The organism is Haloarcula rubripromontorii, from assembly GCF_001280425.1.
Lineage (GTDB): Archaea > Halobacteriota > Halobacteria > Halobacteriales > Haloarculaceae > Haloarcula > Haloarcula rubripromontorii.
In genome coordinates, this window is record NZ_LIUF01000003.1 from 445,151 (window position 1) to 502,821 (window position 57,671).

Annotated in this window: 47 protein-coding genes and 1 tRNA gene (2 of these 48 running past the window's edge); 18 read left to right on the forward strand and 30 right to left on the reverse strand. The window is 57.0% G+C overall.

Going from position 1 to position 57,671, the window contains the following annotated elements:
• On the forward strand, positions 1-296 hold the end of the coding sequence (locus AMS69_RS11860; RefSeq protein WP_053968272.1) for a YcaO-like family protein. The gene continues 1,414 nt to the left of window position 1, outside the view; only the last 296 of its 1,710 coding nucleotides appear in the window; the start codon falls outside the window, past its left edge; its stop codon occupies positions 294-296.
• Between the two features lie 18 nt (positions 297-314).
• Here the strand turns inward: AMS69_RS11860 and AMS69_RS11865 are convergent, their stop codons facing one another.
• The 3 genes from AMS69_RS11865 to AMS69_RS11875 form a co-directional block, all read right to left on the reverse strand.
• On the reverse strand, positions 315-1,463 hold the full coding sequence (locus AMS69_RS11865) for a DUF63 family protein (protein WP_053968273.1): 1,149 nt from the start codon (positions 1,461-1,463) through the stop codon (positions 315-317).
• A gap of 102 nt (positions 1,464-1,565) precedes the next feature.
• Positions 1,566-2,405 (reverse strand): inositol monophosphatase family protein, encoded by an 840-nt coding sequence (locus AMS69_RS11870; RefSeq protein WP_053968274.1) that lies wholly within the window; start codon positions 2,403-2,405, stop codon positions 1,566-1,568.
• A 71-nt stretch (positions 2,406-2,476) separates the two neighbouring features.
• Positions 2,477-2,677, reverse strand: a complete 201-nt coding sequence (locus tag AMS69_RS11875) for a hypothetical protein (protein ID WP_004518094.1) — start codon at positions 2,675-2,677, stop codon at positions 2,477-2,479.
• Positions 2,678-3,566: 889 nt separating this feature from the next.
• Between AMS69_RS11875 and AMS69_RS11880 the strand changes: the two genes are divergently transcribed.
• Positions 3,567-4,784, forward strand: a complete 1,218-nt coding sequence (locus AMS69_RS11880) for a glycosyltransferase family 2 protein (protein WP_053968275.1) — start codon at positions 3,567-3,569, stop codon at positions 4,782-4,784.
• Between the two features lie 27 nt (positions 4,785-4,811).
• Here AMS69_RS11880 and AMS69_RS11885 read toward each other — a convergent pair whose 3' ends face one another.
• Positions 4,812-5,732 (reverse strand): hypothetical protein, encoded by a 921-nt coding sequence (locus tag AMS69_RS11885; RefSeq protein WP_394325230.1) that lies wholly within the window; start codon positions 5,730-5,732, stop codon positions 4,812-4,814.
• A 282-nt stretch (positions 5,733-6,014) separates the two neighbouring features.
• Here AMS69_RS11885 and AMS69_RS11890 point away from each other — a divergent pair, with 282 nt between their 5' ends.
• The 3 genes from AMS69_RS11890 to AMS69_RS11900 are packed head-to-tail and all read left to right on the forward strand — an operon-like array spanning position 6,015 to position 8,910.
• Positions 6,015-7,460 (forward strand): DUF58 domain-containing protein, encoded by a 1,446-nt coding sequence (locus AMS69_RS11890; protein WP_053968276.1) that lies wholly within the window; start codon positions 6,015-6,017, stop codon positions 7,458-7,460.
• A complete protein-coding gene (locus AMS69_RS11895) occupies positions 7,457-7,960 on the forward strand; it encodes a hypothetical protein (protein ID WP_053968277.1) in 504 nt (167 codons plus the stop codon). The genes AMS69_RS11890 and AMS69_RS11895 overlap by 4 nt, the downstream gene beginning before the upstream one ends.
• Positions 7,957-8,910 carry a hypothetical protein gene (locus tag AMS69_RS11900; protein WP_053968278.1) on the forward strand — a complete coding sequence of 318 codons (954 nt, stop codon included), beginning with the start codon at positions 7,957-7,959 and terminating at the stop codon, positions 8,908-8,910. Before AMS69_RS11895 ends, AMS69_RS11900 begins: the two co-directional genes overlap by 4 nt.
• 14 nt (positions 8,911-8,924) lie before the next feature.
• On the opposite strand, the gene AMS69_RS11905 is transcribed toward AMS69_RS11900, so the two are convergent.
• The 7 genes from AMS69_RS11905 to AMS69_RS11935 all read right to left on the reverse strand — a co-directional run bounded on the left by AMS69_RS11905 (position 8,925) and on the right by AMS69_RS11935 (position 19,171).
• On the reverse strand, positions 8,925-9,935 hold the full coding sequence (locus tag AMS69_RS11905) for an AAA family ATPase (RefSeq protein ID WP_053968279.1): 1,011 nt from the start codon (positions 9,933-9,935) through the stop codon (positions 8,925-8,927).
• A complete protein-coding gene (locus AMS69_RS11910) occupies positions 9,928-11,022 on the reverse strand; it encodes a DUF4350 domain-containing protein (RefSeq protein WP_053968280.1) in 1,095 nt (364 codons plus the stop codon). Before AMS69_RS11910 ends, AMS69_RS11905 begins: the two co-directional genes overlap by 8 nt.
• Positions 11,022-11,297, reverse strand: a complete 276-nt coding sequence (locus tag AMS69_RS11915) for a hypothetical protein (protein ID WP_053968281.1) — start codon at positions 11,295-11,297, stop codon at positions 11,022-11,024. The genes AMS69_RS11910 and AMS69_RS11915 overlap by 1 nt, the downstream gene beginning before the upstream one ends.
• Before the next feature lie 88 nt (positions 11,298-11,385).
• Complete coding sequence (locus AMS69_RS11920) at positions 11,386-14,451, reverse strand: FtsX-like permease family protein (protein ID WP_053968282.1); 3,066 nt, start codon at positions 14,449-14,451, stop codon at positions 11,386-11,388.
• A gap of 7 nt (positions 14,452-14,458) precedes the next feature.
• On the reverse strand, positions 14,459-15,160 hold the full coding sequence (locus AMS69_RS11925; RefSeq protein ID WP_053968283.1) for an ABC transporter ATP-binding protein: 702 nt from the start codon (positions 15,158-15,160) through the stop codon (positions 14,459-14,461).
• A gap of 74 nt (positions 15,161-15,234) precedes the next feature.
• On the reverse strand, positions 15,235-16,923 hold the full coding sequence (locus AMS69_RS11930) for a hypothetical protein (protein ID WP_053968284.1): 1,689 nt from the start codon (positions 16,921-16,923) through the stop codon (positions 15,235-15,237).
• 169 nt (positions 16,924-17,092) lie between these two features.
• Positions 17,093-19,171, reverse strand: coding sequence for a hypothetical protein (locus AMS69_RS11935; RefSeq protein ID WP_053968285.1), 2,079 nt, complete (start codon positions 19,169-19,171; stop codon positions 17,093-17,095).
• A gap of 209 nt (positions 19,172-19,380) precedes the next feature.
• Between AMS69_RS11935 and AMS69_RS11940 the strand changes: the two genes are divergently transcribed.
• On the forward strand, positions 19,381-20,394 hold the full coding sequence (locus AMS69_RS11940) for a DUF1616 domain-containing protein (RefSeq protein WP_053968286.1): 1,014 nt from the start codon (positions 19,381-19,383) through the stop codon (positions 20,392-20,394).
• A gap of 112 nt (positions 20,395-20,506) precedes the next feature.
• Positions 20,507-21,040, forward strand: coding sequence for a metal-dependent hydrolase (locus tag AMS69_RS11945; protein ID WP_077067789.1), 534 nt, complete (start codon positions 20,507-20,509; stop codon positions 21,038-21,040).
• Between the two features lie 448 nt (positions 21,041-21,488).
• Here the strand turns inward: AMS69_RS11945 and AMS69_RS11950 are convergent, their stop codons facing one another.
• The 3 genes from AMS69_RS11950 to AMS69_RS11960 form a co-directional block, all read right to left on the reverse strand.
• On the reverse strand, positions 21,489-23,216 hold the full coding sequence (locus tag AMS69_RS11950) for a PGF-CTERM sorting domain-containing protein (RefSeq protein ID WP_238378389.1): 1,728 nt from the start codon (positions 23,214-23,216) through the stop codon (positions 21,489-21,491).
• A 302-nt stretch (positions 23,217-23,518) separates the two neighbouring features.
• Positions 23,519-24,778, reverse strand: coding sequence for a PGF-CTERM sorting domain-containing protein (locus tag AMS69_RS11955; RefSeq protein ID WP_202904542.1), 1,260 nt, complete (start codon positions 24,776-24,778; stop codon positions 23,519-23,521).
• Positions 24,779-25,564: 786 nt separating this feature from the next.
• Positions 25,565-25,648: transfer RNA gene (locus AMS69_RS11960), tRNA-Leu, on the reverse strand.
• A gap of 202 nt (positions 25,649-25,850) precedes the next feature.
• Here AMS69_RS11960 and AMS69_RS11965 point away from each other — a divergent pair.
• Positions 25,851-26,333 (forward strand): DUF309 domain-containing protein, encoded by a 483-nt coding sequence (locus tag AMS69_RS11965; RefSeq protein WP_053968288.1) that lies wholly within the window; start codon positions 25,851-25,853, stop codon positions 26,331-26,333.
• A 45-nt stretch (positions 26,334-26,378) separates the two neighbouring features.
• Complete coding sequence (locus tag AMS69_RS11970) at positions 26,379-27,167, forward strand: succinylglutamate desuccinylase/aspartoacylase domain-containing protein (RefSeq protein ID WP_053968289.1); 789 nt, start codon at positions 26,379-26,381, stop codon at positions 27,165-27,167.
• Between the two features lie 250 nt (positions 27,168-27,417).
• Here the strand turns inward: AMS69_RS11970 and AMS69_RS11975 are convergent, their stop codons facing one another.
• From AMS69_RS11975 to AMS69_RS11985, 3 genes are all read right to left on the reverse strand, one after another.
• A complete protein-coding gene (locus AMS69_RS11975) occupies positions 27,418-28,326 on the reverse strand; it encodes an aldo/keto reductase (protein WP_077067790.1) in 909 nt (302 codons plus the stop codon).
• A gap of 248 nt (positions 28,327-28,574) precedes the next feature.
• On the reverse strand, positions 28,575-29,558 hold the full coding sequence (locus AMS69_RS11980; protein ID WP_155119955.1) for a hypothetical protein: 984 nt from the start codon (positions 29,556-29,558) through the stop codon (positions 28,575-28,577).
• Between the two features lie 442 nt (positions 29,559-30,000).
• On the reverse strand, positions 30,001-31,806 hold the full coding sequence (locus AMS69_RS11985) for an ABC transporter ATP-binding protein (RefSeq protein ID WP_053968291.1): 1,806 nt from the start codon (positions 31,804-31,806) through the stop codon (positions 30,001-30,003).
• Between the two features lie 490 nt (positions 31,807-32,296).
• On the opposite strand from AMS69_RS11985, the gene AMS69_RS11990 reads away from it, so the two are divergent.
• Complete coding sequence (locus AMS69_RS11990; protein WP_053968292.1) at positions 32,297-33,229, forward strand: glycosyltransferase family 2 protein; 933 nt, start codon at positions 32,297-32,299, stop codon at positions 33,227-33,229.
• Between the two features lie 327 nt (positions 33,230-33,556).
• A complete protein-coding gene (locus AMS69_RS11995) occupies positions 33,557-34,861 on the forward strand; it encodes an acetamidase/formamidase family protein (protein WP_053968293.1) in 1,305 nt (434 codons plus the stop codon).
• A gap of 21 nt (positions 34,862-34,882) precedes the next feature.
• Here the strand turns inward: AMS69_RS11995 and AMS69_RS12000 are convergent, their stop codons facing one another.
• Positions 34,883-35,143 carry a ubiquitin-like small modifier protein 1 gene (locus tag AMS69_RS12000; RefSeq protein ID WP_053968294.1) on the reverse strand — a complete coding sequence of 87 codons (261 nt, stop codon included), beginning with the start codon at positions 35,141-35,143 and terminating at the stop codon, positions 34,883-34,885.
• Positions 35,144-35,281: 138 nt separating this feature from the next.
• The gene (locus AMS69_RS20870) at positions 35,282-36,097 is read right to left on the reverse strand and encodes a hypothetical protein (protein ID WP_053968295.1); all 816 of its coding nucleotides are present in this window, start codon (positions 36,095-36,097) and stop codon (positions 35,282-35,284) included.
• Between the two features lie 117 nt (positions 36,098-36,214).
• Between AMS69_RS20870 and AMS69_RS12010 the strand changes: the two genes are divergently transcribed.
• Positions 36,215-36,781: a hypothetical protein gene (locus AMS69_RS12010; protein ID WP_053968296.1), complete on the forward strand. Its 567-nt coding sequence runs from the start codon at positions 36,215-36,217 to the stop codon at positions 36,779-36,781.
• 50 nt (positions 36,782-36,831) lie between these two features.
• Here AMS69_RS12010 and AMS69_RS12015 read toward each other — a convergent pair whose 3' ends face one another.
• Positions 36,832-37,539 carry a hypothetical protein gene (locus AMS69_RS12015; RefSeq protein ID WP_053968370.1) on the reverse strand — a complete coding sequence of 236 codons (708 nt, stop codon included), beginning with the start codon at positions 37,537-37,539 and terminating at the stop codon, positions 36,832-36,834.
• A 2,294-nt stretch (positions 37,540-39,833) separates the two neighbouring features.
• On the opposite strand from AMS69_RS12015, the gene AMS69_RS12020 reads away from it, so the two are divergent.
• On the forward strand, positions 39,834-41,030 hold the full coding sequence (locus AMS69_RS12020) for a Cdc6/Cdc18 family protein (RefSeq protein ID WP_053968297.1): 1,197 nt from the start codon (positions 39,834-39,836) through the stop codon (positions 41,028-41,030).
• Between the two features lie 430 nt (positions 41,031-41,460).
• On the opposite strand, the gene AMS69_RS12025 is transcribed toward AMS69_RS12020, so the two are convergent.
• Positions 41,461-42,447 carry an SDR family oxidoreductase gene (locus AMS69_RS12025; protein WP_053968298.1) on the reverse strand — a complete coding sequence of 329 codons (987 nt, stop codon included), beginning with the start codon at positions 42,445-42,447 and terminating at the stop codon, positions 41,461-41,463.
• A 79-nt stretch (positions 42,448-42,526) separates the two neighbouring features.
• The gene (locus AMS69_RS12030) at positions 42,527-43,663 is read right to left on the reverse strand and encodes a glycosyltransferase family 4 protein (RefSeq protein ID WP_053968299.1); all 1,137 of its coding nucleotides are present in this window, start codon (positions 43,661-43,663) and stop codon (positions 42,527-42,529) included.
• Between the two features lie 419 nt (positions 43,664-44,082).
• Between AMS69_RS12030 and AMS69_RS12035 the strand changes: the two genes are divergently transcribed.
• Positions 44,083-45,258, forward strand: coding sequence for a glycosyltransferase family 4 protein (locus AMS69_RS12035; protein ID WP_053968300.1), 1,176 nt, complete (start codon positions 44,083-44,085; stop codon positions 45,256-45,258).
• Between the two features lie 124 nt (positions 45,259-45,382).
• Entirely contained in the window at positions 45,383-46,816 is a 1,434-nt protein-coding gene (locus tag AMS69_RS19720) for a sulfatase (RefSeq protein ID WP_077067791.1), read from the forward strand.
• Between the two features lie 10 nt (positions 46,817-46,826).
• On the opposite strand, the gene AMS69_RS19725 is transcribed toward AMS69_RS19720, so the two are convergent.
• Positions 46,827-48,356, reverse strand: coding sequence for a flippase (locus tag AMS69_RS19725; protein ID WP_077067792.1), 1,530 nt, complete (start codon positions 48,354-48,356; stop codon positions 46,827-46,829).
• Positions 48,357-48,563: 207 nt separating this feature from the next.
• On the opposite strand from AMS69_RS19725, the gene AMS69_RS19730 reads away from it, so the two are divergent.
• A complete protein-coding gene (locus tag AMS69_RS19730) occupies positions 48,564-49,271 on the forward strand; it encodes a sulfatase-like hydrolase/transferase (protein ID WP_162230987.1) in 708 nt (235 codons plus the stop codon).
• Between the two features lie 58 nt (positions 49,272-49,329).
• Positions 49,330-50,214 carry an IS1595 family transposase gene (locus AMS69_RS12050; RefSeq protein WP_053968371.1) on the forward strand — a complete coding sequence of 295 codons (885 nt, stop codon included), beginning with the start codon at positions 49,330-49,332 and terminating at the stop codon, positions 50,212-50,214.
• A 262-nt stretch (positions 50,215-50,476) separates the two neighbouring features.
• On the opposite strand, the gene AMS69_RS12055 is transcribed toward AMS69_RS12050, so the two are convergent.
• The 3 genes from AMS69_RS12055 to AMS69_RS12065 all read right to left on the reverse strand — a co-directional run bounded on the left by AMS69_RS12055 (position 50,477) and on the right by AMS69_RS12065 (position 54,072).
• Positions 50,477-52,153, reverse strand: coding sequence for a transposase (locus AMS69_RS12055; RefSeq protein WP_053968303.1), 1,677 nt, complete (start codon positions 52,151-52,153; stop codon positions 50,477-50,479).
• A gap of 63 nt (positions 52,154-52,216) precedes the next feature.
• On the reverse strand, positions 52,217-53,104 hold the full coding sequence (locus AMS69_RS12060) for an IS1096 element passenger TnpR family protein (RefSeq protein ID WP_053968304.1): 888 nt from the start codon (positions 53,102-53,104) through the stop codon (positions 52,217-52,219).
• On the reverse strand, positions 53,101-54,072 hold the full coding sequence (locus tag AMS69_RS12065; RefSeq protein WP_053968305.1) for a hypothetical protein: 972 nt from the start codon (positions 54,070-54,072) through the stop codon (positions 53,101-53,103). Before AMS69_RS12065 ends, AMS69_RS12060 begins: the two co-directional genes overlap by 4 nt.
• A 107-nt stretch (positions 54,073-54,179) precedes the next feature.
• Between AMS69_RS12065 and AMS69_RS12070 the strand changes: the two genes are divergently transcribed.
• Entirely contained in the window at positions 54,180-54,539 is a 360-nt protein-coding gene (locus AMS69_RS12070) for a hypothetical protein (protein WP_053968306.1), read from the forward strand.
• Positions 54,540-54,553: 14 nt separating this feature from the next.
• On the opposite strand, the gene AMS69_RS12075 is transcribed toward AMS69_RS12070, so the two are convergent.
• From AMS69_RS12075 to AMS69_RS12090, 4 genes are all read right to left on the reverse strand, one after another.
• Positions 54,554-55,462, reverse strand: a complete 909-nt coding sequence (locus tag AMS69_RS12075) for a hypothetical protein (protein WP_053968307.1) — start codon at positions 55,460-55,462, stop codon at positions 54,554-54,556.
• A gap of 55 nt (positions 55,463-55,517) precedes the next feature.
• Positions 55,518-56,024 (reverse strand): twitching motility protein PilT, encoded by a 507-nt coding sequence (locus AMS69_RS12080; protein ID WP_053968308.1) that lies wholly within the window; start codon positions 56,022-56,024, stop codon positions 55,518-55,520.
• Positions 56,021-56,389, reverse strand: a complete 369-nt coding sequence (locus AMS69_RS12085) for a UPF0175 family protein (RefSeq protein WP_053968309.1) — start codon at positions 56,387-56,389, stop codon at positions 56,021-56,023. The genes AMS69_RS12080 and AMS69_RS12085 overlap by 4 nt, the downstream gene beginning before the upstream one ends.
• 283 nt (positions 56,390-56,672) lie before the next feature.
• On the reverse strand, positions 56,673-57,671 hold the 3' portion of the coding sequence (locus AMS69_RS12090; RefSeq protein WP_053968310.1) for a transposase. The gene runs 678 nt beyond the window's last position; only the last 999 of its 1,677 coding nucleotides appear in the window; the start codon falls outside the window, past its right edge — the gene reads right to left on this strand; the stop codon is at positions 56,673-56,675.

A 57,671-nucleotide genomic window follows, 5' to 3' on the forward strand; every position in this document is an offset into this window, starting at 1 on the left:
CGGCCACGGAGACGGCGGTCCCGCTGGATTCGCTTGGCCCCGACGCAGACCTCTCCGACGAGGCGGAGCTAGAGACGCTGTGTGACCGGGCGGCCGATGCGGGGCTCACGCCACATGGGGCACGGCTGACGACGCGCGACCTCGAACAGCTCGGCTTCGAGGCAGTCCGCGTCGTCTGTCCGTCGGCACAACCGCTGTTCTTCGGTGATTCGTTCTTCGGCGAGCGGGCCGAAGCCGTGCCAGCCGATTTGGGCTTCGAGCCGCGACTCGACAGGGAGCATCATCCGTTCCCCTAAGCGCGGCCCCAACAGCAGTTAAATGCCGAACGTCGCCCGCAGCATATCCCGCGTCCCCGGCCCCAGACCGACTGCGGTGACGGCGATAAGCAACAGGAGCGCGTACCGTGGGCTGTCGTCGATGAACTCCTGATTGAACAGCGAGACGACCAGCGAAGCGACGGCGAGCTTGACGATCAGGAACGGCCACGACGTGCCGATGGCGGCCGAGAGGCTGGCCGGCTGAAGCGCCTCGGTGGCTTCGATGATGAACTCGTTGGCCGGGTGTTTCGGGTAGTACGTCAGCGGGACGTTGAGGGCGTCGAGCCAGTCGGCCAGCAGGACGTTCGCGACGCCGTCGATTGCGTGGCCCCAGATGACAAGCAGGCCGATATAGCCAGTTCCGTTGTTCAGCGCCGGGCGGTAGGACTCGAATAGACGGTACAGACCGTACGACAGCGCTGACGCCAGCATGACAGTCGTGATAAGAACTGACGGATACAACGTCGCGTACTCACGGGTAAGGGCGACAAACGTGAGGTACAGGAGCGTCACGGCGACGAACGCGCCGCCGATAGCGCCGGTCGTCCGGTAGTAACTATCGATGACGCCACGCTGTTCGAGGTCCACGCAGGCGACGAGGACGAGCAGCGTCAGCAGGAACACCGTCCCGTAGATGACGGGACTGATGATGAGCGAACTCAGCGGGTACTCGACGATGGGTGTAACCCCGGCATCGACCGCGCGGTCGGTCGCGTCCTCGACGGTTCGCAACGCGCCGCCGAGCAGCATGAACGGCACGAACGCGAAGTAGAGCTTCGGGTCCTCGGCGATGTCCAGTCGCTCGAGGAGGAAGTAGACGCCGACGAGCATGTACACCAGAATCAGCATGTAGCCAACCTCGGAGACGATAGTGTACCCCGGCTCAGCGATGAGCCGCCCCTCCTGAATAGCCGCGCTACAGCCATCGTATAGCGGCTGTGGGCCGGACGCAGTCATTTCGGCACAGCTGGCCGACTTGGCGTCGGCGTACACTGGCCCCCAGAAGTACTGCCAGAGGAACCGATCCCAGACGGCCTGTGGAGCGGCCATAACGGCCCCGACCGCAACGAGGAGAACTGCAACGAAAGAGCCCACCCAGAGCTGGCCGGGCCCGTACTCATCGACGGCTCGCTCGAACGTTTCCATGGCCGAGTGACCGGTGGCAGGCGGTTTCAGCGTTCCGGTCCAGTGTGCGTGGAGCGAAAGTCCGCGAGCCAGACGCGGCGGGGTTTGGATGCGAAAGTAAGTTTACTCTCCTTCGAGCGCCTCGTTGCCGGCCGCTACGAATGCCTCGTGTGTCTCGCCGTTAGAGGCGACGACAGAGTCGCTGTCGTGAGTCCAGGGCTCGCCATCGAGGTCAGTGACTGTGCCGCCGGCCTGTCGAACCATCTGGACGCCGGCAAGCGTATCCCAGGGTGCCATCGGGCGCGTGCAAACGAGTCCCTCAAGCGCCCCGTCGGCAACGTGTGCCAGCGTTGCCTGGAACGACCCCAGCCGGCGGATGTCACCGAATCGGTCGCCGACGGCACTGCACAACCGACCGAACTCGTCCCTGTCATCGCGGTCCCACCAACCGACGGGAGCCACAGCAAACGTCTCCGGGTCGGTTCGGTCACTTACCGAAAGCGCAGTCCCGTCTCGCATCACATTTTCAGGGCCGGCCGCGTAGAGGTCGCCATACGAGGGGAGATAGGTCACCGATGCGACCGGGTCGCCATCGACGACCGCACTGACGGCGGTCCCCCACAGGCGCATTCCACGGACGTAGTTTGCCGTCCCATCGATCGGATCGATTACCCACACAGAGCCGTTACTTGGGATGGTGTCGACCGCTTCGGGCTCGTAGTCGGCCTCGGGCCCGGCTCGCGTCGAGAGGGCTTCCTCACAGAGGAATCGGTCGCCGGGAAACGCTTCCAGAACAGTGGCGACGACCTGTCGCTGGGCGTCGCGGTCCGTCTCCGTCACGAGGTCGTTTTTGTTGGCCTTCGACTCAACGTTGAGGTCGCCCCGGAACTGCTCCCGCGCTACGACACCGCCAGACCGGGCCGCTCGCTCGGCGACTGCCGCCCGGTGGCTTGCATCTGTCATACCTGACGCTGGACCGCCCTCATTCAAACCGTCTCGCCTTCCAGCAAAACAGGACCACCACCGGCGATAGGTTACTCTTCCTCGACAGCCTCGTCAACAGCGTCGAGAATTGCTTCGGCGATGTCCCGCGCCTCGTTGGGTGTGTACAGGACCTGGTTCCCCAGTGACTGTTCAATGCGGACGTAGCCGTCATCGTCCTCAATGGAAAAAAACGCCGTATTCTCCAGTGGTGGCACGTGCAGGCTTGCCCCCTCGGACTGATCTGTGGCCATGGTATCGTTTAACACATACGATGGCTTAAATCTACGGTCGGAACATCGGCACCCGTCCAATTACAAAAATTAATAATCAGACCCCAATGACTTAGACTTATGCCGAAAATGTACAGCTATGGCATCGATACGCGGGGCACTCCGGTTCAGCAAGGACATCTCAGTTATCATGTTTTTAGGAGCTGTTTACATCCTTGGATTAAGCGTCGCAACGCTGATCAGCGCATCGGAGGACCGACTGCCACGGGTACACGCTGTTGGCGGCGAAATCCGGAGTCGACTTCGCCGGCCAGTGTAAGATACCCAGCAACCGAGTCGCCACAGAACGGTCAGTTGGCACACGGTGTCAGGTCATCACCGATGAGTGTCGTTCAGATTCGACGAGTTTCAGCGACCGTAGGCGATAGCCGAGACCCACTCACGTGTCTTTAAGCACGAAGTCCGGCGTACTGCGACTATTGCCAACGTGATGTCCTGTTGGAACCTAGTTCATATTGATTGAGATATCTGTAAGTAAAACACATTCCTGATTCAGTATATTCATCTGATAAATGCATGATTCGCAACGTACATTAGTGCCTGAATAGTGTTCCTTACTGATAGGTGCTCATTACACAATACCGTCATGGTTCGAAGAAATTGTGACCAATCAGGGAAATATGAGTGGTTTCGTCCCAACCATTGTTATTAATTATGAATTACCTCACCCAACAGCTTTATTATATGTTGCTTTGACATGACGTTCTGTGTGGGAACAATGCGGTACCTGTCAGAATTCAGCCATTGATATCAGATAAAATGGGGCCTACTAGCCGTATTCGCAGAAAGCCGACCAGGGGAGTGGAGAGTGCATGCTACTAGACGCACCAGTTACAGCCGAGGTACGGGAATGACAATACAAGCAAATCAGGCAAACCAAGCGAATAAACAGGGGACTGCAGCCAAGACTGCAGACGAATTTCTCGTCACACCGGAGAGCGAAGTCACGCCGGTTTTGAGCGTCGTGATGCCGACTCTCAACGAAGAGAAAGGAATCGTCGAGTGTATCGATCGGATCAAAACAGCGGTATCCGAGTTGCGCGTCCCAACTGAGATTATCGTCAGCGACAGTTCGACCGACGCGACACCGGAGCTAGCCCGCGAGCGGGGGGCGACAGTCGTGACCCCTGACGAACCGGGCTATGGCTACGCGTATCGCTATGCGTTCGACAAGGCGCGGGGAGAGTACATCGCGATGGGCGATGCCGACACGACGTACGATTTCGAGATGATTCCGCAGCTTCTCGAACCCGTCAAGAACGGTGACGCGGACATCTGTATGGGGAGTCGACTTGAGGGAGAGATTCGGGACGGGTCGATGCCACCGCTGCATAAATACGTCGGCAATCCACTGTTGACGCGGTTCCTGAATACGTTCTATGGGGCCGGTGTAAGCGACGCCCACAGCGGGTTCCGCGTGTTCACCAAGGACGCGCTCGAAACGCTAGAGCTAGAGACGACCGGCATGGAGTTCGCCAGCGAGATGATTATGGAAGCCGGCGCGAACGATCTCACCATCGAAGAGGTCCCGATTATCTACCACGAGCGTGAAGGCGAGGAAACGCTCGACAGTTTCAGTGACGGCTGGCGACACGTCCGCTTTATGCTCGTAAACGCGCCGGATTACCTGTTCTCGTATCCGGCTCTGTTGCTCGTCTCTGCCGGGGCACTGTTGATGTCACTGTCAATCGCCCAGCTGTCGATCAGTGGCGTCAACTTCGGCATACAGACGATGGTCGGCGGGTCGCTGCTGGCAATCGTCGGGTATCAGGTCTGGACGCTCGCACTGTTCAGCTCCATCGCCGCGAACCCGATCAACAAACCCGAGGGGCTACTCGTCGGGATGATACGGGAGCAGTTCCAGCTGGAACACGGTGCGTCCATCGGCATTCTCGCGGCTGCAGCCGGGATTCTGTACCTCGGGAGCGTGTTCGGACAGTGGCTGCTCGTCGGCGAAGCGGCGTTGCCGTCAGCCACAGCGACTCTTCTGGCCTCGACAGTCGTCGTACTCGGACTACAGACCGTGTTCGGGTCGTTCTTTATGAGTATGCTCGCAGACAGCAGCTAACCGTCGACTATCCATTTTCGGAACGAATCAGTCCTGCGTACACCTGCTAGCGCACGCGTTTTCCGCACACGCAACGTCGGGCTGCGTTCGGTTCTCGGCAACAAACTGCCACTCGTTTCGGCCCACGCTGTCGGTACCGTTCGAATAGGTGAGCTGTCTGTACAGTCCGTTGTAGTTCATCACGCTATCGTACTCCGTTCGGGAGTAGCGCTCCTCATCAATGCCGTCCTGGTGGGCGTCGAGGCCCATCGCGTGCCCGAATTCGTGCATGAACAGCGAAGCGGTGATTTTCGTCGAATCGAATCGCTCCATCGCCGCGACCTCAGGTCGTCCCGCACCGACGTAGTAGTCGTCCCCGTTGTAGGCGACATCGTCGGTGAGCAGGACGTAGTAATAGCCGTCAGAACGGTGCTGTGAGTGGTTGGCCCGGAAGTCATAGATGTCGTTTCCGGCCCCAGCGCGGGATTTCGAGTAAACCGTCCCGTTGGCCGAGAGGTTCGTATCGTCCGTGGCGAGATGGATATCGATCCCGGTGGAGCCGTCGGGGTTCGAAACAGGTGCCTCCGCAAACGTCTCCACAATGGACGTCTGGACCGGCTCGCTGAGCGTCGTTGACTCCGTGGAATCAACCTCGACGTAGATATCCGTTCGGAGTGGGTCCGCATCGGGAATCGCCTGCTCGCAGCGGACTTCCATGCCGTCCGGATAGCCGTCGCCGTCCGTGTCCGCTTTGGCCGGGTTAGTATGGTAAACGGACCGCTCTAGCGAATCCGCCAGTCCGTCGCCGTCTGTATCAGTGGCGTTCGGACCGGCCTGTACCTGCTGTCTGCTCGGCGTATCGGCCCCACCACCGCTAGTAGTGTTCACCTGTGGCGGCACCCCGGCGGCTGGAAGCACGACGCCAGCGAGAAGCAGCATGGCGAGGACAACGGCACCGAAACGAGCCATCGAGACGGTACGGAGCCAGAGGTGGCTGGTGTCGGCACAGTTACCTGGTTTTTCAGACTCAGTATTAAGATTGATTCCAGAAATTGCACTCATACAGGCTCCCGAAATTCGAGATAGAATAGACATGAGTGGTACCTATACCCCCATATTTTCGATTGGCGGTTAAGAAGGTGATTCTCCAGATATCAATATCAATTTCGATAGTAAGGACATGCATAACTCAGAGGGCTCCGGCTGTGTCTGTCGGTATATTCAATGGGCTCGGTTCAGTAACGGAAGGTAATGCGTGTCACCCGACGGTTCTGGCTCACACTCACTGCTATTGGTAGTCTCGTCGTGGGTGGTGGGGTGCTCGATGCACCCGTATTGGTGGTCGGTGCTGTCGGGCTCACAGGCTGGCTGCTCGCAATGCAGTTTGCGTTCGTGCGTAGCGTTTCACGACTCAGTGACGGACTCACGGTGAGCCAGTCACTCGACCGTGCCCGGGTACAGACCGGCGCCGAAACGACGTACACACTCGAAGCATCAGTTGACGCCGCCGGCGAGCACCTGCCGCTCTCTGTCAAGACAGCGATTCCACTCGTCGCGCAGATGGAAGCGGGCCCCGCTCCAACGGTCACTCTCGACACATCGATGCAGTCGTCGTCGGTGACACTCCCGCTCACCTGGGAGACAGTCGGGGAGTATACAATTCCTGGCGCCACAGTGACGGTTAGCGACAGCACCGGGCTGTTTACCCAATCGTTCACGACGGCACCAGGTCCCGAAGTGGTCGTTGAGGCACCGTCGGTCGGCCCGATTCACGTTGGGCAGGGTGGGAAACAACTGCTACGCGGTGTCGGCGAGCACGATGCCCGCGGGCGGACAGGTGGCATCTCAGCCGAGGAAATCCGGAAGTACGTCCCGGGCGACGCACTGAAATACGTCGACTGGAAGGCGACTGCCAGACTAGACGAGGCACACGTCCGCAATTACGAAGCCGAGGGGAACCGTAGCGTGGTACTCGTCCTTGACCACCGTCAGTCGCTGGGTGGCGGTACACCTGGCAACACGAAGCTAGAACACCTCAAATCGGTTGCAGCGGCCTTCCAGCAGCGTGCCGAAACGATCCGCGATCCGCTAGGGTACCTGACTATTGGCGACGCGGGCGTAACGGAAACGAGACTCCCAGTGGCGAGAACCGAAGCCTACAGATCGTGCCAGCATCGGATCAACGACCTTGCCGCCGAAGCTGAACCGCCGGCAACAGCCCATGCAACAGCGGCTGCCACCGGAAGAGTAACCGGGGCAGTGAATCTAACAGCTGACACACAATCGCCGATGGAAACGATGCTGCTCGCGTACCGAAACGCTACCGGATCGAAACGACACCTCCCCAATCAGCCGCTGTACAACGGTTTTCAGGCGGCACCGCAGGAAATACGTAGCGCGGATCTGCTGGTCATCTGCACCGACGACAGCAGCCCGAGCGAACTACGGAACACAGTTGGGCTGGCGAGACGCAACGCAACGGAGGTCATTGTGTTTATCACTCCATCAGTGGCCTTCGATACCGACCTCCTCACGGACCTCGATACCGCTTACGACCGGTATCGGACTTTCGACCAGTTTCGGCGTAACCTGAACGATATCGACTCGGTGACTGCCTACGAGGTTGGGCCCCCGGACCAGATCTCGACTATTCTGTCCGCCGGCCCAGCCAACACAGACCAGCGGGAGTACGCATGAGTATGACACTGAACTCGACGAGACAGTCGCGCCGATCACTACCGACCGTGCTCGGCCTGCTGGGCATCGTCGGAGCGACAGGCGGGCTTCTCCTTGGTGGACCAGTATGGCTTGGCCTCGTCGGTGTTGTCCTCGGCGGCCTCTACCTGTCCGGAACAGCCGTTCTCGCGGTCGTGCTTGGACAGATAGCGCTCGTCACAGTTGAGACACCGTCACTGCTCTCACTCGTCCTTGTCGAAGGCGGCCTGTTCCTCACATTGCTTTCGGTCGCTACCGAGGCACCTGACAGTCGAATCGCCAGCAGCCTCGTCGCGCTTGTCGTTCCGCTGCTTGGCGGCGTCGTCTGGCTGTCGGTCTGGCGCTGGACCCTAGACCCCCTCAAGGTTGGGTTCGCCATCCTCGTCGGGACTGCCATCGTCGGCTATCTGCTCCATCGCTATCTGCTGATAGAACTCGACATTGTGACTGAAGATGTCGCTTCGGATCGTGATTTCCAATGAGTCAACCTGAGCCCTCGAAACCGGATATGACAGCCGATGATACCGACCAAGAGACCGATATTGTGCGGGACCGCCAGACACTCGAAGCGGAGCTTGAAGTGCTGCGGGAGGAGAACCGTCGGTTGCGCGGATCGTACGCGCGCGCGAAGCAGGCAACGTTCAGACGGACCGCAGTCGGCTTTTTCGTAGTCGGCGGACTATCTCTCGTTGCGGCGTTTGTCTTTCCGGCCCTGCAAACCATCTTCATCGCGTTCGGCGGGACCGGTGTGTTCGCCGGCATCGTCACGTTCTATCTCACTCCCGAGCGGTTCGTCTCGGCGTCGGTCAGTGAGACGGTGTTCAACACGCTGGCAGATGTCGAACAGCACCTCGTTAGCGAACTGGAACTCCAGACTGAGACGATATATGTCCCAACAGCAACCCATCCGGAGACGGCTGCGCGCCTGTTCGTCCCCCAGCACGTCGAGTACACGGTTCCCGACCCGGAGCAGTTAGGAGAACTGTTCGTCACAGGCGGTGAGGCAGAGCAGGGAATATCGCTCCCCCCGACTGGTGATCGTCTCTACACCGAGTTCGAACAGGCGATGTCAGGCACGTTCGGCACCGATCCCGAGGCAATCGCGACACAGCTGACTGCAGCCCTGTCCGAGCAGTTCGAACTCGTTGATGACACGACAATCGAAATCGATAGCGAGAACCGAACCGCTTCTATCGCCATCGACAATCCGGCGTTCGGCACCATTCACCAGCTAGATCACCCAGTGGTGTCCCTGCTTGCGGTGGGATTTGCCACAGGCCTTGAGCGACCGGTTACCGTCGATACGCGCGACGACGACCGGTTCAGCAGTGTCGTGACCGTCTCGTGGGACACACCCGAACAACCATCGACACGGTCCAGTGACGCGGCAACCCCGGAACAGGAGATGGCACCAACTCCGGAAACCGACTGACTGCGGTCCGGGCGCTATTCGAACTCGCGTTTCGTTCCGCCGTCACCAACTGCCGTTTCGACGCCTGTACTGTGGTCGGTGTCGGACCCGGGCGGCGTGGTCGACTGAAGGATCTCTTCAATAACCGTTTCGGCGCTTATCTGGCTTAGTTCGGCGTCACTGCTCATAATGAGACGATGGCGCAACACCGGGAGCGCCATCTCTTTCACGTCGTCCGGAATGACATATTTCCGGCCGTTCAGACGAGCGACCGCTTTGGCTGTATTCTGCAGCGCGATTGTCGCCCGCGGCGAAGCCCCGTGAATGACGTTTCGATGGTCCCGGGTCGCGCCAACGAGCGCGAGAATGTACTCCTTGATGCTGTCTTCGATGTGCGTCTCAGGAACTACCGCCCGAGCGTCCAGAAGTTCGTCTCGGGAGAGCACCTGTGAGATAGAGTCCGCATCGAGCGCCGGGTTCGCGTCGAACCGGTCCAGTATTGCGCGCTCCTCATCGGAGTCGGGAATCTCAGTGACGAGTTTCATCTGGAATCGGTCGCGCTGTGCCTCCGGGAGTTTGAACGTCCCCTCCATCTCAAGCGGGTTCATTGTCGCTACGACGGTAAACGGCGTCGGGAGTTCGAGCGTCGACCCCTCGATAGAGACCTGCCCCTCCTGCATCGCTTCGAGGAGTGCGCTCTGTGTTTTCGGCGGCGCACGGTTGATCTCGTCAGCGATGACCAGGTTGGTAAACACCGGCCCCTTCTGCAGTTCGAACTCCCCGTTTCGCTGGTGATACACCGTCGTGCCAGTGATATCCGCCGGGAGCAGGTCAGGCGTCATCTGGACCCGAGAGTGCTGGAGGTCAGTCGCGTTGGCGACGAGCGTGGCAATCGTGGTTTTCGCGACGCCGGGGACCCCCTCCAGAAGCACGTGCCCGCGTGTGAGCATTGCGACAGTAATATGTCGAAGAACCTGCTCGTTACCGATAAGAACTGTTTCCGTCTCCTCTCTGAGACGGTCGTACAGTACCGACGGATCAGTCATTACGTTGACGTTCAGGCCGCTGTTTAATAACGGCTTCCGTTACTCGCTCCACCTGAGCGGCCTCCCAGTCCGGGTGACGGGCTCTGAGATACTTCTTGACGCCCTCTCGGGACAGGTGTGGGTTCGGCTCCCGGCCCCGCGCTTCGCGAAGCCGCTCCCGAAGAAACGCATCGAGACGACGGTCGTACGCGAAGAGCGCCCCGACCAGTGCGACGCCACAGAACAGTAACAGCACGTCAGACCGCTGCACTGCGAGGACGGCAGCGGCCACTGGCGGAACGCTACCGGCGTGTGAGTAGTCTAGCAATGCGGTATCGTGGTCGGCAACGAGGTTCCTGGCAAAGCGACGATTGTCACCCCGGTCAAGCATCGCATTCACGAAGAGACTCGGGTCACTGACGGCAATGACTCGACCGTCGCCCACTGATTCGCTCGTGACGACGGGTCGAGACGCTAACTGCTCCTCGCCGTCGAGTGCGCCGTTGCCGTCGGTGTCGAGATAGGCGTATTCGGAGGTGGTGACGAGCGTCGTCGCGTTGCCGGCCCTGACAGTCGTGCCGTAGTTGAGGACAATAGTATCGACGCCCGCTGTCTCCGAGTAGTTGCCGACCGGTGTCGCTTTCGGGAGCGAGGCGTTCCGGTAGTAATTCCGGTTGTCATACACTGGCCGGCCATCGAAGCGTGCATCCGCCCCGACAGCAGCAAGCAGGTCATTTCCGTGTGGGCGGTAATCCTCGGCAACGACGAGTGTCCCGCCGCTTCGGACGAACTCAGCGATTCGTGTCCGCTCGCTGGACGAGTACGGCTCCGCCGGCGAGAGAACAACCGCAACAGTGTCGTCCGGGTCACTGGCCGGATACTGACTCACGTTCGTTCCGACAGTCACGTTTGCACCGGCGTCAGCTGCGACGGTTCGGAGTTCGTCTGTCCCGTCCCACTGGGAGTTATACGCACCGAACGCTGGTGAGGACGTACTCGCAGCGTAGACGAGTGCGATGACCGTGAATGCGGTGTAGGCGGCGAGTAGTAGCTGTGGGAGCGTGAGCGACGGGAGCCAGGAATCGTCGGGAGACGGTGTCAGTGCCATCAGACCAGCCCCGGTGGTAGAATCGCAAGGATCCGCTTGATGACTACGTAGGCAAAGCCCACCAGACCGATTCCGATAAGCCACCAGAGTCGTCGCCGCCAGCGCGGCGAGACGGTCTGCGGTGCGACCAGTTCGACAGTGACGAGAAACCCGATCAGCGAGATGACGAAAAACAGCTCCAGCGTCAGCGCATCCAGCAGGGTCAACACGAGGATGCTACCAAGCACCCACATGAGATGCCCGTAAATGAACTGCTGGCGCTGTCGGGTCGCCATACAACGGCGTTCTTGTCGGCAGACAGTCAAAGTTCCGACCGACAGCCGCCAGCAGAGAGTGGTTTATCTGACATTCTAGCAGTGAGAGTTAGTCGTCGCTAGGCTGTTTTTCGGTACCCGAATCGTCATCGGGCGTCCGCGTTCGGTCACCGCTCGGAAGCAGCGAGACTGGTGACGCTGTCAGATACGGCACCGTTGCGACGAGGGCACCGAACAGGGCGAGCGAGACGCCGCCGACGAAGATCGCTGCGAGGATTGCCGGCGGTGTCCGCGCGGAGAGACGGAACCCGAAGAAGACGAGCCAGCCAGCCCGCTCCAGCAACTGCAGTGCAACGACCGACAGGCCGAGCGCGAGGCCAGTTGCCGGAATCGCGATACGAGCGATGTCGGCCAGAATTGTCCGCAGAATCCGCCACTGCGTCGCGCCGGTCGAGCGGTGGATGCCGATAGCCTGCCGACGCGCGTGGACCCCCTGTGCGAACGTCGCTGTGGTACTGCCGACGGTACTCAGCGCCGAGAGGACGACAAGGACACCGAGAATCAACTGAACGTTCCCGAACACGCCTTCGACAGACCGTTCGATGGGTGTGCCGGACGCGTACGACCCGCTACTTGCCACTGCAGATGCCAACCGGCGGTCACCGGTCACCTCATACTCCGCTGTGGTGAGGGTCGTCCCGTTGGCTGTCACTCGATAGGTGTACGTTCCGGGCTGGCCGCGTCCGTTATCCGGTGCGAACCGCGTTTGGGTGGCGTTTCCGGGCGGCATGTAGACGGTCCGGTTCCGGGAGACACCGGGACCGATGACGCCAACGTTGCGTGTGATCGGTTCTTGCCAGGGATTCGCGAGCCCGACCCTGAGCGTTGGCGTCGTCAAGACCGACCCTGACGACGGCGATATCGACAGCTCCCCGTACAGTTCCCGCTCCGTTCCACGGACGATCTGAATGTCGTGTGTCGCCGTCTGGGTCCCGGACCGGGCCGTTATCGTGTAATTCCCCGGTTCGCGTGGCAGGGGAACGACGGCGACACCGCTCGACCCAGTTCTGAGCGACGGCCCGTTCACTGTGACAGTGGCGTTTGAAACCCGCGCTCCAGTTTTCGTGACGACAGGAACGGAGAGCCCCGACCCGGGCGGGGCCTGTGACGGCAACTGGTTCGGTATCTCGATAGCGTTCGGCGAGACGGCGGTCACTGAATGGGTGTACTCCCCGGCAGTAGCGTTTGCGGTCCCCTGCTCCGACGCCCTAAAGGAGACAGTGCCACTCCGTTCCTGTCCCGGCGGGACTGTCACGGTTGTAGTCCGCTGCTCGCCCCGATACCGAACTGTGACATCCCGGTCCGCCCGCTCGTTACCGACGTTTCGGACGGCGACGGTGAGATTGACTGTATCGCCCTCTGTGACACGCTCCGGGCCTGAAAGCCCCGTCACGACAGCGCCCGACCGGTTGGCGGCGACACCGTCGGCGTCGTCGATCCCTGCGACCGACCCTTTCACGCGAATCATGTGGACCTGACCCGGCCCAGTCGCCAGGTCAGCCGCGGAATCAAGCGGCAGGATGAGCAGGTCATCGAGCGTCCTGTCAGCGTCGTACCGCCCGACGACGGTGACACGGCGGACCCCGGGCTTGACGCTTCCGCTGACGGTCAGTTCGTCCCCAACCTCGACATCAAGCGTTCGTGCGAGATCGCTCCCGATGACGGCCTCGTCGTACCGCTGTGGTCGCTGGCCTTCGACCAGCGTGGCACCGGTGACGTTCGCGAACGCGTCGTACTCCGCCCCGTGAGCCATGTACGGCTGGCCGTCCGAAACCTGAGCGTAGATGATTTCGGGGCTAGCCGGGGTCCCGTCAGCCCGCAGAGCCGAGGCGTATTCGGCATCGAGGCGGCTGTTCAGCGGGTGGGGTGCGCCGGCTTCGGTGATGGTCCCGGAGCCGCCCGCCCCGCCGCCGAGCGGAGACGCGAGGCCGGCCAGTGAGACGACCAGCAGGAACGTGATGCCGAACACGGTCAGCGTCGCCGCCGTCGGGACGACCGAGCGCCACGAGAGGAACGTCGGTGTGACCCAGTTCCGGAGCCTCGCAAGCCCCGACTGCCCGGACTGTCCGGATCGAGTATGGCGGCCCCCGAGGGCAGCCGGCGGGCGAGTCGCTGCCGGATAGGCCGCGAGCGCGCCGGCCACCAGCCCCATCAGAACAAATATGCCGGCGACGCCACCGACAACAGTGGCGCTTTGCCCGGTGACCGTGATATCGAGCGCGATTGGGAGTCCAACGTAAATGGCGACGTTGACAAGCGCTTTGATCAGAATGAGTCCGACGGCGTAGCCCAGAACAACGCCAGTGGTCACGAGGAGACCAGCGCGGAGCGTAAACAGGAGTCCCACGCGCCACCCCGACGCGCCGGTCGAGCGGATGACCCGAATCGCGTCGAGTCGGTCGCGAACGCTCATCCGCGTGACGTTGTAGACGACGATCAGGACCAGCAATCCGCCGGCGGCCGCGGCGATACCAAGCGCCCAGAGGACCTGCTCCAGACCGCCGAGGACGTACAGGAGCGCGCTGACCAGCGGTGCCCCTTCGCTGGGCAGACTCCCCAGTCCGGTTCCGCTCGGGCTATGATTCACAACGAAGTAGCCGGTGACGCCGACCTGCTGTGCGGTCGAGGCGTTCGCCACGTACCACTGATCCGAGAGAAATGTCGTCCCCCGTTCCTGTGGCACGACGGTGAGCGAAACGGTGCCGTTCGAGCCGCTTACCGTCCGGGTTCGCTGCTGGGGAACCGGTCCCCGACCGTCAACGCCGCCCGGAATCGTCGGTAATCGCCCCTCCTGCCACTGGGCCGACCCCTCGATGAGCACGCGTGGCGTATCGGGCGGGATTCCGACGAGACGAACGTTGGTCTCGTTTACCGTCGCCGTCGCTGTCGGGAGGACGGTGACATCCCCACTGGTTTCGGGCGGACCGTTGTCCGCGTCGTGATAGGTGACAGTCCCGGAGTTCGCAAGCGGCTCGGCGAACGTTTCCGAGTACGTGACGGCGGTGAACAACAGCAGGACCGTGCCGATGAGAAACGCGGCCGTTACCGCGACGACGACGACCGTGAGCCGATCACGTCTGGACCAGCGAAACAGGAGGGCGTTTCGGTATCCCATCGGTTCGTTAGTTCGTCTCCGTGGACGGGCTCGCGTCCGGTGTCGAGGCGGCATCAGAAACGAGCGTGCCGCCGCGAATGAACAGCCGTTCGTCGAACCGCTGTGCCAGTTGCGGGTCGTGGCTGATGACGACGAGGGCGGTCTCCGTCGATTCCTTCATGCTGAACAGGAGGTCTAGCACCGACTCGGCTGTGTCCGGGTCCAGCTGTCCGGTCGGCTCGTCAGCGAGGATAATCTCGGGGCGGTTTGCGAGCGCCCGCGCGATTGCGACGCGCTGTTTCTCGCCGCCGCTCAGCGTCGCAGGATACTGGTGTTCAAGCCCGGTGATTCCAAGGCGTTCAAACAGGGTGTCCAGCCAGTCTGGGTCGCGGTCGCCCGCGTGCTCCTGCGGCAGCGACGCGTTCTCGCGGGCTGTCAGGTCACCGATAAGCTGGAAGTCCTGAAAGACGAATCCGAGCGTGGTCCGTCGGAGGCTCGCACGCTGGCGTTCGGACAGCGTACTCGCGTCCCGACCGTCGACCTCCAACCGGCCGCTAGACGGGGGTTCTAGCAGCCCGAGAACGTTGAACAGGGTCGACTTGCCGGCCCCGCTCGGTCCCTGAACGAGCATTGCCGCGTCGGACCCGACCGTGAGTGAGACGCCGTCGAGAATCGTTGTCCCCCGTCGTGTGACACACAGTTCCGAACCGACGAGGACGGGGTCAGTCATTGTCGGCCTTTCTGCCGGCCTCGTATTGTATGCCACGGTTACATACCCGGGAAAAACGGGGCTGGGGCCGAGCCTCAGCAACTCGTCCGGTTCCCGCTGGGCCGAACGAGATACACAGAGTCGAGGCCGCGCGTGTCATAGACTACGTCGTTCTCGTAACGCCACTCCTCTAGCGCCGCGGGCGTGGTTTTCTCACTTCCTGCCGGGAACAGGTGTGCCCCGGTCGTCCCCCACGACGCCCGCGATAGCGTCGGGCAGTTGGGTTTCGCACCACCACCGAGCCACCGGGCAGTCGGCTGGTACGTTCCGTTGATCGCGCCCGGATAGTACAGGTCGACAATATTGGTGAACGGGTGGTCGGACGCCCACTGCTCGTCGACGTGGTCCGCAGTAAACGTCGCGGCCGCGAACTGCGATTCGGTCGCTCCGGTCGGGAACGCCAGCGTATCGAGATTGACGAACGCGATGGGCATCGTCGCAACCGCAGCAACCACGACAATGATCGTCAAAACGGTTGCGAGGCGATGACTGTGCGTCCGTACCGTTCCAAGCCCGCCGTCTGGCGACGGCGACCCCTGATAGGCGACCGACGCGACGCCGATGCCAGCGAGTACGAACAGGGGGAGATGGACAAAGGTCTGTCCGCGAAGCGCCGTCCCGTAGTACTCCGGCGTCAGCGAAGCGGTCAGCGAAAAGTACACGATGACGATTGGCGCCAGCAGCAACGCCAGCACGACCGGGCCGATCAGTCGACGGTCACGGCTCGCACGCGGGAGGCCGACGACCGCAAACACCACCGGAACAGCGAAGGCCGCGACCAGTACCAGGAGGCCAGTCGGCGTGGTCTGTGTCCCGGGGAACACGGTCTGTACCGCGTTCGCACCGAGGGTCAGGAACCAGAGCCCGACCGCGCCGCCGATGGTCACCCGCTGGAGGCGAGCGCTCGTCCGCTGGAACCAGACCAGCGTCGCTACCAGCACGACAACCCAGGCAAGGAACAGGCCCGGATACGCGCTGACGCGGTCGACGTACGGGACCTCCAGAAGCGAGCGTTCTGCGATCCGATAGTACCCCCACATGTACACCCAGAAGCCCGCGACGACAGCGAGGGCAGTAACGGCGTCACGGCGGGTCGGAATCCGGGCAAGATGGGCGGCTAACACCCCCGTCAGCACCAGCGCAGCGATGAGTGAGCTGAACGTATGCAAAAGCGGGAAGGCAGCGAACAGGACGACTACAACTGCCCCCCATCGACGCCGGTATCGCTCCGTCTTGAGCAACCGATGGACGGCAATCGCAAACAGCGGAAGCAAGAGGAACGCCAGCGCCTCCTCGTCGGTCTGTCCGGTCCGTCGGAGATAGATGCCCTCCACCGCGAGCCCCATCCCCACCACACCCATCGCCAGCGTCGTCCGCGAGTGACGCCAGCGACTCGACTGCGCGAGGCGTTTGGCTAGCGCCATCGCTGTCAGGCAGGACGCCCCGCCGGTGACCGCGACGACCGGCTGGGCGATGTACAGCGGTCGTTCACCGGTTAGCGAACCGACGACCGTCAGCACAGCAGTAAACACGATGTTGTCCGCGCGGAAGCGTGTGAGCGGAAACGTCCCCGTCCGAAGCGTGTCCCTCGCCAGAGCGACGTAGCCGAATCCGTCTAGCGTCGAGGGCAGCGGTGTCCAGTGGAGCGTCGTCAGTCGGGCCGCGACTGCCACGGCCAGCACAGCCACGATGAGCAGCACCCGCCCCGTCCGGCCGTCACTCATTGGCGGGTCCTACAGCGGGTGGGTGTAAGATAGTTACCGCATTCCGACGGCCACCGTTACAGCCACTGAGCCGGAGATAGCTACCGCTAGCCCCCGCCAGAACCTCGCTCGACGCGGCAAACACCCCTCCGAGGCGTCAGAGAAGGTGACTGGAGAGACGACCAGCGGGTTATGAGTCCCCGTTCGATTTGAACTCGCGGGCGCGCTCGACGGCTGCCTCCGCGCGCGCTGGATCAACCGACGTCGGTGCAAACGCTGCCGTCTCGAAGGCTTCGACTACCGCTTCGAGATCTGCCATCCGTTCCGCCGGAACACCGTGCTCCTGGCTCTGCCGAAGGAGTTCCCAGTGTGTAACCCCTTCGTCAAGCCCGTTTTGCACCGCTAGCGCATCGTGGACAGCAGTGTACGCGGCCATCGCCGCGGCGTCGTAGTTTCCGCTGTCGAGATGCGTCTCGACACGGTCCTCGAACGTCGGCGTCGTCGCATCCAGTTGAGTCGCCGTCTGCTCGGATCCAGTCGCCGATACCTCAGTTGCCTCCGCTGGCACAGTCGAGTCCGTCTCCCGGGATTGGCGAACCCGTGACGCGATAAACCAAGCTGCGACGACAACTGCAAGCGCCGCCCCGCCGCCGAGGACGGGCAGCCAACTGTATCCGATGATCCCGTTTCCGAAAGTGGTTGCTGGGTTCTCGTCAGAGCCGAGCAGTATCGCCACTAGAGTATCGATAAGCAGATCGCTGTCCGAGTCGGAGCCGACAGGTGGGTCGCCGGCACCTGACCCAGCCGCCAGCGTTGCCGTTGCAGTCGCGTTACCGAGGTTCGATCTCGGCTCGTCAAACGTGGCGAGAACAGTAACTGAGTCGTTGTTCGGCGGATTTTCGAGAACGGTCCGGAACGAACCGGTCCGGTTCGTCACGACTCGCTGTGTTTCGTCAGCACCGGTCTGCAGGCGTACCGGGCGACCCGCCACGGGGGCTCCAGCAGCGGTCCGGAGTTGCCCCCTGACGAGGATCCCATCAGCCGCTCGTGTTGCACTCACTGAGAGGGCCGTTTGAGTCTCGACGACGACAACAGAGGCTTCCGACTGAACGCCTGCAATCGCTCGGTTCTCATACGGAATCCGGGCGATAACCTGCCGATCGCCGTCGTTTATCGACGCCGGGAACCGGATCGTTTCTGTGGCGGTGCCGTTCGGTCCGGTTGTCGTCCGGGCAACGACGGTCCCGCCAATAGCGAATTCGACCGGGACCGTATCGACACCGGTCGACTCGACGCGCACGGACGCCGTCGCGTTGAGTCGGTCATCGTATCCCACCGTATCCGGCGCAACTTCGCTCGTCACGTCGGGCGTCACCTGTTGTACGTCAATCGTGAACGTGGCGTTGTCGGACAGGTACACCGAGTCAGCGTCCGGAACGTACTCGATAGAGATGGGTTGTGACCCGAGCCTGGCTGAGCGTGGCTGGTACCGCGTTTCAAACACGCCGTCCGAGTCAGTCTGCACGGTCCGTGTCCGGTTCTCGATCCTGAGTTCGATTGCCTCGTCGGCGATGACCGAGCCGTTCTCAGTTTGTATCCGCCCGGAGACCGTTCCGGGGTCGCGAAAGGATGCAGTCGCGTCTATCGCCCGAACCGTGAGCGTCGTGCCGACGAGTGTCTCTTCACGGATCTCCGCCTGCGTTGCCGTGATGTTCTCTGTCGTCTCGGTAATCTCGCTCTGTCCTGAGGAGAGGTCGACAGAGGTGGCGTTCTCAATCTGTTCGAGGTTCTGGGTCAGTTCTTCGCTCCTGTCGCTAATGTTCGATGCTGTTCGCTCCATGGCGCGCGCGGTGATGCGGGCTTCACGTTCGTTACCGCGTTCGCGTGCTGTCTGATACGCTGCGTACTGTTGCCGATACCGCTGGACCTCGTCCGTGAGATTCCGCTGGTTCTCGCGTGCGGCCTCGAACTCCCTCGCAGCGGTATCGTCAGTATCCGACGAGGTGTCTCCGGCGACGTCGACGTACTGCTCCAGACGCTTGTCGTAGTCGTCGCCGAGGACCGACCGGGCCTGGTCGTACTGGTCGTTCGACAGCGCAATACTGCTGTTTTCCAGCCGTCCGCCCAACGTCTGTGCTAACCAGGCAGCCGTTTCGTCGCTGTACTCGCCGTCAGATACCGAATCCGGGTTTTCCTGTTGCGTCTTATTGTTGTCCGCTGGCGTCTCCACCTGACGGTCCAGAGCCGGACCTCCGTCGTCGGGTTGCACTGCTGTCACCCCACCAACGCCCGCTGTAAGTCCTATGATTGCTAAGGTGACGAACACGGCCCACGACTGGCTCCGGAACACACCGAGTTATTCCGCTGGTTTGATAAAATGCGTTCGGTTGACTCACCGGAGGCAGTCCCAGTCGGGCACTGCGACAGAAAGCGAAGCAATCAGCTATTTTTTTACCGTGCCGACATGACTCACTGCCAATGGCTGATACTCCGGCGTGGAAGCTACTCCTGCCGCGCCAACTCCGCCACCTTCCGGCCGATCTAGCAGGCGTTATCGGCGTGGTGATTCTGACGAACCTGGCTGCCCTCCTCCCGGTCGTCTCCGACACACCGATACGCATCGTCGCCGGACTCGGTTTTACCCTTTTCATTCCCGGCTATGCGTTCATTGCGGCGCTCTTCCCGGAGGCCGGAAGCGGCCCTACAGCTGGCGGTGAGAACGATACGGATCCACGAGCCGACGGAATCGACGGTATCGAACGGACCGCACTCTCATTCGGCCTCAGCATCGCGCTCGTTCCGCTGGTCGGTCTGGTGTTGAACTTCACGCCGTGGGGCATCCGCTTGCTTCCGATTCTCATCTCGCTCAGCGGACTGACGCTCGTGTTGACTGCTATCGCGGCTGTTCGCCGCTGGGCCTTGCCCGCTGACGAGCGGTTCCGCGTCCCGTACCGTGCGTGGCTCAGGGCCGGCCGTGACGAACTGTTCTCGCCAGCGTCGCGGACAGACGCGGTCCTGAACGTGCTATTGGTCTTTAGCATCCTGCTTGCGGCTGCCAGCGTCGGATACGCCATCACGGTGCCAAAAGACGGCGAGCGGTTCAGCGAGTTCTACCTGCTGACAGAGGAGGAAGACGGCGAACTCGTCGCTGACGGTTATCCGACGGAGTTTCGACAGGGGGAGGGTCGCTCGCTGGTTGTCGGTATCGGCAATCAGGAACACGAACGGACAGCGTACACCATTATCGCCGAGTTACAGCGTGTCGAGCGCGTCGGCAACGAGACGCAGGTCCGGGAGCGGTCGGAACTGCGGCGCTTCCAGCCGACGTTAGGTCACAACGAGACCTGGCAGCGCCAACACGAGGTGACTCCCATGATGACTGGCGACAGACTTCGGCTCCAGTACCTGCTGTACCGTGGCTCACCGCCTGAGACCGTGGGTCAGTCGACCGCGTACCGCGAAGTCCATCTCTGGGTGAACGTAACCGGCTAACCCGTGTTCTCGTAGAGCGTAGAGCTAGCCCATATCGAGGCTGTCGAACGCCTGCCGCTTGAACACCGAACCCGGCGAACAGCTTTTATTTTCCCGGACCATTCGCTTCACGGTGTACCCCGCAGGCCACTTCCTCCTTGCAGCCGTCCCGCTGACAGTGTATACAGTGGCTCAGTGGCGTCGCCTCCCGTCTGGGCCGATGGTACTGCTCTTGCTTGTCGCGACGCAACTCCCGGACGTAATCGATAAGCCGCTCGCGTGGACGTTCGCTATCCTTCCAAGCGGGCGAATGCTGGCCCATTCGCTGGTCGTCTCGCTCCCACTCCTCACTGGTGTTGTGCTGCTGGCTGCACGCTGGGGGTATGTGCGGTACGCTGTGGTGTTTTCGGCCGGCTACCTCTCGCACATCGCCGGCGACTTCTATCCCATCCTGCGGCTCGGGACGGAGTACTACTTCTTCCCGAACCTGTTCTGGCCGCTGTTGGCGGCGAACCCGGATAGAACGCCGTCGTTTGCGGCGCATTCGCCTGACAGCCTGCTCTCGCTTGCTGTCCCTATGGCCGTCTTCGGACTGGCAGTCAGCTACAGTCTCGTGACGCTGTACCGGAGAGACGACCGGTTCCCCGCTGGAGTGCCACCGCGGTAACACTCTGTTCACCGGTCGTCGGCTGCCAGAATAGTGGCTCTCCAGCGACGGTCGTCAAGTTGTCAGTCAGCGAGTGTCACTGCTGTTCCAACACCATGGCAGAAAAGTACAGCGACCGTCTCAGGATGGGGCCACGGGTTCGATCGGTGCTTCGCCGCAGTTGACACAGATATACTCCTCGTCAACAGTGCGGACAACCGGTGAATTGCACTTGATGCACTTGAGTTTCGCCGCACGAGATGGCTTTGCGTAATCCCCCATTGTGTGTACCTTACAAACTGATGTTATCTGTAAACTGATATAAAATTACCCCTTACAGCAATATTGCATCAGCAACCGTCGATGACTGGCTATGAAACGACTCCGTGAAGCGGCCTCGATGTGGACACAACAGGCAGGCGGCCGTGCCAGAGAATAGGCAAAACCGCCGGTAAACTGTGGGAGTTCGTTACTCCCGACGTGCCAGGAATCCGGCACCTAGCAATGCTAGCACCGCGACAAGTACGGTGAAGCCAGGGCCGCTCGAACTCGTGGTTTCGGTCGAACCCTCGGTCCCAGCGGTTGCCGTGTCGTCGGGTTGCTGGGCACCACCACCTGCGGTCGTGGTCGTTTCCGTCTGCTCATCATCATCTTCTGTTTCGGTGCTGTCGTCGGTGGTAGTTTGGTCCTCGGTATCGGTCGTCGTTTCGTCCTCAGTGCCCTCACTGTCGGAGTTGTCGTCTCCGCTATCGCTATCATCACTCCCGTCGTCACCACCGCCACTGTTGTCGCCGTCGTCGCCACCGCCACTGTTGTCGCCGTCGTCTCCACCGCCACTGTTGTCGCCGTCGTCTCCACCGCCACTGTTGTTATCGCCGTCGTCGCCACCACCACTGTTATCGCCGTCGTCGCCACCACCACTGTTATCGCCGTCGTCGCCACCACCACTGTTATCGCCGTCGTCGCCACCGTCGCCATCGGTTTCGTTCGACTGCGACAGTGTGACCGTCCCGGTGGCGGAGTTGATTTCGTTGGAGTCCTCGCCAACGGCGATGTGAACGTATGTGTAAGTCCCGTTTGGCCAGGAGTCCAGTGTTTCGACGGCGACAGTGGTATCGGAGCTACCGGACACCGTCGTCGCCGAGGCATGCAACACGTCGTCACCGGTCGACTCTGGCGATGCTTCGGAGAGAACGAATCCGAACAGACCGACCAGTCCCGCCGACGGCATCGCCCCCGCTGCCGTCGAGTCCCCGCCGGAGAGGGTGGCGTCATCATCGGTCGACGAGACGCCGTTGACTCCATCAAAGGAGTTCTCGACCGTGACCTGCTCTTCCGAGAAATTCTCATCGATGTCACCGGTCACGCGGACGGTGCTCGTTCGCTGTTGGAGTTCATCTTCGTCGAACAACAACACGGCGTGCGTGACAGAGTCATCGTCAAGTCCGGTCTCGATATCGAGCGATACGTTGTCACCAGCGGTGACATCGTTGGCGGTCGCATTGACTGTGGCTGGGCTTTCCTGAACCAGCGTCTGTTCGACGCCGACAACGGTCACGTTTCCATCGGCCGAAACGTTGTTGTCCGAAACGGAGAGACCCTGTCCGTCATCGACGGTGACCAGAATGAAGCCGTAAGCACCGCCCGAGTCAGGTGTGTACGAGGTTTCGAGCACACCGTTGTCATCTATCGAGCCGACCCCCTCGGCATCGTCTAGCAGTTCGACAGAATTGGCGTTGGAGTCGTTCGTAAAGATGTCAGCTAGATCGGTTCTAACGCTGCCCTCACTAAACCCGGCCGCAGTTGGGTCCTCGGAGAGGCGGACAGCGAGCAGTTGCGCCTCGTCGCCGGCAAGTCCCGTGGTTCCAGCCCCTGTAGTTGATTCGAACGTGAGATCCACTGATTCGCCTGCCTGGTGAATCGTGTACTCCTCCCTGTTGAGGGGAACGTCACCGGTCTGGGCGGACTCAATGTTGATGTACGTCTGTGGAGCTGCTATCGCCGTGGGGCCGGTGGAGGATGTCCGAAGCGGGAGCAGTGACCGCTCCCAGACATCCACGTTTTCGGTCACTGCCGTCGTTTGTCCGTCATCCACTGGTGTTGCCGCCGCCGACGTTACCGACAGGGGAGCGGCTAACACCAGCAGCACTGTAATCGCACAAATTACAGCGTGCTTCCCGTTTGGTGTTTTATACATTATTGAATTTTTTCGAAAGGGCGCGGTATAATTCTTATGCAGTGACATTCGACGATACACAGTGTCATATGATGGTTACAAGACACGTAGACGTCGTCCAAGGTTATCGTATGCGGACGCTGAATCGTGTCTTGGTACGTGTCTATTTGCATCGGTAGAGACTGCTAGAAGCTCGACTGTTCGACGCCAACTGACAGCGTACCTGTTCGCGGTATCAGATCGACACTATGTCGCCGTGGGACCGAACGTGGTCAGTAACGTTCGGTGACAGAATGTGTGCCTTGTTCGGCGTACCCGATCAGTTATTCAGCTCCGTCTCCGTCGTCATCACCAGCGCTATTCGGTCCGCCAGCGTTGTCTGGGGGGCCGCCGCCGTTGCCCGGGCCTCCACCCGGACTCACTGCCACTGTCCCGGTGTCCGAATTGATGGTCCCCGTTTCATTACCAACTGCGACGTGGACGTACTGGTATGCGCCGTTTGGCCAGGAATCCAGCGTCTGTACTGTTACGTTGGCGTCAGAGTCAGCGCTGACGACCGTTACGGAAGCGTGGATAACGTCGCCGCCGGCATCTGATTCAGCTTCAGAAACCACCACGCCGAATATACCCTGTAACCCAATTGCAGGTATTGACTGGGTTCCGGAGAGATTGAGACCTGCGATACTGGTGTTGTCGCCGACTGTCGCAACACCGCTGACGTTGTCAAAGGAATTTTCTACAGTGATCTGGTCCTGACTGAAGCTCTCATTTAGCTCGCCAGATACCGTCACCGTGCTCGACTGCCGCTGAAGTTCGCCTCGCCGCACCAGCATCACTGCGTGCGTGGCGTTTTCGTCCTCCATCTCGGTGTCGACATCCAGCGTAACGTTGTCACCGGGGTTGACCGGATTCTGAGCCGGTTCGACGGTCGAAGCGTTGTCCTGTACGATCGCTTGCTCGACACCAACGACAGTCACGTTCCCGTCGACGGAGACGTTGCCGTCCGACACCGATAGCCCGTCATCGCCCTCGTTGACAGTCACCAGAACAAAGCCGTATGCGCCGCCCGATTCAGGGGTGTAGGACGCGTTGAGTTCGCCGTTCTCGTCTATCGTGCCGACGCCTTCCGCGTCATCAAGCAGTTCCGACGACGTGGTGTCCGAGTTGTTTTCGAAGACATCCCCGAGGGCCGCGGCAGAGATGTTGCTGGCGTCTACCCCTGCCGTAGTTGGTACTCGATCCAGTTTGACAGCCAGCAGTTGCGCCTCGTCGCCAGCGAGCGTCCGCGTTCCGGCACCGATCCGTGGTTCGAAGGACATGTTGATCGACTCGTTGCGCTCGTGGATCGTCACCGTCCGTTTGTTAAGCGGTAGGTTCCCGGTTGCAGCCGATTCGACGTTGATGAACGTTCGCGGTGCCACTATCGTGGTCGGCCCTTCTGACGTCGTTCGGAGCGTGAGTGGGGACCGTTCCCACACGTCGACGTTTTCGGTTACCGAGATCGACTGACTCTCTGCGACAGGGGTTGCCCCGACAGTGGACATCACTGATAACGGACCAGCGAGCACGAGTGCGACTGCCATCACAAAGACGACAGCCGGCTTTACTATTGGCGTTTTTACCATTACTGAAACATTACTGAAGGCTTTGGTATATTTCTTGTGCAATGACACTATCTGGACACCTTTAGAAAGGCTCTGGGCGCAGATCGTGAACAAAATGGGATTAAATTGACTGTCTTTCTTTAATTATTTCTTCTTGATAAATATTGGGCGGTAAAATGATAACTAACCGATGGTAAACAGTCTATATAACAGCATCGTAGCTGTAACCTGTGTTCGCTGTTATGATTACTGAACTGATTTGGTACAATTCGGCACCGCCATAGCTTTACTGAGCAGGCACGACAGGCTGTTTATCGAGGACTGCCCAGATACGTAGCGACACAGTACCACCCCATCCCGTCAAGGACCCGAGGGCACGACATCGGTACGGTTTGCTGGCGAATTATCACATTGTAAACGCCGTCAGACGCCAGTCAGGACGAACGCACAGCGGAACCAGAGTACAGCGGTCCGCATCGCGGATACACATCTCTGCCACATCGGGTCGGAGAATTGCGAGGGAAGATCGCTCCGTGCGAGTCTTCCAGCACCGATCGGCGTTCGTCTTTGCCGCGAGACACCACCGGGGTCGGCGGCGTACTCGCGACCGTGACGATGGCCGCTCACTGTTTGCGAGGGACCGTGACGGTCCAACAGTGCGAGGGAAGGGATTTGAACTACGCGAAGGCGAGTAACCGCCCGCCTTCTCTCGTTCAAACTCTTCCGTCTGCATCCTTCGGCGCCGCGTTATGCGGCCCTATACGATGCGAGGGAAGGGATTTGAACCCTTGGACCCCTACGGGAGCGGATCTTGAGTCCGCCGCCGTTTCCTGGCTTGGCTACCCTCGCACGCGTATTGCATTACGGTACACACGGTGGTGCGGTATAAATGTCGTACGGAAGCGATTCGGGTCCAGACGATAGTGACAATTGAATTTACGGACCTGCTGAGCGCGGGTGCTGTCGCGCGAGCAGGTGTACACCGCGTTCCGGCACCTACTGTAACCGACAGAACCGGTGGTTTGACCCACCCTGAACCAGTAGTGTAGGCATGGACGACCACACGCGTGACCCGACCGTCGAGGCTCCCGACGGGAACCCATCGGGATGGCGAACCGACGGCCAGTGGGAACACGAGACGCTCAGACGGGCCGTGGTCCACGGCGTCCGCCTGTACAACTCCGGGGAGTTCCACGAATCACACGACTGCTTCGAGGACGAGTGGTACAACTATGGCCGTGGGAGCACGGAGAGCAAATTCCTCCACGGGATGGTGCAGGTCGCCGCCGGCGCGTACAAGCACTTCGACTTCGAGGACGACGACGGAATGCGGTCGCTGTTTCGCACGTCGCTGCAGTACTTCCGTGGCGTCCCCAACGACTTCTACGGCGTCGATTTACTGGACGTGCGCACCACAGTAACGAACGCACTGTCGGACCCGTCGGCACTCCATGGGTGGCAGATCCGTCTCGACGGCGAGTACCCGACGTGTCGCCCGGAGGACATCGAGTTCGCGGAGTCGCTCGAACACTGACTGAATCCGGATAACTCTAAAGGCTGGAAGTGTTAGCACGGGTAGATGCGAATCGAGCAACTGGGAGACGGGGATCCTGAGGTGGCCGTCGTGGGGAGCATCCACGGCGACGAACCGTGCGGCCGGGACGGGATTGAAGCCGTCCTTGCCGACCCGCCTGCGGTCGAGCGACCTGTCAAGTTTATTATCGCGAACGAAGCCGCCCTCGAGGCAAACAAGCGATATCTCGATACCGACCTCAACCGCTCGTTCCCCGGCGACGCTGACAGCGAATCTCGCGAAACACGGTTAGCCGCGGCCATTGCGTCTGAACTCCGTGACTGCACTGTACTTTCGTTGCACTCGACGCAGTCCTACGACGGGATGTTCGCCCTCGTCGACGAGCTCACGCCGGAGATGGAAGCCCTCTGTAGTGTGCTTTCTGTAGACGCCGTCGTACAGACAAAGGGCGCAAACGAGGGGCGAATGATCGCAACAGTGGACTCTGTTCTCGAAGTCGAGTGTGGCTATCAGGGCTCTCCTGAAGCCGCCGAGAACGCAGCGCAGGTCATCCGGGAGTTCCTCGCCGCGACCGGCGTTACCGCTGAGTCCCCCCCGCAGCGAGAGACGTCACTGCCAGTGTTCCAGCTCGGCGAGCCGATTCCGAAGGCAGCGGCCGAGCAGTACGAAGTGTTCGTCAGGAACTTCGAGCCGGTGCCCGAAGGCGACCCTGTGGCAGCAGCCGACGACGAAACCGTCGTCGCGGAGGAGCCCTTCCACCCGGTATTGCTCTCAGCCTACGGCTACGAGGACGTGTTCGGCTTCACCGCGGACCGAATCGGGATGCTAGACTGAGACGATCTATTGTTGGCCCGCTAATTTAGACGGCAAGCGCCCTTCTGAAAACTGAAGAGAACCGCACGTTGATTTCCGGGAGCAGTTGTCAAACGCTCTGGTCGAGGTGTTCAGTGGAGAACGGTACTTTTCTCGATACAAGTAGTATACTGGTGGAGCCCGCGGGCCGATATAGAAGAAACAGCCAACGCGCTCAAAACACTCTTGCCCCTCAATTGTCGACCGACCATTCAATGGCTTGGAAAGAAGTTCATGCAATCCGATTATAGAGACTGTCCGGTACGAAATTTCCAAGTACACTGCGAGCCTCGTATATCGACCCGCCTTCGCGGTTTTCTCGGTACCAGAACGGAGGCTTGAGTTCCCTGATCCGCTGCATGTCTCGGTCAGTGAGTTCGAAATCAAAAACCTCAAGATTCGCTTCTATGTGTTTCGGCGTCACCGCCTTCGGAATCGTGACAACGTTCTCTTGTTGTATTAGCCACCTGATCGACACCTGTGCCGCCGATTTGCCGTACCGATCTCCAATCGAGCGCAGGACGTCGTCTTCAACCACTCGCCCCTCTGCAAGCGGACTGTACGCGGTAACTGTAATATTGTTATTCTGACAGAATCTGACAAGTTCCTCGTTACCCCAGTAAGGATGGTATTCAATCTGATTCGTCGCAATAGGAGCGTCCGAAAGCCGCATCGCTCGTTTGAGCTCCTTGATAGAAAAGTTACTCACCCCGATCTGATTGACCAACCCCTCATCGACAAGTGTGTTGAGCGCGTTGAATGTCTCTTCCATATCAGCCAGCGGGTTCCACCAGTGGACCAATAGCAGATCCAAATACTCCGTTCCAAGCCGTTCGAGACACCCCTTCGCCGCCTGTATCAAGCGGTCATACTCGACCATTTCGGGATATCCCTTGATTTTCGTCGTCAGGAAGAGGTTTTCGCGGTCAACGCTGGATTGTTCGATTGCACGACCGACGGCCGCTTCGTTTTCGTAGGCCATCGCAGTGTCGATATGCGTGTACCCACAATCAAGCGCATCACTAACCGCGTTGTAGCACTCGTACCCTCCAGTTCGGTAGGTGCCGAACCCGAGAGTAGGGACCGTGGTCGTACCATTCTGCTCGGTTGCCATGTCGGATGACTGCTGTGGTCGTTTCATTTTCCTCGGATTTATCTGCTACAATCATGATGATAGAATGGGGCCTGTATTGGTATGAGCTTTATAATTCAACATAGTTAGATATATTCTGAATAAGCGACAAACTATTTATATGATTCTTCTCCAATAATTTACAGCTCTGTGCCACGAAATAGTAATCTGAGTGGCATAGAGGCGATCCAGACGGCTCGTTACAGTTGGCACTGAAACCAGATTCGCACACGGACAAGCTGGCGACCGTTTCAAGATTACGAATGATATCCAAGGTCAGACAACCGGTCGCGGATCTCAGTAGAGCCGTGTTCAACGCCGGATTCAACCGGTCTGTCCGACTGAATTTGTATCCGCTCATCGGCATCGAAACTCAACCACGGTACTTCGATGAGTTCTGGCACACGGAGTTCTCCGGGATGCCCGTATTCTCGTACGGGGAACGGCCACAACCAGTCTGCGACCAGGTTCCCGTGGTCTGACGTGACTACTGTTTTGCCATCAACAGTGTCAAGCAACTCTCGAAGATGTGGGAACAGCAGTGTGAGGTTTTCCCGATACGCTTCCCAGACACGCTGTTTTGAGACATCTCCATCTCTCAGTCGTTCCCAGATTTTCTTTTCAGTAGTCGCTGAACTACCAGCCTCGGCCCCTTTCGCTTTGTCGCGACCTTTCATTCCAGAGTCAACCAGTTCTCTGCCTGCTGGACCGATGAATGGATGATGTGGTTGAATAAAGTGTGCGAGTATCCGCTTGTTCTGATACGTCTTTCTGGCCTCTTTAACAGCGGCTACCATGTCTTCTGGTGGGACTGTCCCGATGTCTTCGTCCCACGCTGTTTCCCAGACGTTGATGACAGAATGAAAGACAGTGTCGAGTTCAACGTTACACCACTCGTCGATCGAGTGCATCGGATTGGCGGTTACGTACACTGTGTCGTAATAGCGTCCCTCAGAGAAGTGAGCCTCTAAGAAACCGGGTGTACTAGACGCCTGGGACAACCGCCGTTTCAATCGCCCCCCAAAAGGGTGTAGATCCGCAAACATATCGTATCGACAGGCATCAAGAAGATAGCAATTGTCCCAGTCCTCGCTCATCAAATCAAAGCCATTCGGTGAAACCGTATCGAAATAATTGCTCAGGATACCGTCAAAAATCCCATCATTTGTATATTGATATTGGGAGGCAACCAATCGGTTGGACTTCCAGATGTCCGGTATGTACCTCTGCAGTTTGGTCATGGTAGTAGACACATCTCGACATCACTTAGCGATACGCTGCCTAACTGGAGGTAGAGAGTTTCTACCAGTGTTGTATAGATGACGCGGGTATGCTGCTGTGATTTTTTCAAAAGTCAGAATCAGTGTTAGTCTCGATGGCTGACCCCGTCTTGCAGACCAGGAGTTCCCACTGTTCATTTTCCGGATTGTCCACAAGTGCTGAGCCAGCAACTTGCGATTGGAAGGTGTGTTCGTAGTTCCTGAGAGGGGATTCTGAATGGCCCGTCTCTTGAATCGAGATCAACCGGTGGAATCTGTTCTGCGTCTCATCGCAGTCGATACTTGGCACTTCTACGAAGCGATACCAGTGAGTAGCTTCAGCACACAAAGTGACACCAGCATAGAAAGTCACCAGCGATGGCTTTCTTGACCTATAGATGCGGTAATACTGGAGACAGTCCAGTCACCCACCTGACTGTATCGCATACAGTTCAGCGTATTTCCCTTCACTTTCAACCAGCTCGTCGTGACCGCCACACTCAGAAATCCATCCGTCTTCCATCGTGTAGATCCGGTCTGCGTTCTCGACAGTCGAAAGACGATGGGCGATAGCGATAATTGCATAATCCCGCTCCATCGCTTCGATAGCCGCCTGCACTTCCTTCTCAAGATTCGAATCGAGGTCGCTCGTTGCTTCGTCCAGAATTAACAGGTCCGCGTCTTTCAGAATCGCTCGCGCAAGAGCGACGCGCTGTTTCTGCCCACCCGACAGGCGGACACCGTCGTCACCGAGTTGCGAATCGAGTCCGTTCGGGAGTTCCGTAATGAACTGGTCCACCTTCGCGATTTCGCAAGCCCGTTTGATCTCAGCGTCCGTCGCATCCCGATTGCCGACGGTGAGGTTATGTCGAAGCGTGTCGTTGAACATATACGGGTTCTGTCGGACTATCGAGATCCGGTCGCGCCACTCGCTGATATCCATTTGGCCGATTGGGTGCCCATTCGCGCGTATCTGACCGCTGTCTGGCTCGTAGTAGCGGGCCAACAGCGAGACTATTGTCGACTTCCCGGCACCGGACTGCCCAACGAAGGCGACGAACTCGCCTTTCTTGAGTTCGAAATCGACCCCCTGAAGAACGACCTCGTCGTCGGTATATGAGAAGGTGACATCGTCGAACCCGATTGTTTCGACTTCCTCCGGAGTCGGTTGCTCCCCGCTGTCCGGTTCCTCCCACTCTTCGAGATCCCGCATGAATGACTGTGTCCGAACCAGATGGGGCAGGTTCTCTTCGACCTTGTAGAACCGCTTGTTAATCCCGCTTGCTTTGGGCCCGAGCTGAAACATGAGAAACAAGAACAGACCGAGTTCGCCGAACGAGAGATTGGTAAATGTCAGAGCCACGTAGATAAGTGCGAAGATGAGTACGGAGACGACGAGATTCTGTGACTTCTTGATCGCTGCCCGGTTCCTTCGGTTCGCGACTTTCGAACGCGTGTACTCTTCTAGAGCTTCCTCGTACTCGCCATAGATTTCGGTTTCGAGATTAAACACCCGGATGTCTCGAATTCCAATCATGCCGGCCTGAACCACTTGTTGCATCCGCTCGTTTGCCGCTGCAACCCGATCTCCCAGATCGTACCCCGAGCCGATGAGATGCCGCAGGCCGAATCCCACGCCACCGATGATAACAATAGCAAATGCGGTGAGTTGCGGTGATATCCACGTTGCGAGAGCGAGATAGGCAACAGTGAGTAGTAGCAGATCGAATAGCTTCACGAACCGCTTGATGACTTTCGAGGCTGCTTTCGACTCGGTGACGATCGCGTTCAAGATGTTGTCTGAGCCCTTTCGGTCAAGAAATTCCATCTCCGTCTCCAGAGCGCTATCGAAGAGGTTCTCGCGGATGTGTCGCTCGTAGGAAAGCTGGAGGACATCGCGTAACCACGTGAGGAGAAACGACGATGTATAGCGCAGACAGGTCGCTAGCGCGACGCCGCCAATGACGTACTCGATCGTGAACGGAATCCCCAGTGTCTGATAAACGGTGAAGAAAATGCCGGCTATGCCATCAGCCTGTGTTACCGGTTCTGATGACTGCATGAGTTCGATGATAGGGATAATAAAGGTCAGTCCGACGCCTTCTAGTACGGCCGTTACCAGACCAAGCCCGACGATCATGACAGTGAATTTTGGGGCATATCGGGCCGCATAGAGAAGCGCATCAAGTTTCTCCCGCCGCGAAATGGCGTCTGAGTTTCTGTCGCTCATATTTTAGTTGTCATCCTCGGGACCGTCGGAACAGACTATGCCATCTTCGGGTACAGCGGTTCGGCCAGTACACGCCACCGATTGCCGTCTACACATTGCTATAGCGAAAAGGTCGATATGCGTCCCTTGTTATAGGCTTACTACTGTATTTTCGGCTGTAAGGCAGGACAGTTCCACTAGCAGCGGTTCTACGTATGGGTTTGTATAATCAGTGAGTGACTGTAATGGAGAGTACTCGTTCTTAAGCGGAGATTCCGAAGGGAGTACTGGAAAAATGGATTTGCGCGCCGTGGTCACGGTGCCCTCTGAGTATCTCTGCGTCTGTATCGAGTACTCGTAGCGGAGAGGTGAAGATCAGCGGCAAAGGCACGACCAGACTTTCAGAGTCAGCCGATCGGGTGTGCCAGTATCAGACAGGAGCGCTGTAACGTATCTTCCAGTGTCTGTATACACCTCTTAACAAAAAATATTCACTCAGAACGCACTTCACATGGGCAGAAAAATATCGGTGATTATCCCCACTCACTACCGAAATGACCTCCTCCCCACTGCGATTGAAAGCGTGGCCAAACAGGATTACGAACCCGTCGAGCTGATCGTAGTTGATGACTCGGGCGAGGGGTACGCCGAACCGGTGCTTTCAGAGTACGACGAAGTGATCGACAAGCCGATAATAAAAGAGGAGAATGAGGGGTGGCAGGCAGCCTATACGACTGGGATCGAGCGGTCGACCGGCGAGTACATCCAGTTTCTAGACGACGACGACTACCTCTACGAGACGAAACTGAGAAAAACAGCGAACGTTCTCGAACAGAACCCGGAAGTCGGTGTTTCGTACTGCGGCGTAGTCCGCGGTGATGAGGGGGATTTTTACCCGAAACAGGAGGTGTCCGGCCATTTTCTGGAATCAGCGCTCCGGTTTCAGACGTTTCCCATGTGGACAGGCTCGATGTTGATGGAACGAGATGTACTGTGTGATTGCCTACCAATGGCTGGGATGGGTGAGGAGGACGACTTAGACATCGAACTGGGTGACACAGACCTCAAAATAGAACTCGCGAAGCGGACGAAAGCCGGCTACGTCGACGAGTGTCTGACGTTCTATCGTCAAGAAGGAAACAAATTATGGACCGGGAAACGGAGATTTAAAAAAATACTACAGAATATACGTCATCAAAAGGACATATACGATCAGTATCCAGAAATCCGTCGAGACCTCCTTGCAGAGTGGTACGAGCGTCAGGGACGGAACTGGCTTAACGAACAGATCTGGTCAGCGCGAGCGATACACTGTTTTATTAAATCTGCCTACTATGAGCGGAAGCGAAAGTTCCCGAGGATAGTCGAGACGCTGGCCGCGATCCTCGGACGACCTGGTGTAATGTCCGCGGTGCGCGTGAAGCGAACCTTGCTTGACGGGTGATAAACAGAGATCCAACGACCGAGCCTATTCGCCCGACGGTTCGTCTGCAAACGTGAGGCGATCTAATGTAGTCGCAACACGGATGAACGCTGCCGGTGGCTTTGACCACATCCTACGCAACGGTTGGGATATCACTCTGCTGTATGGCCGCGGTACAATCTCTCACGTGTCGTTTGGAACCGTTCGTTGGTACTGTTGGACAATCAGAGGCAAGGACATCAGTCACGAGTCTCCGCGTTGCACCCGAGAGCTTCGTCGGGGCGGCGCACAGTGATGACTCGGGTCTACACCATGATTTATTCTCATATAGACCGTGCTTGAGAATGTATGTCAGAGCAAATCCAGCAAGAACTCGATGTCGACCGGTTTACACTGGGGCTCGTTGGGCCGGATCAGGAATGGGCGGGCACGGTCGCCGATGGCGGGACCGTTCGCACACACACGCCCCCGGCGTGCTGGGGGCCGATGATCACCCCCGAGTTCCGCGGCGGCCACGAGGTAACGCGACCGATCCGAGTCGAGAACGCCGAACCCGGCGACGCGCTCGTCGTCCAGATCAAGGACGTCGAGGTGACGAGTGTCGCGACAAGCACGGGCAGCATGGCCGAACGCGAGGACGCATTCGGAAGCGACCCGTTCGTCGACCACCGGTGTCCGGAGTGTGGGACCGAGTGGCCCGACAGCGTCGTCGAGGGCACCGGCGAAGACGCGATTCGATGTGCGGAATGTGGGGCCAACGCTTCGTCCTTTGGCTTCGAGTTCGGCTACACCGTTGCCTTCGACGAGGACCGCTCCGTGGGGCTCACGGTCGGCCCCGATGGTGCCGCAGACCTCGCAGAGCGCGCCGACGAGGCGATGGCACTGCCCGAGAACTCCCGGCAACACCCGATTCTGCTGTACAAGCCCGACGAAATCCCGGGAACACTCGGACACCTCCGGCCGTTCATCGGGAACATCGGGACGACGCCGTCGGTTGCGTTCCCCGATTCACACAATGCCGGTGACTTCGGCCAGTTCCTCATCGGGGCCGACCACGACTGGGGCCTCGCCGACGAAGCGGCACTGGACGCCCGCACGGACGGCCATCTAGACTCGAACGACGTCCGCCCGGGTGCGACGCTCATCTGTCCCGTCGAGATCGACGGTGCGGGCCTGTACGTCGGTGACCTACACGCCAACCAGGGCGACGGCGAGCTTTCGCTTCACACGACTGACGTGAGCGGCCGGACCGAACTCGAAGTGAGCGTCATCAAAGACCTCGACATTGACGGTCCGCTCCTGCTCCCGAACGAGTCGGACCTGCCGGATATCGCCAAGCCGTACACCGACGCCGAGCGGGAGGCGGGTGAGGCTCTCGCCGCCGAACACCACGTCGACGACGTCGTCGATGCAGCGCCGCTCCAGATCATCGGGTCCGGGGCTACGATCAACGACGCAACCGAGAACGCGTTCGCACGGGCTGGGACCCTCTTCGATATGTCAGAGGGAGAGGTCCGAGCGAGATGTACGTTCACCGGCGGTGTCGAGATCGCTCGACTGCCCGGCGTCGTGCAGCTCTCGATGCTCGCCCCGATGGACCTCCTCGAAGAACAGGGACTGGCCGATACCGTCCGCGAACAGTACGACCGCTAGCAGCACAGCGCCCGTTCGTGTTCACCCGCCGCGCATCGCGGGAAAAATCTCGACTGACGCTCCGGGCGGCACTCGGTCCGAATACTCAGCGTTGTCGCCGTCGATCATCACACGGACGCTTGGTCTGAGTTCGCCGGCCTCATCGACCAGTTGGGACTCCGTACGCGGATACGCGTCTACGAGGGCCGCAATTACAGCGCCCACCGTGTCGCCGTCTACCGGAACTTCGACTGTCTTCGATCCCGTCGCCGCCCGAAGCGGCCCGTACACAGTCACATCCACACTGCTCAGTCACATCCCAGCCCTCAAAAAGACACGGCCCCCTCTGGAAATCGCTGCCGGATAGGACCTGATTCACCGGAAGCGAGTGTCACGGACAGGTTCGGAGCTGCGGGCACAGCCAGTGGTGGGGACAGGGTGTCAGATAACGACCGTGGTGTCAGTGAGAAATTTTCGCTTCGCTCGTCTGGCCTCTGGCCCCTCTGACACGAGACCAGGTTCCGAGGCGGTGTCATCAAACCGGTTCGGATCCGGCGAGACGGGTTCGAGTATCTCAGTGAATGTTGCACCCTGTCTGCCAGTGATATGGACGAACCCGCCACGTCGGCGCTGCGCAAACGGCGTCGTCTCTGGATCCGGGAATGCGTCCCGAATACAGCTGACGTTCTCGCGGAGGTACTCCGAAGCGTCGTACTGAGAATACTGACAGTCGGCGTAGAGCTGTTCTGCGTTCCGCTCGTTGAGGTCAGCCTCGACGTGCTTGGATGACTCGTACCGCACACCTGCAGCGGAAATGTCGCCAGTGAGAAAGCTAAGGTTGACAGTGAAACACTCCGGATACCGGAGAACCAGTAAAAAGAATATCTGCTCGTCAACAGTGTAGCGTTCCTGCAAGCGATAATAACACTCCAAGTAATACGCCGCGAGCGCCCCGATCCAGTCGTCACGCTCGCCGTCGAGATACGCAGTTGCGACTTCATAGTAGTCCTCGCCAGCGACCTGCTGTAAGCGGTGCTCGAAGCTCTGTCTCATCTCGTCCAGTTCGTCCTCGTACACTTCGGTCAGGGGCACGTCCGGGTCATCGAGTAACTCGCTCTTTCGCTCGCCGGCCGCCGCAATTCGCATCATATTCTCGTGTACGGATCGCTCCGCCTCCACATCTGGGAGCGGGACTCGAACGGCCTGTTGGCGAAGAGTCTCCGAGCCGGACTCCATACGCTCACGCCAGTCAGTCATGGATATGTGTCTGGTTGCTCCCAAGTATTAATCATTTGTAGATGACCCAAAGTTGCAACGGCTGACAAGCACCCAGAAGACGTTTACAGGCTGAGTAGAAACTACAGGGACGCTACTATGCCCTCCAAGCAAGCCATCAGTAGCCTCGGGAGTCTACTCGCCGTACTCGGACTCTCCGGGGTCGCAACAGCACAGTCTACGGCCCCAGGTGGCGTCGGTGATCCGGCCTTCAACGTCGTCATCCGGTTCGGTGTCGGGTTCGTCATTCTCGCGGTGTTGGGCGCCGCAGCCGCCGCTATCGGCCCGACGTACACGACGAACGCCGTACGAGAGATTCAGAACGACCTCGGCGGTGCAATCGGGTGGGGTGTTCTCGTCGGCATTCTGCTCCCCATCGGACTGGTGCTGCTCGCACTGACCGTCATCGGCGCACTGATCTCGATCCCGGGACTGCTTCTCATCGGCGTCCTCGGTATCATCGGTACCGGCATTACTGCCGCGTGGGTCGGTAACTCAGTTGTCGGAGATGACGGGACCGTGAGCGCTACGGACGGCATCGCTGGCGGACTATTACTGGCCGTCCCGTTCGCCATTCCTGTTGTCGGTGGCCTTCTCCTTAACCTCATCACGCTCGTCGGTCTGGGCGTGGTCGGACAGGACCTGTACGAAAGTTGGTCGGACTGAGCGGTCAATCATCCCCGGTTTACCTGACAGCAGTGGTGTCCTCAAGTGGGTCAGCTAGCCCCCGGACACCCGAGTTCGTACGGGTCGTCGGATACCTCCGACGGGATCGAGATCGCAGTCGGTTCACCGTAACCGCTGTACTGGGCGGTAATCGTCGCGGTTGCGGTCGCGCCGCGCTGTGAGATTTTGATGGTAAGTTCCGACTGTACGGGGCGGTTCGTATCCGGGTCAAGCCACAGTCGCGCCGTCGCGTTCTCAAGCGAGCCGCGGTCCAGCGCCACGTCGCCAGCCTGTCGACGATCCATCAATGACTCGATGGTGTCAGCGCTCGGGGACGCCGTGACGAGAACGGTCCGATTGCCGTCAAGCGTCGCGTTGCCCCGCCAGTAGACGTTCGAGCGTTCAAAAAGCAGCACTTGCCGGTGGAGCGGTGTCGCGGTCGCCCACGGTTCGGAGCGAGAGACGTTCTCGACAGCGTAGCCGCCCCAGGGGTCCTGACAGCCCTGGTACGCCCTGTAGCCGTCGACGTAGGACTTGACTGTCTGGTCTTGCATCCGTGTCGTCGCCTGCATCCGTTTCGCGGAGACGTTCACCGCACCGCTTCCATCGACGCTCAGCGTTCGCGACTGGTCGCCATCCGACGCAGTCACCTGCATGTCCATTTTGAATCGGTACGCTTCGACTGGGGCTATCGAACGACTCGCCTCCTCGACAGCCGCGACAGCTCGCTCGTCGCTCGGCGGCGGGCTATCACCCATGAATGTACCACACCCGGCGAGGAGGGACACGAAGCACACAGCGAGGAGCAATCGTCGCATACGCTATGTTTGTTCACCCTCGTTTCAAAAACGTCGCGGGTCTGACTTATCACAGGACAATCGCTACAAATCGGCCCATTCTCGATAGGACAACCGTGGGATAATCCCCGGTAGAATGGACCAACTCGTCTCTGGTAGTCCTTAGCTTCCCATCGCCGAGCACGACAGATTGGCAAGCGAACAGTAACAATCCAGAGCTGGAGCAGTCGGGGCTCTCCGTTGGAAACTGAAATCGATTTCACAAAACATATTCTAATTTCTACTATTTCTAAGGTTAGTTCGAATCGCAAGACATCGACCAAGGTTAGAAATCCGACTATGTCCTAACTATAATAGAAAATATATATTTCGCAGTTCTCGGTGTGTCAAAACTGGCTTCGACAAAGGCTCTGTCATCCGATATCAGAAGTTTTGGTCGTTCAGCTCCGATATCTGCCGACTGGTCAGTCCACCGGTTTAGCTAGGTTCGACAGCGGCCACGCACGTTCTTTCGGTGGGAGGCATCTGGGTTGGACACCCGGAAATCGACAAAGGACGGCGTTCGGTTGGTTTGTGGGTTTCAATCTCTCGCCTCTATCCTTGACACTATGTTTCCCGTCAGGTTACGAGACCACTCCTACAGTATCCTAAGATTTCGACTGCGTCGAGTAGTAGTCACTGCTGAGGAACAGCTTGCCCAGTAAGACATTACAGCGAAACACGTAGCAAATTCTCATAATCGGGTTCAAAGGCCGCAAGAAACGTTCTATACTCTGTTCCGTTCAGGCTATGACGAATCCCATCGAAACACAGAATCCCGACATCAAAGCCGTAAGCACGGCTGAAATGCGGAATACAGAAACCAAGATCGTCCCTCAACCTGCCTGAATCGGCCGTCAAACTCCCCACCTGAGCTAGTCATAATCGGTTCCCGTCTGGCGATTAGCAGGAATAGGCGTAGTGGCGACTACCGCCCGTCGTCAGAAACACGAATCAGGAGGCAGCCGCCCGCTCCGTACAGATCGTAATCCCACCGGGTGACTACTGGCCGTCCTCACAACGGTAACTGCGTCCTAGTTCTTCCTCTCCCTCGTCGATGGAAGTGTTCTTGCGGCCGTCAGCGCCGATTATGAAAACCACCCCATCACCGAATGTTCAACTTAGATTCCAAAACCGGCAGGAGAGCGCCGCTACTAGTAGTTAGGAAAGGCTACAGTGAGTGGCTGTTTGTCGCTCCAGTTCGGGACACCATGTGACAAACCTAGCTGCGGAGTAACGGACCGAATGCAGCCGATATTGGGATTAGGAACCATGTTCACTTACTCGCAAGGCAACGGTCCCTAGAGTGAAGTGATCGGATAGATCGCGGACAGTCGGGTATATCGGGATGGAATGTCTGCATCTGTTGTCTCAACCAGACCGGCGTCGCTGGTTTATCCCAAATCGATGTTGTGAACGAACCCAGGATGAAGCTCTCGGGAGGGCATCGTCACAGCCGTTGTGACGGGGGCAGCCAGCCTGGTCGCGTCGTTCGTGTTACGACAACTCACTTCATGTCTGTAAATGGGGGGTCGCTCTCGGGTGCAACAGCTACGGAAGACAGCGTCGGCGGCGGTAGGACGTGTGCCGTCGCGTCCACGCCGCGGTGGTGTCGGTTTGGGCCTTTCTTAGGTGGAGTCTGTCACAGGGTTATGTTCCATTGCCTGTCACAACAGGCGTGACGCCTCCTGTGGCGGTCTTCTCGGCCGTACTGTCCAGGAGGTCGAGCCCGGTGTAGCGTTTTTCCAAGAGTTTTTCATCGACTGCCATGTCGAGTTCAGGACAAGCCCCACTCTCAAAGCGCCGAAGACTCTTTGGTTAGTTAACAACTATTAGCGTCTTGATAATGGAATAGACACACCCCGCAACGAGTGAAAACTTCGGAGGATGGATTCTCCAATCTCGTGAGACACACTTCGTACCGAGTGAAAACTCATGAGTGTGAGTTTTCCAGTCCCATGGGACACACACTTCGTACCGAGTGAAAACTCATGAGTGTGAGTTTTCCAGTCCCATGGGACACACACCTCGTACCGAGTGTAGCTGTTGATCTAGCATATTCTGTTTCACTCGTTACTCGGTGTGTCTCTTCCCCTCATTTGGTATATAATCTGATTTGATAGCGTTTGAAAGTCTTGCTAAGGCAGTTTTGAGAGTTTTCACTCGGCCCGAGGTTAGGAACAATTAAATGTTGTCCATTTGTTGTCTCGATAGCAATGGATGATTCCGAGGACGGATCTTCGATTTTTGCGGGTGGTGACATCTTCGAACAGCGGGAGTTACTCCGAGTCGGCCACGTGCCGGACATCGACCGAATCGTGGGCCGCGACGAGGAAATTTCCGCAGTTGGGCGTGCGCTCGGTCCTGGAACGAGGGGGAGTCCGCCTGAGACGACCATTATCTATGGGAAGACCGGGACTGGGAAATCACTCGTTACACGGTGTGTGTCTCGACAGGCACAGAAAGAAGCCGATTCCCACGACACGGACTTCCGATTTTCATATGTGGATTGTTCGGACTACCAGTCAGATGCCAAGGCGAGCCGAGAAATGGCAAGGCGGCTCTCCGACACACTCGATGCTGAGAAGAATATTCCGCGCGTCGGTATCGGTGCTGCGGACTACCGGGATATAACATGGGAACTCCTCGATGAACACGACGTTGACGTGTTTGTCGCAATTTTAGATGAAGTGGATAAGCTCGACGACGACGACCTCCTTCGGAGTTTGACTCGGGCAAAAGAAAGCGGGAAGGCAGATGCACATATCGGTGCCATCTGTGTGAGTAACAAAATCGAGTATCGAAATCGGCTGAACGAGCGACTTGACTCCAGTCTTCAGGACAACGAGCTCGTCTTCGATCCGTATGATGCGAATCAAATCCGGGCAATCCTCGAAAACCGTACCGATGCCTTTGTAGATGGAGTCTTACAGGAGGGCGTCATTCCAAAAGTCGCTGCACTCGCTGCCCAAGAACACGGCGACGCCCGCAAGGCCGTCGACACACTATACGAGGCGGGGCGAATCGCAGAGAAGGAAGAAGCGAATATCGTTACGGAAGATCACGTCGATGACGCCGTTCAGCGGGCGGAGATCAATCGATTCAAGCAACTCGTCAGCGGGACCACACCCCACGTCAAACACATCCTTCGAACGCTCGCTTTACTTACCGCCGATAACCCCGGCCAGCAGTCGTTCTCGACGCACGAAATCTACGAGGCCTACACACAACTCGTGGCAGCAGAAGAAGGCACACCGCTCTCGGAAGATCGTGTGTATCGGCTCCTCAAAGAGCAGTCGTTTTTGGGTGTCACTGAATCCGAGCATACTGGGGGAGGCCATAGCGAGGGGAGTTTTTTGGAGCATCGGTTGGTCCGAGACCCTGAACTGGTCATTGAGGCTCTTGAGAAGTAGCGGTTTCACTCGGTGTGGGGTGTGTCTGTGGGAGTACACGACTATTTAGAATTTCGTATGTGGTAGATGATCGCCCGGAGAAACAGTGTCTCACTAACAGAAAGCCCCCGCGTTCTCGGCTCCCGCGACTCGCTACGCTCCAGTGGGTGCTTGCATCGTCGGGGTTCGCCGAGAACGCGGCCCTTTCAGTCCCGCCCAAAGGTAGTTGGCCAGCTGGTATGGGCCGGACTGAAGGTATGTCCTCTTAGTCGTCGAAGAAGCCGAGAAACTCTAGGCAATCAGCATGGGTTAGGGACCCACGTTTCGGTTCAAGGCGCTCACGCTCAAGGTCGTCACCAACGATGTCTAGCGTGTCGTCGTGGCTTCCGTCCACAAAAGAGGGTGCGGATTTCGTTGATACGTGTTTCCAGACCGCGGTTGCTGTATATCTCTAGGAGTCCCTGACAAGTGGCTCGTACCACTCTCGATTCTGACGGTACCACTCAACAAACTTCGAGACTCCTTCTCTGATCGTGTGCTCTGGTTCGTACTCAATAAGGTCACGTGCCTTGGACGTATCAGCATGCGTGTGTTCAGCATCGGCGTCGTGACGATCTTCGTATACTAGTTCTATATCTGGAGCCAGTTGGTCACGAATCTCCATGGCTAGCGTTTTGATTTCAATGTTATCTGTCGAGCCAATATTGATAGCTTCGCCGTCAGCCGCGTCCTCATCAAGCAATGTGACGTTCGCTTCGATGATATCTTCGATATACGTGAAATCCCGCGTCTGTGCACCATCACCATAGATGATCGGCGGATCACCATTGATACAGCGGGAGACAAAGTTCGAGATAGCCATGTTTGGGCGCATCCGTGGACCATAGACAGTGAAATATCGCAGCGCAACAGCCGGGAAATCATATACCTCAGCATACGAGCAGGCATACCGTTCAGCTGCTAGTTTTGATGCGCCGTATGGCGAAACGGGCGTCGTCGGATGCTGTTCGTCGTATGGAAGATATTGCGGAACTCCATAGACCGACGATGAGGATGCCATTACGAACCGTTCGATACCCTTGTCCCGGCAAGCATCAAGCAGATTCAGCGTGCCACCGACGTTGATTTCGTCATATTTCCGGGGGTTCTGTACACTCGGTCTAACACCGGCTTGTGCGGCCTGGTGGTAGACGTAGTCAGCATCGGCGACTAGTTCTGTGACGAAGTCGCCGTCACGGACATCACCTTCGATAAATTCGTAACTTCCGTCACTCTCTTCAGCTACTTTGCGGCCATTGTCGATATTATGCCGTTTAATATCAAGGTCGTAAAATGGTTCGAGGTTATCCACAACGACGACATCATGGCCGTCTCGGACAAAGCGTTCAGCGAGATGTCCGCCGATGAATCCTGCCCCTCCAGTGACAAGAATTTGCATTAGTAAGAGCCTCAAGTGCAGTAAATAAAAAACGCAATGGTACCACCAAAGCTTAGAAGCTATATTTTTGCCGCCGATCTCACCACTCGTCAGTCGCTGCAGCCGTATACGCGTCCAGAGCATCTTCGGCTACTTGGTCCCAATCAAACCGTTGTGCGCGCTGTCGTGGCTCCGTGGTGGGCTCTGCACCGGCCAGGACACGGTCCAGTACATTGGCAACACCTTCGACAGTCGGGTCGGCTAGGAACCCCGCATCGCCGACGACCTCGCCGACCGCCGAGTCCGGATGATCTGCCCCGATGACCGTACAGCCCGCTGCCATTGCCTCCACAGCCGTGATCCCGAAGCCTTCGCGCGTGCTCGGTGTCGCGAAGATACTGCCCGTCTGCATCTGTGCCAAGACGTCGTCGTACTCCTCGAGGAAGCCGGTAAACGTTATTCGCTCAGCTACCGATAGCGAATCGGCTAAACTTTCGAGTTCCGACCGTTCGGGTCCGTCGCCGACGATGCCGAGTGTGGCTTCTTCTGGCGCGACTTGGTCGAACGCTCGCAGGAGGATATCGACGCGCTTGTCCTCGATTAACCGCCCTGCGAAGAGGACATCGAACCCATCCTCAGCGGGGGGCGTGTCTCGAATCTGCTCGTAATCGATTCCGTTCGGAACAGTCCGAATCTGTTCGCGTTCAGGACCGATGTCCCCCAGACGACCTGCGGTGAGTTCCGAGACAGCAATTGGGTGCTGTGGGATGCGGGCAGTTGCGTGCTCGACTCCCTTGCCAAACGGTGCTAGATGCCCGAGATATCCGTCCCAGTAATCCCCCCAGACTTCGTGCCAGGTTGTTACGAGCGGCGTGTCGGTACCGAGAACCCCGAGTTTGCTAGACAGGACCGGAAAATAGGGAAACACGGACGCGACGACGACATCGTGTTCGTCTACGTGGCGGCGCAGTGGAACGACCACGTCTTTTGCGAACTCTAGCGCTTCGCCGATTGACCGTCGTCCATCGTCATCCGTGTAGAGTTCGCGGTTTGGACTCACTGCCCGGAGTGTCATTCCCTCGTGCGTGATTTCTTTCGGCCCATCCCAGAAGTGGCGTCCGTAGACGGTTACGTCGTGGCCGTTGGCAGCGAGTCGGGTACCAATCTCGTGGATTCGCTTTTCCGCACCGCCAGTTACGAACGGATATATCACATTACTTATGAAACAGACATTCATACTGTGTTGCAAAATGGCTCATTGGGTGGCATATTGAAAACTCCGCTTCAATAACGAGGGAGTCCTGCTACAAAGGGTGTTCATATGTCTAGCATAAATACGACCAACGGTTAGCAAAGGAGAGTCTCTGCCTGTTAATCGTGGTCTATCAGTGAACAGTCAGAGGGGCGGCCCAGTAGTTTCTATTTTTCGAAGACATCCCTTAGGACGGGAGCACGTAGAAGTCACGCTCTAAATTTTCATGACTTCCGGCCCGACCAAACAGTTGAATAGAGAGTTTATACGAAATAGTCGACGATGTTCATGATAGATAATACTTCGTTCATTTGCTCTATTTAATTCACCAATTCAATTCACGAAGATGAGTCACAATTTCTCGGTCGAACCGTTTAATATCCTGACACTGTTGAGTCGAGGTAATGGAAATTCTACAGACGCCGGTGCGATTTTATCCATATATTGGTGGTGTCGAATCTTACGTCCACAATATAGCTAAAAAACACGTGGCATCTGGACACAGTGTTTCTGTTGTTTGTGCCAAAGCCAAACCCGAAAGTAAAAAACGAGAGGTTATTGACGGCATCACCGTTCGTCGACTGGCAAGTATTGGACAAATAGCGAATACTAATATCACCCCTGCCCTGCCAACCGTCCTTCTGGAAGAGGCTCGGAAGGCAGAAGTCATTCACACACATCTTCCAACACCCTGGAGTGCAGACCTGAGCGTTCTTGCCGGTGCAGTCACCGGCACTCCTGTCGTCGTCACGTATCATAATGATATCATCGGCGACGGCCTTGCTGACTACGTAGCGACCGCGTACAATCGAACGATGCTTCAGCTAGTTCTCAGACTCGCTGACCGCATCATTGTAACACAGTCAGACTACCTGAAAAACTCGAAGCATCTTGACTCATATGCCGAGAAAGTACGGGTCATACAAAACGGAGTCAACGTCGAACAGTTCCGTCCAGTTGAACTCAACTCTGAGGAGCGAAAGCGCCTCGGCTTTGCTTCTGATCGGCCGACTCTATTCTTTTTAAGTGTGCTCGATGGTCATCACGGATATAAAGGTCTAGACGTATTATTAGAATCGATAGCACGACTTAATAAAAAAGCGGATATTGTCCCGAAATTGCTCGTCGGCGGTGGCGGTGATGCACACTCACGGTACAAACAGCAGGCCACAAAGCTCGGTATTGATGATCATGTAGAGTTCATAGGACGTATTCCCGACGAAGATCTCGTCTCGTTATACTCCGGTGCCGATTTGTTTGTGTTACCCTCAAAATCTTCTGATCAAGAAGGGTTTGGGCTGGTTGTGCTAGAAGCACTGGCTTGTGGAACCCCTGTCATAACAACGGATGTCGTTGGTGTCTCAGACGAAATCGTTGCCAACAACGCCGGCCGACTGGTCGCTGCCGGTGATTCGAAGGCACTGGCCGAAAGTATTACAGATAGTCTCGAAAACGCCAAGTTCGATACAGAGCGAGGCCGGGAGATTTGTCGTAAACAATACTCATGGGAAGCGAGTGCAACCGAGTTAGAAAGACTGTATTACGAAATTGCTGAGGAATCAGCGGCCAACTCTTCTTAAATCTCAAATACCCAAGTGTACTTTTATTTCATAATTATCATGGTTTGTATCATTTTCAAGCGGGTGTTGGCTTTGAGGTTCGAAAATACTTTCAATTAGATTGTCAATATTTGAAGTAGTAACGATGGGATCAAAGCCTAATATTATATTCCTCGTAGTCGACACTTGCAGAGCCTCAACTTTCCATAATCTTCTTCAAGAAGGCAAAATACCGAACTTCAAATCATTATTTGATGATGCAGTTATGTATGAGAACGCTACTGCGGCCGGCCCGTGGACAGTTCCCTCTCATGGTTCAATGTTCACAGGACTCTATCCCTCACAACATGGTACTTCTGCAAACAAGCCAAATTTCAATCCACCGAACACGCCAATTGCTCAGGCACTTAATCAGGAAGGATATCACACTGTCGGGGTTTCCGCTAACCCTTGGATATCCCCCGGGTTCAATTTTGATAAGGGATTTGACCAGTTCAAAACAGCATATGACCTATTCTGGGGTGGTGCAGAACTTGGAGATATTCGGAACCTTTCCTCTCGCCGCGAACAGGTGCGTACACTGTCAAATCGAATTAGCATAACATCAAGTGTCAAGACTATTGCGAACATAGTATACGAAAAATTCTGGGCAAAACGATCTGATAGTGGAGCGAAAAAAATAACATCTGATGCACTATCTATATTAGAAAATGCGGGAAATGATCCGCAGTTTCTCTTTCTGAATTATATGGAACCACATCTGGATTACGAACCACCCGACAATGTGGCGAGGGACGAACTGCCTGACAACGTAGACCTACAGGAAGCGCGCCAGCTCAATCAAAACCCATGGAAATACATTGCTGGCCAAGAATCAATGAGTCCTCAACACTTTGAGATTCTTCGCAGCCTTTACCGTTCAGAACTCCGATATCTTGACACTCAAATTGGCCGTCTACTTGAGGGAATTAAAGAAAAAAACATCATGGATAATACCTGTATCGTTGTCGCTGGAGATCATGGAGAAAATATCGGAGAGCACGGGTTGATGGATCATCAGTATTGCTTATACCAAACATTAGTTCACGTTCCACTCGCGATTCGATATCCAGATACGGTGGCTCCTAGAAACGTCACGGATCTCGTGGAAACAAAGGACATCTATGGAGCCCTATGTGAGATTGCAAGTGTGGGTAACGAAGACGTTGCAAATCCCTTACTGAACGAAGAAGACAGAGACAATCAAGTAATCTCGGAATACCCAGAGCCCCAGCCGTCGATGGATGCTTTGGAAGAACGGGCTGGAAAGCTTGATGACGAAACTCGAGAATATGACCGTTCTCTTCGCGCGATTCGAATAGGACCTTGGAAACTTATTGAGGGGTCGGATGGTCTCACAGAGTTATACAATCTCGAAGAAGATTCGGCAGAATCGACTCCAAGAAGTAATACTGAGCAAACTGAGCGGCTTCACAATCGGCTAGTATCTGAACTCGGCGAATTAACTGTTGGTACGAACAATGAGTCCAGTGTAAACGAGACTACCCAGAGTCGACTAGAAGACTTAGGATATATTTGAGTCGTACAATCTAAAGCCCCTTTCTAGCTATTCTCTTTATTATTCCAAGATTCCGTCCCATTCTCGTTTCTAACTGTTCAACCAGGTCAATATCAGCCTCATCTACGCTTGAGGTCAGAATGAGAACTACCGGTTGAAAAAGGGTCAAACTGATACCAACACAAATTAGATCCACCAGTCCAATGGGGGAGGGCACAATTCTTGAAACCAGTACCGCAAGTACGGACATGACACCGAGATGTTTGGCAATATTAACTGAGAATGGAGATGCACCTGTGAGGTGGTAAATCCAGATTAGTTCGGTCCCATTATAGACAATATATCCGACAACAGTAGCAACGGCTGCTCCGGATATTTCGAACACTGGTATTAAAACATAATTCAGGATAATATTTGAAGACAGGCCTAAAGCACCAGAGAATAGCTCGATTTGAGGACGATCAATTGCTTTGACCATATCTCCGTCAAGACCACTGAGAGCGCGAAATAACAGTCCGGTACTCAGGATCGTTAGAACGGGTGCTGCAGGTAAGTAGTTGTCCCCGAACAGAATTTGGATGATGTCTCCCGAAAACAGGGCGAACAGTAGGACCGGAGGAAGCGTTATCAAAAGAATCCACTTTGTAGTGATTGTGAATATTTGATCAAGGCCTGCCGTATCTCCTTCTGTGTAATACTCTGTTGCCACCGGAAGAAAAAGAAATGTAAAAGAGCCCAAAGCAAAGGTCGCGATCTTTTTTAGGGGCTGTACCGCTCGATAATATCCCACTTCATTTGACGGCAAAAAATAACCAATCATCAAAATGTCTACCCTATTTAGAAGAAGAAATATTCCTGATCCAATAGCAAGCGGCCAAGAGAAGCTCCAGAGCTTACGAGCAGTTTTTCCATCGGGTAATGTATCGAATACATTCCATGACAGTCCACCCTTCGAAATAAAATATAGAGCAATAATAAATGCGAACAGGGGACCGGTGACCCAGTATACTATCGCACCATCAAATTCTCTGCCCCCTATTATAAATAAAAGGAGAGCGATGAATGCTATTCCTCTTCCACCGATCTGTTGTGCCATCACGGCAGGGAAGGTTCTTTTTTGTGCGCGAAGGGTCGCAAGAGCTGCTCGTGAGAGAGGGTAAACAAGTAAAAACGGAGACAGTAGCACCAGAAACTCATAAAGGTAATCTGCAGACATAAGGTTTGCAAACCTTCCCCGAAAAAGATAGAGGCCGCCAACGGCAGCAACAGCTGAAAGGAATATCATACTGAATCCAGCATAGAGTATCTGAATTTGACGCTTCTTTGCCTCAGTTGCTGAAAGTTGCCGGGTCATTCCTTGGTGAATCCCAAGTAGTGCAATAGTCCCGAGAGAGAACACGACGGTATATGCCAATGTTAGCTCTCCATACAGTGAGGGTGGGAGAGATCTAGCGATAATAACCTCAGCCAACAACCCGATAGAATTTCCAAAGACAGTGGCTAATAGGACAATTGCCGCGCTTTTTGCCAATTTAGATAACGTTGAACGGTGCTTACTCACAGGTGTCTATGGAGAGAGAATATCTGTCATCTCTTCAATTTTTGGAAATATAGTATTACTGTCCAAGCCCCAACGGATTCCGGTTAATATCACTTATTATCATGATTTCCGTCAGCTATTGAACTACAGTTTAGCGCTACCTCATAATCGCTCTCAGGGATCACCAGTCAATAAAAGGTTAATAGCTTGGATAATCGTATGACGTACATGACAAACATCATACTACTCACAATAGATTGCTTCCGATATGACCGGTGTGGATTTAATGGGCACCATCAGAACACGACCCCTTTCCTAGACCAATTAGCTGGGGAATCAATTATCTTTGATAACGCGTTTGCTACAGGGCCATATACTACAGAATCAGCTCCTGGTATTTTTGCTGGCCAGCACTCGTTCAACGGTTGTTATTTTAATTCCCACGCGTGGAAAGCTATCCCTGAAAGCAGTGAGACAATCGCCTCGTATCTGAACGAACATGGGTTTGAGACGTTAGCCGTCTTATCAAACCCCCATATGACTGCGGACCGAAATTTCGATTTAGGGTTCAATTTGTTCCGGAATTTACAGACGGATGGGGAAGATCCGAAGGCAAAAACAGAGGAGGACAACTCGGCTTTCTCTGTGGCGGACTACGCACATGACATAAAGACCCGGATGAGAAAGTACGATTCATTATTAACACCATATACCGTTCCATACATAGCTCATCGGTTGCTACAGATGCGGAGTGGGTGGCCGGCCCACCGCGCTGAGTACGTACTTCAAGAGTTCGTCGACGAACTTACTACCGCGGTTGAACCGGTGTTTGGATGGACTCATCTCATGGACTTACACGCTCCGATACACCCCGACGTTGGTGATACATCAGCATTTACAAATTCGCTCTTCCGAAGCAGATTGTTGGTCGGGTAGAGCTGTCGCTGTGAAAGCGTAGCGGGCAAGGGTGACGCGAACGCGTCACCCGGACGCAATGTTCCCATTTGAATTGCTGAGTTCAGAGGAGAGCGCCGCGAACCTGCTGGAGCAGGTTCGCTGGCGCGAGGGCCTCTGTTGCCCGCGCTGCCGGTCTGAATCGGTGATCAAACACGGCAGCTATCGAGAGTATCAACGGTATCTCTGTAAGGATTGCGACCGCACGTTCAACGACAAGACCGGCACGATCTTCGCGCACGCGAAGATCGGCCTTGACAAGCTGTTATTCGCGTTCTACTCGTTCCTCCGGTTCAATACGAGTATCCGCCAGCTAGACGCTGAAATTGACGTTTCGTATCGCTCGCTTCGCCGGCGCGTCGAGCAGTTCGCCAGAACGCTCGACGCGCCAGCCATCAACCTCGTTGGCCCGGTCGAGATTGACGAGTTCTACGTCTCTGCTGGGAAGAAAGGCCGCGAGCGCGACCAAGAGTCGCGCTCGCGTGCTCTCTCGAAACGCGGACGAGGAACGTATGAGGGAGACAAACCGCCAGTGTTCACGCTCGTTGATCGCGGCAGCGGTCAGCGATACGTCGTCCCAGCGAAATCCACCGATGAAGCGACCGTGCGACTCCTTCTCGACAACCACGAGAAGGAGTCGCTGACCGTCTACACGGACGGATTTCGGGCCTACGATCCACTCGACGATGACGAGAGCTTCCACCGAGAATCAGTAATTCACGGTGACGGCGAGTACGTTGATGAAGACGCACACGTGAACACGTGCGAGAGCCACGCGTCGCTGGCGCGACGGTGGCTCTCGCCGCACCGAGGTGTCTCAAAAGACAAACTGACAGCGTATCTCAGACCGTTCCAACTTCGGCGACGAGTCCTCCGCAAACCGGGACGAGAAGCACTGAAACAGATTATCCGAGAAGTTCTCTGACTCACCAACAATGTACTTCACAAGAGCGTATCGTATATAAGGCACGCATCAATATCGTCCTCCGAGGTTGTGGGAAGTTGAGACTACAGCGGGTATAGCGGGCCTGTGATGCGTGGTTTCGGCCGATTCAGTGAGGGAAACTGATTCAGATTGCTCTCCAAACGGTCAATCATATTGAATTCCCAACCATATACGCGAATTTCGGCGACTTCCGGTAGCGTTGCCACTCAGCCGCTGCGCTACCACGGAGAGAGTCACACCACTATCCGATTCCCGTCTCCTTCTTCAACAGCGTTAGCGTGTTGTCAGCTGTCACAATTGGCGAATGCTCGTACTCGCCAGTTACCTCGACTTGGACGAGTAGATCGACAGCCCGCCAGATCGAGTACAGCAGGCAAGCGAACGCGAAGTAGAAGAACCGCAGCCCGAAATTCTTCGACGTGGTGGCGGCCATAAATCGCTTGATCGACTTGTAGCCGCTCTCGATCTCCCACCGATAGCCGTACTCAGTGAGATGCCCGCTCCCCCGATTCGTCATGAACACCGAATACTGCCGGTGATTGTCGTGTTCTGAGTTCTCTTTTCGACGGTAGATCAGCGTTGTCTCGTGCCACTCGTTCTTTCCGAGGTGGAGCTTCCTGTCGGTCTCGTACCGGTCTTGATCACGTCGAAGCAACCGCTTTGCTTGGGCTTTCTCGCTGGTCTGCATTCGCTTGGGCACGACATACGACAGTCCCCGCTGGCCGATCATCTCCAGAACGTGCTGGCTATCGAACTCCCGGTCCATCAGGACGTTGTCGACGTGAACGACCGCTTCAGCAGAGTCCAAGAGATCCTCAACGATCTCCTTCCGTGACTCACCCCGCCGCACAGGTCGCGCATCGAGTACAATCGGGACAGCATTCCCGACTAACTGAACCGTCGCCCACTGGTACGCGTATTCGTCGGTCTTCTCCTTCGTGCCGATGATCTCGTCTTCGTGGCCCGTCCTATCGCCAGTAAACGGGTCAGCTTCGGTGATGTCGATGGCGACGATGCCCGCCCGAAAGAACTCCTCTGTTCGGCCGGCCTCATCCAGCAGCCGGGTGACGGCCTGTCGGTACATCTCGCGAATCTCCTCAATGGAGAGGTCACGAATCTGGTCGCGATGGGCGTGGCCAAGCGGCGTCCGATCACGTGTCGACTCGTGGATGAAGCTACGAGCGCCCTCGTTAGCAGCGAGGTTCTCACGCAGCCCGAGATAGGTCTGTAACCCCCAGTAGGCATTCTCGTGAATCTCACAGCCTTCACCGCGATCTAACGAGAACACCGGAAAGACGATCCGGCTGACGTGGTCGATGATCTGTTCCGCCCGTTCCAAGACGGTCTGATCGTCGGAATCGGATCCCCTGCCGTCGTCCTCTCGCTGTGGGGATCTCCGCTCCGGATGACGTGGAACAGTGACACCTTCGCTCTGAGCAGTAATGAGAACCGTTTGTGCGGCAGTCTCGACTGTTTCCCGCAAATCGGCGGTGAAGCGCTCGTGCCAGCTTCGCCACAGTGTTGACTGGTTCGGAACGGTCTCAAACTCGAACTGCTTGCAAAGTTCAGGGTGGCTGTCGAGGTATTCGACGAGTGCCGTCTCGTGATTCCATCCGTGGATCTCTTTCAGCACGAAGATGCGAAAGAGAGTGTCCATCTCATACCGGGTCGACTTCGCGTAGCGGTCATGGGGATCGAATCTGAAGTAGGCCAGTGGTAGCGAACAGACGAACTGCTCGATTGAGTCGTGGCTCTCGTGGGCGAACCACGCGCCCGAAACCGTTCGGATATCCGATTCCAATCCCGCAATCGATGTTCGGTCGTACAGTGGTGTCGAATGATACGCCGGCCACTCGACGTACGATCGTCGAGCGATGCTTCGAAAGACCGTGCGACGAGAGACAAGAGTCGAAGCCACTACGGGAGGGTCAGTAGGACACGCACAAGAATTCGTCCAGATCAACAGAGGGCTGGACGACTACTACAACAGGTGGCCGTACCCTTTGCGTTCGAGTTCGGCTTCCAGTTCGACGTGCATCGCTTCGACAGTTTCCTCGCCGAAGTGTTGTCCCGTCATCGCCCCCGAGATCTCCGCGATTTCAGCGTGCCACTCACGGACTGCGTCCGCAAGCGCGGCGAGAAGTTCTTCCTCGGTCTTGTTTGCCCCATCGACTTCCTCGACGATCTGCCACCCCGGCTGAAAGTTTTCGAGGACGTATCCTGTCTCCTTGAACTGAATCGCGAACCGCTCACAGACTGCTCCGAACCCGGTTTCGATGCTGAGTAACGGAAGGACGTGGACGATATCCTCGTGCTCCTCCAGTTCACGGAGGTCCGCAACGGGCACAGCGGTTTCTGGCAGTACAGAATACAGCGGATCAGGCAGAAGAGGGCCGCTCTCATCGGCCCCCGACGGCTCGTACTGGTCGTCGATCGGATCGCCTTTCTCTTTCCCGACTGTTGGCTCTGTGTCACTCGGTTCATCGCTGAGAATCTCTTTCAGGATAGCGTAGAAGCGCCACTCGTCGCCGTAGTCGTAGAGATAGCAGATGCGGTCGTACTGTTCGAGACCGAGTTGACGAGTCATCTCACCGATCGTCACATCACCCGCGTTCTCGATCCGCTCGGTACGTAATACCGGATCGCCACCAAGTGATTCCTCATACTCCTGCTGGCACTGGTATTTGACTGCGCTGTCCCAGTAGTCCTCGTCGTCGCCGACAAACCAGAGATGCCCCTGATCGAGCCCGAATGCGGGGTTGATTGCTGATTGGAATTCAGCGATCGTTCTGTCTGCGCCGACGACGATATCTCGCCACAGGGATGTCGGATCGGGGTCGAACTTGACGCGAAATCGGTAGGCAGTCATCTTTGCATCTCCGTACCCGTGCGGAAGCTCGTGAGGTCGTCGATACGCTGCTCTAGGTCTTCGATCTCGTCTCGAAGTTGTTCAGCTTCGTCGTCGTCACTGGCGGCGAGACGGTCTTTCAACCCCTGGAGCCGCGATTCTTTCACGTCTTCATCGACCTCTGCTTTCCGGACGTACTCGCTTTCCTCGATGTCGTAGACATCCGATTCAGAGAGAGTGGTCACTTCGAGTGCTTCATCGACTTTCGAGCGGTCGACGCTCAGCACACGTTCACGGTCGATGCCAGCGTTCTCGAGGCGTTCCAGTACCTCCTCGTCGTCTTTGAGCGAGCGATTGCGGCGACTCGTCCGCTGGACAGAGCCGTACTGCCCGGAGACGGGACGGTCGTGATGGAGTCGAGCAAGAAGAACATCCGCGACTTCCTGCCGAAAGTCGTTCGCATCTCGCTGGACATCTGAGAGCAGCGTATAGAGGTTCACCAGCGCGTTCGTCTCCAATTCAGGGAGATCAGTCACTTCGTGACGTTCGAGTGCATCGATGAGGAGGAGCGCGTCCGAGTAGACATCCAGTCCGTCGGGTTCAGTTCGGTCCTCGTCCGTAGGTTCCTGTTCTGCGTCGACTACCTGCGTCGCCGTCGCGATCTCTGATCGGGTAATGACACCAGCATCCTCATCAACCTCGAACCGTGGATGGACACTCCACACCGCAGGATACGGATCGGCATCCGCCGGAAGACGATCAAGGTCAAATCCGTCAGGGACATCCTGGATCCGTCGATAGAGCGTTTCGAACTGGTCTCGCTGGAGCGGCCGCGTCTCGTCCCTGTCTTCGAAGTGGATGATGACGCGAGCGTCCTGCACGTCAGTAATACGAAATCGGTGATGGGAGAGCGGCGTGATGAGCGTCGCACTCTCGGGAAGATCATCGAGTTCCTCAAGAAGCGTGTGCCAACTGGCGGTGAAAGACATATAGTGTGGTTGCGTGCCATTCCGACTAAATCTTGTTCACAACGCGGTCATCGGTGGGTAGTCTCCGTAACAGACAGTCTGATACGTGTCTCTTCGGAACTACCGATATGGCTGAGACGTACGCACTCCGTGTCCAGGTCGAGTCACACGAATACGACGGCGAGTTCTATCTCGTTGGCGAAGGGTACGGGACCCCAGCAGACATGTTGGACAACGTCGCTGCCGATCATCTCTTACGAATCGCAAATGCGCCACGTATCGAAGAGTACCTGCTCGACGTGCTGAAGCACGGAGAGAATACAGGTGAAGCCGAGTGTGAGGCGACAGACAGCGATATCGAATGCTGGATTCACGTCGATGTCTCCTACCAGAGATACGCTTTCGGTGTCGGGGACAGAATGTTTGAGTTCTCCGGCGCACCGACCAAAAGCGAAATCGCGTCGACTGTCACGCAACTCCAGTCGTAGCTGTGGACTCTCGGTCAGGGATCGAAGTGGTAGATGTAGGGGTGGTCAGCCTTCCCAGCGGGCATAATCTCTTCGAGTAGCTTGCGAACCTCGGATTCGGAGGGGCCACTAGTGATGATCCGATCATCGTAGATCGCTACATAGGCTTCGTTGAGTCCCAACTCGCGCAGTTCGCGACCCAAGCTGCGGGCTCGGGCCTTCCCCATTTCCTGGTGGTAAATCCGCTCCAGTTCGTCGGTTCTCTCCCGCAACTGCTCGATCTCCGACGCGTATCGCTCTCGGTTGCGCTTGTTCTTCATGTAGAAGCGCAACTTCTCGGCGTCCGTCTTTTCGTCTTCCTTGGGTACTGGAAGCGAGTCGATGATGCCGAAGCGATGTTTGGCCTCTTCGTACTCGTCATCGATGTCAGTACTGAGGGAACCCCCGAAGATGATGTTCTTGACCCCGATCCACCCGTCGTAGACGATCTGGTCCTCGAACGGCAATAGGACGACACTCGAAACTGGCACTGGAAGTGCGGACTCGTCCCACAGTTCGGCGAACGGAAGCCGAGCCGGGCGGACTGCGTAGGCTTGCGGCGGTTCTGTCCAATCGAGGAAGATCGCGTCGTCCTCGCGATAGCGGACGACGACGAACTCACCGGCGACGAAATCAGTCCACGCTGCGATCTGTTCGAGATCAGCCTCCGACAGGTCAGGAGGGTTCTCTTCAACGAAGTCCTCTATCAGGTCCGTCGTCGACTCGTTGTACAGCGTGTTTCGGAGCGGGAGGAGCTCGTCAGTATAGTGCTGTTCAAGATCAGCGACCGTTTCGATCTCTTCGATGACCTCGAATCGGTCGTTGACATAGACCAACAGATGAGCGTACAGATCTAGAAACCGTTGCTCGCTCCCCTCGGACAGTCGTCTGTCGGCTTCACTCATCGGTAATAGACGTGTTCACGGGCACACTAATCAGGTGTTTCGAACTCTAAATCAGTCATCGATATTCCGAGATCGTTCGATACGGGACGTAGTAGCCGATCTCGTCGATCCACGTCGACAGCCACTCATCAGCGGTTGATTCATCGATCTTCCCAGCATCGATTGCAGCCAACAGAACGCCAACCGACCCGACAACGGTCACACCCTGGTCTTTCGCAAACGACCGGGCATCTCCGTCGTCTGTCAGCAGTCGACCGTCGTGTGCGTCAGCGAGGGCGAACGCCTGTGCTTCCCCGGGGTCGAGATGCCCACCAACAACGGCTTCTCTGTTTGCGACAGTATCCGAAATCGTCGCGACTGGGATTTCGTCATCAAGCGTATCGAGTGCTTCCTGGAGATATGGGTGATTATCGATGCCGTGTTCGAGCTCCTCACGCACGACTGGTACCGTACAGATTCCAGAGAGGCCAGCAACTACCCACAGCTGATCGATGTACGCAAAATTCGAGAGGACAGTCGTGTTCAAGACGCTCGGATTCGCTGGAATATCACCACCGGTCATTTCGCAGACGATCCCTCGTTGCCCGAGTCCTCATCATCGAATTCGAGTTCGCTTGCTGCCTCCACCTCGTACGCTGCGTCGTCTTCGTCAACAAGTCCGAGGCGGAGTTCAACACCGTGCTCACGGAGGATGTCACGCATCGTCCACCGGTCGACATCAGCAAGTCTCGCGGCATCACCGAGCGTGATCCGCTCGCGTTCGTAGAGGGCGACGGCAGCTGCAATACGTTCGTTCTCGTGGTCTTCAAAGTATTCACGCACGAATTCTCGCAACGCATCGCTCTTGCCCCCAAACACACCAGCCTCGACAGCACCCTCGATGAGGAGGTCAAGGTCATCTGGATAGGAGCCGGTAATTCTTGCCATCGTTCTATCCGAGACTACGCCTTCATACTATTTATGAACTGCGCTAGAATACCATATGCATTGAGAAGGCCGGGCTCAACTACTGTGAGCCGGGGAAGTTGAGACTACACCGGGTTTAGCGGGGCTGTGATGTGTGAATTTGTCCGATTCAGTCAACGAAAACCACCTCAAATCACTCCCCAAGCGGCCATTCCTGTCATACTTCCAATTGTATGGGCGAATTTTCGAGACTCCCAACAGTGTAGCCACTCAGACGGCGCGCTGACCTGGACTGAGTGCCTCTCTACCCAATTCCGGTCTCCTTCTTCAGCAGCGTCAATGTGTTATCTGCCGTCACCATCGGCGAGTGCCCGTACTCACTAGTCAACGCAACCTGGACGAGCAAGTCGACGGCTCGCCAGATAGAGTACAGCAGACACGCGAACGCGAAGTAGAAGAATCGCAGCCCGAAATCCTTCGACGTGGTGGCAGCCATGAACCGTTTGATCGACCTGTACCCACTCTCAATCTCCCAGCGATAGCCGTACTCCGTGAGGTGACCACTCCCGCAATTCGTCATGAACACCGAATATTGTTGATGGTCGTCGTGCTCTGAATCTTCTTTTCGACGATAGATCAGCGTCGTCTCGTGCCACTCGTTCTTGCCGAGGTGGAGCTTCCGGTCGGTCTCATAGCGGTCTTGACCGCTCTGGAGCAACCGCTTCGCCTGGGCCTTCTCGCTGGTCTGCATCCGCTTGGGAACGACGTAGGAGAGCCCACGCTGGCTGAGCATCTCTAAGATGTGCTGGCTATCGAACTCCCGGTCCATCAGCACGTTATCGACGTGAACCATCTCCTCAGCAGAGTTCAAGAGGTCCTCGACGATTTCTAAGCGAGATTCACCCTTCCGAACTGGCCGTGCGTCAAGCACGATCGGGACGGCGTTGCCGACTAATTGGACTGTCGCCCACTGGTAGGCATACTCGTCGTTCTTCTTCTTCGTCCCGAGGATCTCGTCCTCGTGCCCGGTCCTGTCGCCGGTGAAGGGATTTGCTTCAGTGATGTCGATCGCGACGATGCCCGCTCGAAAGAACTGCTCTGTCTCCGCAACTTCGCTTAGGAGCCTATTAATGGCCTGTCGGTACATCTCACGAATCTCTGAAATTGCGAGATCGCGAATATGCTCTCGGTGAGCGTGTCCCAGCGGGGTTCGGTCACGGGATGACTCAATGACAAAACTGCGAGCCCCTTCGTTCGCAGCCAACCGCTCGCGAAGCCCCAGGTACGTCTGCAGATCCCAGTA

Excerpts from the sequence above, each read along its gene's own strand:
- AMS69_RS12030 (WP_053968299.1), bottom strand. The coding sequence starts at position 43,663 with ATGAATGTCTGTTTCATAAGTAATGTGATATATCCGTTCGTAACTGGC.
- AMS69_RS12035 (WP_053968300.1), top strand. The coding sequence starts at position 44,083 with ATGGAAATTCTACAGACGCCGGTGCGATTTTATCCATATATTGGTGGT.
- AMS69_RS12010 (WP_053968296.1), top strand. The coding sequence starts at position 36,215 with ATGCCCTCCAAGCAAGCCATCAGTAGCCTCGGGAGTCTACTCGCCGTA.
- AMS69_RS12020 (WP_053968297.1), top strand. The coding sequence starts at position 39,834 with ATGGATGATTCCGAGGACGGATCTTCGATTTTTGCGGGTGGTGACATC.
- AMS69_RS11985 (WP_053968291.1), bottom strand. The coding sequence starts at position 31,806 with ATGAGCGACAGAAACTCAGACGCCATTTCGCGGCGGGAGAAACTTGAT.
- AMS69_RS12050 (WP_053968371.1), top strand. The coding sequence starts at position 49,330 with ATGTTCCCATTTGAATTGCTGAGTTCAGAGGAGAGCGCCGCGAACCTG.
- AMS69_RS11885 (WP_394325230.1), bottom strand. The coding sequence starts at position 5,732 with ATGGCTCGTTTCGGTGCCGTTGTCCTCGCCATGCTGCTTCTCGCTGGC.
- AMS69_RS19730 (WP_162230987.1), top strand. The coding sequence starts at position 48,564 with ATGACAAACATCATACTACTCACAATAGATTGCTTCCGATATGACCGG.
- AMS69_RS11995 (WP_053968293.1), top strand. The coding sequence starts at position 33,557 with ATGTCAGAGCAAATCCAGCAAGAACTCGATGTCGACCGGTTTACACTG.
- AMS69_RS11990 (WP_053968292.1), top strand. The coding sequence starts at position 32,297 with ATGGGCAGAAAAATATCGGTGATTATCCCCACTCACTACCGAAATGAC.
- AMS69_RS11975 (WP_077067790.1), bottom strand. The coding sequence starts at position 28,326 with ATGAAACGACCACAGCAGTCATCCGACATGGCAACCGAGCAGAATGGT.
- AMS69_RS11930 (WP_053968284.1), bottom strand. The coding sequence starts at position 16,923 with ATGAGTGACGGCCGGACGGGGCGGGTGCTGCTCATCGTGGCTGTGCTG.
- AMS69_RS11875 (WP_004518094.1), bottom strand. The coding sequence starts at position 2,677 with ATGGCCACAGATCAGTCCGAGGGGGCAAGCCTGCACGTGCCACCACTG.
- AMS69_RS11865 (WP_053968273.1), bottom strand. The coding sequence starts at position 1,463 with ATGGAAACGTTCGAGCGAGCCGTCGATGAGTACGGGCCCGGCCAGCTC.
- AMS69_RS11940 (WP_053968286.1), top strand. The coding sequence starts at position 19,381 with ATGGCTGATACTCCGGCGTGGAAGCTACTCCTGCCGCGCCAACTCCGC.
- AMS69_RS11900 (WP_053968278.1), top strand. The coding sequence starts at position 7,957 with ATGAGTCAACCTGAGCCCTCGAAACCGGATATGACAGCCGATGATACC.
- AMS69_RS19720 (WP_077067791.1), top strand. The coding sequence starts at position 45,383 with ATGGGATCAAAGCCTAATATTATATTCCTCGTAGTCGACACTTGCAGA.
- AMS69_RS12080 (WP_053968308.1), bottom strand. The coding sequence starts at position 56,024 with ATGACCGGTGGTGATATTCCAGCGAATCCGAGCGTCTTGAACACGACT.
- AMS69_RS12015 (WP_053968370.1), bottom strand. The coding sequence starts at position 37,539 with ATGGGTGATAGCCCGCCGCCGAGCGACGAGCGAGCTGTCGCGGCTGTC.
- AMS69_RS11910 (WP_053968280.1), bottom strand. The coding sequence starts at position 11,022 with ATGGCACTGACACCGTCTCCCGACGATTCCTGGCTCCCGTCGCTCACG.
- AMS69_RS11955 (WP_202904542.1), bottom strand. The coding sequence starts at position 24,778 with ATGGCAGTCGCACTCGTGCTCGCTGGTCCGTTATCAGTGATGTCCACT.
- AMS69_RS12070 (WP_053968306.1), top strand. The coding sequence starts at position 54,180 with ATGGCTGAGACGTACGCACTCCGTGTCCAGGTCGAGTCACACGAATAC.
- AMS69_RS11890 (WP_053968276.1), top strand. The coding sequence starts at position 6,015 with ATGCGTGTCACCCGACGGTTCTGGCTCACACTCACTGCTATTGGTAGT.
- AMS69_RS12060 (WP_053968304.1), bottom strand. The coding sequence starts at position 53,104 with ATGACTGCCTACCGATTTCGCGTCAAGTTCGACCCCGATCCGACATCC.
- AMS69_RS11965 (WP_053968288.1), top strand. The coding sequence starts at position 25,851 with ATGGACGACCACACGCGTGACCCGACCGTCGAGGCTCCCGACGGGAAC.
- AMS69_RS11895 (WP_053968277.1), top strand. The coding sequence starts at position 7,457 with ATGAGTATGACACTGAACTCGACGAGACAGTCGCGCCGATCACTACCG.
- AMS69_RS12025 (WP_053968298.1), bottom strand. The coding sequence starts at position 42,447 with ATGCAAATTCTTGTCACTGGAGGGGCAGGATTCATCGGCGGACATCTC.
- AMS69_RS12075 (WP_053968307.1), bottom strand. The coding sequence starts at position 55,462 with ATGAGTGAAGCCGACAGACGACTGTCCGAGGGGAGCGAGCAACGGTTT.
- AMS69_RS11970 (WP_053968289.1), top strand. The coding sequence starts at position 26,379 with ATGCGAATCGAGCAACTGGGAGACGGGGATCCTGAGGTGGCCGTCGTG.
- AMS69_RS12085 (WP_053968309.1), bottom strand. The coding sequence starts at position 56,389 with ATGGCAAGAATTACCGGCTCCTATCCAGATGACCTTGACCTCCTCATC.
- AMS69_RS11925 (WP_053968283.1), bottom strand. The coding sequence starts at position 15,160 with ATGACTGACCCCGTCCTCGTCGGTTCGGAACTGTGTGTCACACGACGG.
- AMS69_RS11905 (WP_053968279.1), bottom strand. The coding sequence starts at position 9,935 with ATGACTGATCCGTCGGTACTGTACGACCGTCTCAGAGAGGAGACGGAA.
- AMS69_RS11950 (WP_238378389.1), bottom strand. The coding sequence starts at position 23,216 with ATGTATAAAACACCAAACGGGAAGCACGCTGTAATTTGTGCGATTACA.
- AMS69_RS11880 (WP_053968275.1), top strand. The coding sequence starts at position 3,567 with ATGACAATACAAGCAAATCAGGCAAACCAAGCGAATAAACAGGGGACT.
- AMS69_RS11920 (WP_053968282.1), bottom strand. The coding sequence starts at position 14,451 with ATGGGATACCGAAACGCCCTCCTGTTTCGCTGGTCCAGACGTGATCGG.
- AMS69_RS12065 (WP_053968305.1), bottom strand. The coding sequence starts at position 54,072 with ATGTCTTTCACCGCCAGTTGGCACACGCTTCTTGAGGAACTCGATGAT.
- AMS69_RS20870 (WP_053968295.1), bottom strand. The coding sequence starts at position 36,097 with ATGACTGACTGGCGTGAGCGTATGGAGTCCGGCTCGGAGACTCTTCGC.
- AMS69_RS11870 (WP_053968274.1), bottom strand. The coding sequence starts at position 2,405 with ATGACAGATGCAAGCCACCGGGCGGCAGTCGCCGAGCGAGCGGCCCGG.
- AMS69_RS11915 (WP_053968281.1), bottom strand. The coding sequence starts at position 11,297 with ATGGCGACCCGACAGCGCCAGCAGTTCATTTACGGGCATCTCATGTGG.
- AMS69_RS11980 (WP_155119955.1), bottom strand. The coding sequence starts at position 29,558 with ATGACCAAACTGCAGAGGTACATACCGGACATCTGGAAGTCCAACCGA.